Source organism: Corynebacterium sp. HMSC11E11 (assembly GCF_001807025.1).
GTDB classification, from domain to species: Bacteria; Actinomycetota; Actinomycetes; order Mycobacteriales; family Mycobacteriaceae; genus Corynebacterium; species Corynebacterium freneyi.
The window spans coordinates 1-40,895 of record NZ_KV787126.1; the positions used below are offsets into that span (position 1 = coordinate 1).

The 40,895-nt window shown below is 68.6% G+C and carries 36 protein-coding genes; 6 read left to right on the forward strand and 30 right to left on the reverse strand.

Translation table 11 applies throughout. The annotated features are described in order from the left end of the window. The coding region (locus HMPREF3121_RS03315) for a DUF349 domain-containing protein (RefSeq protein ID WP_246816052.1) at window positions 1–1,312 on the forward strand (1,312 nt) is incomplete at its 5' end. Between the two features lie 36 nt (window positions 1,313–1,348). On the opposite strand, the gene HMPREF3121_RS03320 is transcribed toward HMPREF3121_RS03315, so the two are convergent. The 5 genes from HMPREF3121_RS03320 to HMPREF3121_RS03340 all read right to left on the reverse strand — a co-directional run bounded on the left by HMPREF3121_RS03320 (window position 1,349) and on the right by HMPREF3121_RS03340 (window position 6,079). After that, window positions 1,349–2,104 carry an Rv2732c family membrane protein gene (locus HMPREF3121_RS03320; RefSeq protein WP_070519854.1) on the reverse strand — a complete coding sequence of 252 codons (756 nt, stop codon included), beginning with the start codon at window positions 2,102–2,104 and terminating at the stop codon, window positions 1,349–1,351. Next, entirely contained in the window at window positions 2,097–3,710 is a 1,614-nt protein-coding gene (gene miaB, locus HMPREF3121_RS03325; RefSeq protein ID WP_070519856.1) for a tRNA (N6-isopentenyl adenosine(37)-C2)-methylthiotransferase MiaB, read from the reverse strand. The genes HMPREF3121_RS03320 and miaB overlap by 8 nt, the downstream gene beginning before the upstream one ends. 95 nt (window positions 3,711–3,805) lie before the next feature. Next, entirely contained in the window at window positions 3,806–4,360 is a 555-nt protein-coding gene (locus tag HMPREF3121_RS03330; RefSeq protein ID WP_070519896.1) for a regulatory protein RecX, read from the reverse strand. 103 nt (window positions 4,361–4,463) lie between these two features. Then, window positions 4,464–5,561, reverse strand: coding sequence for a recombinase RecA (gene recA, locus HMPREF3121_RS03335; protein ID WP_070519898.1), 1,098 nt, complete (start codon window positions 5,559–5,561; stop codon window positions 4,464–4,466). Window positions 5,562–5,872: 311 nt separating this feature from the next. Then, on the reverse strand, window positions 5,873–6,079 hold the full coding sequence (locus tag HMPREF3121_RS03340) for a DUF3046 domain-containing protein (protein WP_070519858.1): 207 nt from the start codon (window positions 6,077–6,079) through the stop codon (window positions 5,873–5,875). Window positions 6,080–6,159: 80 nt separating this feature from the next. Here HMPREF3121_RS03340 and HMPREF3121_RS03345 point away from each other — a divergent pair, with 80 nt between their 5' ends. From HMPREF3121_RS03345 to HMPREF3121_RS03355, 3 genes are read left to right on the forward strand one after another with little or no spacing between them, the layout of a single operon-like run. Next, window positions 6,160–6,744 (forward strand): biotin transporter BioY, encoded by a 585-nt coding sequence (locus HMPREF3121_RS03345; protein WP_035121961.1) that lies wholly within the window; start codon window positions 6,160–6,162, stop codon window positions 6,742–6,744. Continuing rightward, entirely contained in the window at window positions 6,741–7,424 is a 684-nt protein-coding gene (locus HMPREF3121_RS03350) for an energy-coupling factor ABC transporter ATP-binding protein (protein ID WP_070519860.1), read from the forward strand. Before HMPREF3121_RS03345 ends, HMPREF3121_RS03350 begins: the two co-directional genes overlap by 4 nt. Further along, on the forward strand, window positions 7,424–8,050 hold the full coding sequence (locus tag HMPREF3121_RS03355; protein ID WP_070519862.1) for an energy-coupling factor transporter transmembrane component T family protein: 627 nt from the start codon (window positions 7,424–7,426) through the stop codon (window positions 8,048–8,050). The genes HMPREF3121_RS03350 and HMPREF3121_RS03355 overlap by 1 nt, the downstream gene beginning before the upstream one ends. A gap of 214 nt (window positions 8,051–8,264) precedes the next feature. Here HMPREF3121_RS03355 and HMPREF3121_RS03360 read toward each other — a convergent pair whose 3' ends face one another. The 11 genes from HMPREF3121_RS03360 to dapB form a co-directional block, all read right to left on the reverse strand. Next, window positions 8,265–9,101, reverse strand: a complete 837-nt coding sequence (locus HMPREF3121_RS03360) for a PspA/IM30 family protein (protein ID WP_070519864.1) — start codon at window positions 9,099–9,101, stop codon at window positions 8,265–8,267. A 118-nt stretch (window positions 9,102–9,219) separates the two neighbouring features. Further along, window positions 9,220–9,549 carry a helix-turn-helix domain-containing protein gene (locus HMPREF3121_RS03365; protein WP_070519866.1) on the reverse strand — a complete coding sequence of 110 codons (330 nt, stop codon included), beginning with the start codon at window positions 9,547–9,549 and terminating at the stop codon, window positions 9,220–9,222. Window positions 9,550–9,633: 84 nt separating this feature from the next. Beyond that, window positions 9,634–10,137, reverse strand: coding sequence for a CinA family protein (locus HMPREF3121_RS03370; RefSeq protein ID WP_070519868.1), 504 nt, complete (start codon window positions 10,135–10,137; stop codon window positions 9,634–9,636). After that, window positions 10,138–10,713, reverse strand: coding sequence for a CDP-diacylglycerol--glycerol-3-phosphate 3-phosphatidyltransferase (gene pgsA, locus HMPREF3121_RS03375; RefSeq protein WP_070519870.1), 576 nt, complete (start codon window positions 10,711–10,713; stop codon window positions 10,138–10,140). A 32-nt stretch (window positions 10,714–10,745) separates the two neighbouring features. Continuing rightward, window positions 10,746–11,873, reverse strand: coding sequence for a TerC family protein (locus HMPREF3121_RS03380; RefSeq protein ID WP_083291231.1), 1,128 nt, complete (start codon window positions 11,871–11,873; stop codon window positions 10,746–10,748). A gap of 266 nt (window positions 11,874–12,139) precedes the next feature. Then, window positions 12,140–15,394, reverse strand: a complete 3,255-nt coding sequence (locus HMPREF3121_RS03385; RefSeq protein ID WP_070519899.1) for a DNA translocase FtsK — start codon at window positions 15,392–15,394, stop codon at window positions 12,140–12,142. A 108-nt stretch (window positions 15,395–15,502) separates the two neighbouring features. Beyond that, window positions 15,503–16,120 carry a TIGR03085 family metal-binding protein gene (locus tag HMPREF3121_RS03390; RefSeq protein WP_070519872.1) on the reverse strand — a complete coding sequence of 206 codons (618 nt, stop codon included), beginning with the start codon at window positions 16,118–16,120 and terminating at the stop codon, window positions 15,503–15,505. Window positions 16,121–16,241: 121 nt separating this feature from the next. Further along, window positions 16,242–18,353 carry a ribonuclease J gene (locus tag HMPREF3121_RS03395; RefSeq protein WP_070519874.1) on the reverse strand — a complete coding sequence of 704 codons (2,112 nt, stop codon included), beginning with the start codon at window positions 18,351–18,353 and terminating at the stop codon, window positions 16,242–16,244. Continuing rightward, the gene (dapA, locus tag HMPREF3121_RS03400; protein ID WP_070519875.1) at window positions 18,354–19,259 is read right to left on the reverse strand and encodes a 4-hydroxy-tetrahydrodipicolinate synthase; all 906 of its coding nucleotides are present in this window, start codon (window positions 19,257–19,259) and stop codon (window positions 18,354–18,356) included. 49 nt (window positions 19,260–19,308) lie between these two features. Beyond that, the gene (gene thyX, locus HMPREF3121_RS03405) at window positions 19,309–20,061 is read right to left on the reverse strand and encodes an FAD-dependent thymidylate synthase (protein WP_070519877.1); all 753 of its coding nucleotides are present in this window, start codon (window positions 20,059–20,061) and stop codon (window positions 19,309–19,311) included. Window positions 20,062–20,083: 22 nt separating this feature from the next. Continuing rightward, window positions 20,084–20,842, reverse strand: a complete 759-nt coding sequence (gene dapB, locus HMPREF3121_RS03410; RefSeq protein ID WP_070519879.1) for a 4-hydroxy-tetrahydrodipicolinate reductase — start codon at window positions 20,840–20,842, stop codon at window positions 20,084–20,086. 404 nt (window positions 20,843–21,246) lie between these two features. On the opposite strand from dapB, the gene HMPREF3121_RS03415 reads away from it, so the two are divergent. Beyond that, complete coding sequence (locus HMPREF3121_RS03415) at window positions 21,247–22,713, forward strand: MDR family MFS transporter (RefSeq protein ID WP_083291232.1); 1,467 nt, start codon at window positions 21,247–21,249, stop codon at window positions 22,711–22,713. A gap of 16 nt (window positions 22,714–22,729) precedes the next feature. Here the strand turns inward: HMPREF3121_RS03415 and HMPREF3121_RS03420 are convergent, their stop codons facing one another. From HMPREF3121_RS03420 to HMPREF3121_RS03455, 8 genes are all read right to left on the reverse strand, one after another. Then, entirely contained in the window at window positions 22,730–23,476 is a 747-nt protein-coding gene (locus HMPREF3121_RS03420) for a DUF2786 domain-containing protein (protein WP_168161359.1), read from the reverse strand. A 216-nt stretch (window positions 23,477–23,692) separates the two neighbouring features. After that, window positions 23,693–26,083, reverse strand: a complete 2,391-nt coding sequence (galK, locus tag HMPREF3121_RS13035) for a galactokinase (RefSeq protein WP_083291234.1) — start codon at window positions 26,081–26,083, stop codon at window positions 23,693–23,695. Continuing rightward, window positions 26,080–26,388, reverse strand: a complete 309-nt coding sequence (locus HMPREF3121_RS03430) for a cell wall anchor protein (RefSeq protein ID WP_070519903.1) — start codon at window positions 26,386–26,388, stop codon at window positions 26,080–26,082. The genes galK and HMPREF3121_RS03430 overlap by 4 nt, the downstream gene beginning before the upstream one ends. A gap of 11 nt (window positions 26,389–26,399) precedes the next feature. Next, window positions 26,400–28,061, reverse strand: coding sequence for a sodium:solute symporter family protein (locus HMPREF3121_RS03435; RefSeq protein WP_070519883.1), 1,662 nt, complete (start codon window positions 28,059–28,061; stop codon window positions 26,400–26,402). Window positions 28,062–28,139: 78 nt separating this feature from the next. Continuing rightward, window positions 28,140–29,102 (reverse strand): aldose 1-epimerase family protein, encoded by a 963-nt coding sequence (locus HMPREF3121_RS03440; RefSeq protein WP_070519905.1) that lies wholly within the window; start codon window positions 29,100–29,102, stop codon window positions 28,140–28,142. Between the two features lie 246 nt (window positions 29,103–29,348). Then, window positions 29,349–31,616: a polyribonucleotide nucleotidyltransferase gene (locus HMPREF3121_RS03445; protein ID WP_070519885.1), complete on the reverse strand. Its 2,268-nt coding sequence runs from the start codon at window positions 31,614–31,616 to the stop codon at window positions 29,349–29,351. A 184-nt stretch (window positions 31,617–31,800) separates the two neighbouring features. Beyond that, window positions 31,801–32,070, reverse strand: a complete 270-nt coding sequence (rpsO, locus tag HMPREF3121_RS03450; RefSeq protein WP_035120889.1) for a 30S ribosomal protein S15 — start codon at window positions 32,068–32,070, stop codon at window positions 31,801–31,803. Between the two features lie 131 nt (window positions 32,071–32,201). Then, complete coding sequence (locus HMPREF3121_RS03455; protein WP_070519887.1) at window positions 32,202–33,188, reverse strand: bifunctional riboflavin kinase/FAD synthetase; 987 nt, start codon at window positions 33,186–33,188, stop codon at window positions 32,202–32,204. Window positions 33,189–33,239: 51 nt separating this feature from the next. On the opposite strand from HMPREF3121_RS03455, the gene truB reads away from it, so the two are divergent. Next, entirely contained in the window at window positions 33,240–34,175 is a 936-nt protein-coding gene (gene truB, locus HMPREF3121_RS03460; protein WP_070519888.1) for a tRNA pseudouridine(55) synthase TruB, read from the forward strand. Window positions 34,176–34,195: 20 nt separating this feature from the next. On the opposite strand, the gene HMPREF3121_RS03465 is transcribed toward truB, so the two are convergent. From HMPREF3121_RS03465 to infB, 6 genes are all read right to left on the reverse strand, one after another. Continuing rightward, window positions 34,196–34,846, reverse strand: a complete 651-nt coding sequence (locus tag HMPREF3121_RS03465) for a 4'-phosphopantetheinyl transferase family protein (RefSeq protein ID WP_141742955.1) — start codon at window positions 34,844–34,846, stop codon at window positions 34,196–34,198. Further along, the gene (locus tag HMPREF3121_RS03470; RefSeq protein WP_070519890.1) at window positions 34,843–35,658 is read right to left on the reverse strand and encodes a metallophosphoesterase family protein; all 816 of its coding nucleotides are present in this window, start codon (window positions 35,656–35,658) and stop codon (window positions 34,843–34,845) included. Before HMPREF3121_RS03470 ends, HMPREF3121_RS03465 begins: the two co-directional genes overlap by 4 nt. Window positions 35,659–35,876: 218 nt before the next feature. Beyond that, window positions 35,877–37,196: an MATE family efflux transporter gene (locus HMPREF3121_RS03475; protein ID WP_246580189.1), complete on the reverse strand. Its 1,320-nt coding sequence runs from the start codon at window positions 37,194–37,196 to the stop codon at window positions 35,877–35,879. 1 nt (window position 37,197) lies between these two features. Next, on the reverse strand, window positions 37,198–38,256 hold the full coding sequence (locus HMPREF3121_RS03480; RefSeq protein WP_246816053.1) for a DHH family phosphoesterase: 1,059 nt from the start codon (window positions 38,254–38,256) through the stop codon (window positions 37,198–37,200). Window position 38,257: 1 nt separating this feature from the next. Beyond that, window positions 38,258–38,701 (reverse strand): 30S ribosome-binding factor RbfA, encoded by a 444-nt coding sequence (gene rbfA / locus HMPREF3121_RS03485; protein ID WP_035120971.1) that lies wholly within the window; start codon window positions 38,699–38,701, stop codon window positions 38,258–38,260. Window positions 38,702–38,953: 252 nt separating this feature from the next. Further along, window positions 38,954–40,895: translation initiation factor IF-2 (gene infB, locus HMPREF3121_RS03490; RefSeq protein ID WP_070519894.1), on the reverse strand; the 1,942-nt coding region annotated here is incomplete at its 5' end.

Consider the following 40,895-nt stretch of genomic DNA (forward strand, 5'->3'; position numbering starts at 1 on the left):
CGGCCCCCGCCCCGGCCCCCGACCGGGAGGACGGCCCCGCCGCCCCGCGGCACCGGCCGGCACGCCCGCGGTGACCCCCGTCGTCCCCCGCAAAACCGACCCCGCCAAGTGGGGACGCGTCGACGACGACGGCACGGTGTGGGTCCGCACCGGCGACGGCGAGCGGCAGGTCGGATCGTGGCAGGCCGGCGCCCCCGAGGAGGGCCTGGCCCACTACGGCGCCCGGTACGACGACCTGGCCACCGAAATCGAACTGCTCGAGGCCCGCATCCAGTCCCACCCGGAGGAAGCCGCCACCGTCCGCGCCTCCGCCGAGGAGCTCAAGGGCCAGCTGCCCGACGCCGCCGTCGTCGGCGACCTCGACGCCCTGGATCGCCGCCTTGACATCGTGCTCGTCCACGCCGACGAAGCCGGCGAAAAGGCCAAGGCCGAGAAAGCCGAACGTCGCGCCGCCGCCATCGCCCGCAAGGAAAAGCTGGCCGCCGAGGCCGAGGACATCGCCGAAAACTCCCAGGATTGGAAGGCCGCCGGCGACCGCATCCGCGCGATCCTCGACGAGTGGAAGCAGATCCGCGGCATCGACCGCAAGACCGACGACCAGCTGTGGAAGCGCTACTCCCGCGCCCGCGACGCCTTCAACCGCCGCCGCGGCAGCCACTTCGCCGAACTCGACCGCAACCGCGCGTCGGCCCGCAAGGCCAAGGAAGCCCTCGTCGAGGAAGCCGAGGCCCTGCAGCACTCCACCGACTGGGGTCCCACCGCCGCCGCCTACCGCGACCTGATGGCCCGTTGGAAGGAAGCCGGCCGCGCACCCCGCGACATCGACGACAAGCTGTGGAAGCGCTTCAAGGAAGCCCAGGACACCTTCTTCGGCGCCCGCAACGCCGCCCACGCCGAGCGCGACAAGGAGTTCGAGGCCAACGCCGAGGCGAAGGACGCCCTGCTGGCCGAGTTCGACGAGCGGATCCGCCCCGACAAGGACCTCGACCACGCGCGTTCGGAGCTGCGCAAGCTGCAGGAGCGGTGGGACGAAATCGGATTCGTGCCGCGCGGCCGCGTCCGCGAGTTCGAGGACAAGATCGGCGCGCTCGAGCGCCGCGTCGCCGACGCCGCGGATTCCCAGTGGCGCCGCACAGACCCGGAGGCCCAGGCCCGCGTGCAGCAGTTCGCCGACCGCGCCGCCGACTTCGAGGCCAAGGCCGCCGAGTTCGAGGCCGCCGGCAAGGCGAAGAAGGCCGAGGAAGCCCGTGCCCAGGCCGCCCAGTGGCGCGAATGGGCCGACGCCGCCGAGCGCGCCCTCGAGGAGATGTAGCTCGGAGACGCGGGCGCCGACGCCTGCGGGCGTGGCCTACTGCTCGTCGGCGTCCGGCGTCTGTTCCGTCTTTTCAGCCTGGTCGGTCTTTTCAGCCTGCTCGGCCTGCTCCGCACGCTTGGCACGGCGGCGCTTGGACCGGTCGCGTCGATCGTCGACCATGGCGTCGACGTCGGTGCCGGTGTTGTCGATGAGGCCGGCGCGCAGATACTGCTGCTGGGCGCGCAGCACGGGATCCTCGTCGACCTCCTCGCGGCGGGCGGCGGCCAGCGCGGCCTGGAACGTGGACTTGCGGAACACCACGAAACTCAAGGTGATGGCCATCAGGATCGACAGCGCGATGCCCATGGCCAAGCCCCAGCCGATGCCCTCGGACGCCTCCGACGGCGGACGCGACTGGCGCATCCACCCCGCGAAGATCGAGTACACCGCCTGGATGCACACCGCCGCCCACGCCACGAACGCGACGACCGCCGACCGCGACAGGATCGTCGCGATGACCAGCAAAATGCCGACGAGCAGGATGATCGAGTAGATCCGCTCCGGCAGCATGGTGAAGTACTGGCGGGCGACGTCGGTGTCCAACAGCACGTCGAAACCGAGGACGACGCCGGAGTGCGGGGCGAAGAAGGTGAAGATCAACCCGACGAGCAGCACGCCCACCGGCACCACCGCCATGCCCAGTTGGATTTCACCGCCGGCCTTGCGCTCGGCCTCCCGCAGGTCACCGCGGAACTCGGCGAGCTTGTCGCGCTCCGCACTGCCCTCCGGCGTCACGTTTTGGTCAGTCACAACCGCAACCCCTGTCCTGGTTCATCGTCTGGTTCACGGCCGGCGTCGACGGCCGTCCCACACCGGGCAAGCCTAGCCCCACGCCAATCGGGGCGGTGGTCGGGGTGTTGCCCGCCTCCCACATGTCGCCGGCCCGGGTACGGCGGTGCGCCGTGACACCGGAATCGGCGATGAGGAAGTGCGGAGCCGACTCCGTCACCGTGACGGTGACGAAATCGCCGGGACGGATCTCGCCGTCGATGTGGGGTCGGCCGGCGTCGTCAAGCGAATCGGCGCCCTCGGCCTCGTCCACTGCGACCGGCGCGAAGTGAACGAGCCGCCCATCGACCGCGCGCCCCGACATGCGGCGGGTTTCGGCGTTCTTCTTGCCATCGTCGGCGGTGACCAGCAGCTCGAGGGTGCGGCCGACCTGCTTTGCGTTCTCCTCCTCGCTGATGCGCTCCTGCAGCTCGATGAGGCGGCCGTAGCGCTCCTTGACCACGTGCGGCGGCACCTGGTCGGGCATGTCGGCCGCCGGGGTGCCCGGGCGCGGCGAGTACTGGAACGTGAACGCCGAGGTGAAGCGAGCGCGCTCGACGACGTCGAGGGTCGCCTGGAAGTCCTCCTCGGTCTCGCCGGGAAAGCCGACGATGATGTCGGTGGTGATCGCCGCATGCGGCATCCGCTCGCGAACCTTGTCCAGGATGCCGAGGAACTTCTTCGAACGGTAGGACCGGCGCATCTCCTTGAGCACCTTGTCCGAACCCGACTGCAGCGGCATGTGCAGCTGCGGGGCGACGTTGGGGGTGTCGGCCATCGCGTCGATGACGTCGTCGGTGAACTCCGCCGGGTGCGGCGACGTGAACCGCACGCGCTCCAGGCCTTCGATCTCGCCGCAGGCGCGCAGCAGCTTGGAAAACGCGCTGCGGTCGCGTTCGAGTTCCGGGTCGTCGAAATGCACGCCGTAGGCGTTGACGTTCTGCCCCAACAGCGTGACCTCGGTGACGCCCTGGTCGACCAGCGCCTGCACCTCGGCGAGGATGTCGCCCGGGCGGCGGTCGCGTTCCTTGCCGCGCAGCGACGGCACGATGCAGAAGGTGCAGGTGTTGTTGCAGCCCACCGACACCGACACCCACCCGGCGTACGGCGATTCGCGCTTGGCGGGCAGCACCGACGGGAAGTCCTCGAGCGCGTCCTTGATTTCGACCTGCGCCTCGTGGTTGTGGGCGGCGCGTTCCAGCAGCGTCGGCAGCGAGCCGAGGTTGTGGGTGCCGAAGACCACGTCGACCCACGGCGCCTTCTTCACGACGGCGGCCTTGTCCTTCTGCGCCAGGCACCCGCCGACGGCGATCTGCATGTCGGGGTGCTCGTCCTTGACCGGCTTGAGCCTGCCGAGCGTGCCGTAGAGGCGGTTGTCGGCGTTTTCGCGCACGGCGCAGGTGTTGAACACGACCAGGTCGGGTCGTTCGCCCTCGGCGACGGCGATGTAGCCGTTGTCCTCCAGCAGGCCGGACAGGCGCTCGGAGTCGTGGACGTTCATCTGGCAGCCGAAGGTCCGCACTTCGTAGGTGCGGGGGCCGGCGGCTGCGGGGGCGGTGTTTTCGGTGGTGGGGCTGGCGTGCGTCACGCGGGAAAGGGTATCGCGAGCGGGCGTGCCTTCCCCAATCGCCGTGGGAACCGCCGTGCGCGTTTTGCTTGACGACGCCGCCCTCCCGGCACCTTTCACCGCGCGCCCAATTCGTCGTAGCGGGCATCGAGGGCTTCCCGGGCGATGACCATGGACATGCCCTGGGCGAATCCGCGGCGGGCGAGCACCCCGACGACGCGCCGCAGGTCTCTATCCCGGGCGGCACGGTCGGTCGGCGGTGACGAGATGGTGCCGGCCTTCTTCGCGGCCAACGCCCGTGCAATGTGCGACTCGTCGGCGTCGGTGATCTGCTCGAGCGCTTCCGCGCGCAGGTGCGGGGCAATGCCCTTGTCCGCCAACTCGCGGTCGAGCACCATCCGCGACTTCCCCCGGGCCGCGTGGCGTTGCCGCACCCATTCATGGGCGAAGTGGGCGTCGTCGAGCAGCCCGGACGCCGTCAGGTCGTCGAGCACTTCGCCGATGGCGGCCGGCGGCCACTCCTCGTTTTCCGCCAGCCGGCCGCGCAATTCCTCGCGGGAGCGGGCCCGCTGGTCCAGAAGCCGCAGGGCCCGGGAGCGGATCGGCGCCTTCACCGCTTCGGCATCGGCATCGATGATCGGCTCACCACCCTCGGCGGCGACCTTCTCCATCGCGGCCCGGAGCTTCTCGAGCTTCTCGGCCTGCTCCGCCTGCTCGGCCGTCACAGATCGGTCCGCCACTCGCCGCGCTCCCCTCTCCTACTCGTCTGCGCTGCTACTCGTCGTCGAAATCGATGTCCGGCACCACGTCGACCGGCGCATCGGCATCCGGCTCTTCCGCGGCGTTCGCGTACTCGCCGACGCCGAGCTTCCGCTTGATCTTGTCCTCGAGCTCCGCGGCCAACTCCGGGTTCGAGCGCAGGTGCTCGCGGGCCTTCTCCTTGCCCTGCCCCAGCTGATCGCCCTCGTAGGTGAACCACGAACCCGACTTCTTGATGATGCCGTTGTCCACGCCCATGTCCAGGATCGACCCCTCGCGGGAAATGCCCTGGCCGTAGATGATGTCGAACTCGGCGATCTTGAACGGCGGCGACACCTTGTTCTTGACGACCTTCAGCTTGGTCCGGTTGCCCACCGCGTCCTGGCCATCCTTCAGGGTCTGGATGCGCCGCACGTCGCACCGCACCGACGCATAGAACTTCAGCGCCTTGCCGCCGGTGGTGGTCTCCGGCGAACCGAACATCACGCCGATCTTCTCGCGCAGCTGGTTGATGAACACCGCCGTGGTACCCGAATTCGACACCGCTCCGGTCATCTTGCGCAGCGCCTGGCTCATCAACCGCGCCTGCAGACCCACGTGGGAGTCACCCATCTCGCCATCGATCTCCGCCTTCGGCGTCAACGCCGCCACCGAGTCGACCACGATGATGTCGATGGCACCGGAACGCACCAGCATGTCGGCGATCTCCAGCGCCTGCTCACCGGTGTCCGGCTGCGACACCAGCAGATTGTCGGTGTCCACGCCCAACTTCCGCGCGTAATCCGGATCGAGCGCATGCTCCGCGTCGATGAACGCCGCGATGCCGCCGGCCCGCTGCGCCTCCGCGATCGCATGCAGCGCCACCGTCGTCTTACCCGACGACTCCGGGCCGTAGATCTCGACGATGCGACCACGCGGGAAACCGCCGATGCCCAACGCCACGTCGATGGCGATGTTGCCGGAGGAAATCGCGCGAATCGGCGGACGATCATCATCGCCCAGACGCATCACCGCGCCCTTGCCGAAATCCTTCTCGATGTTCGCCAACGCGACGTCGAGCGCCTTGAGCCGATCGCCGCCACCCGACGACGCGGTCGCCTTCTTCCTGGCCATGTCCTTCTCCCGTCCACGCGGCGCTTCCGCCACGTCCAGATCCGTTTCGTCCCTCACCTGATGCGCACCCGGCGCCGATGTATCCGTCACGCCCTGTTGGACGCGCCCCGGAGCGAATCGGTTCCATTTTGCTTTTCCGCGGCACCCTCGCCGCCCACACCCGTGGTTGTACCGGGCCGAGCGGATCCGCGGACCGCACGCGTTCGACTATAGACGAAAGCCCGTTCGAATGCGCGCCGCAACACGCCGACGACGCCGTTTCGCCGACCAGGCGGGCGTCGTCAAGCAAAACCCCGAGCCACCGGCGACGATCAGTCGTCCGGCCCCAACCACCGCTCCTCCGGAACATCATGGTCGCGGCACAACGCCCACCACACGTCCCGCGGCTCGACGCCACGTTCGATCAACTCCGCCGGCGTGGCGCCGTACTCCGCCAACACATGCGACTCCAACAACCACGGCCCCTGGGCATCGCCGAACTCGGCCTCGACGAAGCGATGAAAATCGGCCAAACGCATGCGACCACGGTAACACCGCCGCCCCCGACCCCAAACCCCTCCCTGAACACCGCTCAAACCGTCGCCTAGAATCACTTCCCGTGCAGAAAACAGCGATCCAATCCCTCGTCTACATCGCGGCCTTCGCGGCCCTCATCATCGTGCTCGGCGCGGTCTCCATCCCCGTCGGCGCCGTCGGCGTGCCCATCGTCCTGCAGAACATGGGCATCGCACTGGCCGGCATGCTCCTCGGCTGGCGCCGCGGCACCCTGTCCGTCGTGCTGTTCCTCGCCGTCGGACTCATCGGCGTGCCCAACCTCGCCGGATTCCGCACCACCCTGTCCGCCCTGCCCGGCACCACCGTCGGCTACCTCGTCGGCTACATCGTCGCCGCCCTCGTCATCGGTCTGCTCACCGAACGCCGCCCCCGCGGCAACGGCGCCATGATCGGCCTGTTCACCGCCGCCGGCCTCGTCGGCGTGCTCGTGCAGTACCTCTTCGGCACCTTCGGCCTCATGGTCCGCGCCGAAATGGGCTTCGTCGAGGCCCTGCTGGTCAACGTCCCCTTCATCCCCGGCGACATCGTCAAGGTCGTCGTCGCCGCGCTCATCGCCGCCCCCGTCCTGCGCGCCTTCCCCGACCTGCGCGCCAACACCGCCGCCACCGCCGCCACCGCAGCACGATGACCGTCATCCGCTTCGACTCCGTCACCTGCGACTTCGACGGCCGCCGCGCCCTGGGGCCCGTGACGGTGGAACTGTCCGAGCGGCGCATCGGCATCATCGGCCCCAACGGCGGCGGCAAATCCACGTTCGTGCGCCTGATCAACGGCCTCACCGACGCGTCGTCCGGCCGCGTCGACGTCGGCGGCCTCGACCCCGCCCGCAAGGGCCGCGAGGTCCGGCGCAACGTCGGCTTCGTCTTCTCCGACGCCGACAACCAGATCGTCATGCCCACCGTCGCCGAAGACGTCGCCTTCTCCCTGCGCCAGCGCGGCATCGCACCGAAGGACCGCGACGGTCTGGCCCTTTCCGCTTTACGACGATTCGACCTCCACGACCACGCCGACCACTCCCCCCACCTCCTGTCCGGCGGGCAAAAACAACTCCTGGCCCTGACGTCGGTGCTCGTCCTCGAGCCCGAACTGATCATCGCCGACGAACCGACCACGTTGCTGGATCTGCGCAATCGCCGTTCGCTCGCCGCGACGTTCGCGAGTCTTGACCAACAGCTGATCGTCGTCACGCACGACCTCGACTTCGTCGCCGACTTCAACCGCGTCCTGTGCATCGAAGACGGACTCATCGTCGACGACGGCGACCCCCGAACCGTCATCGACGGCTACGTCTCCCGGATGGGCGCCTGATGGCCGGCCGCGGCGCGCTGGTCGTGCCCCTGTCGGTGTACGTCAAACGCGACTCCCCCGTCCACCGGATGCCCGCGGGGCCGAAGCTCGGACTCGTCGTCGCGTTCATCGTCGTCGCCACGATCTTCGCCCGCACCATCCCCACCGCCGCGGTCGCGCTGGCCGTTGCGCTGTGCGGCTATGCCGTCGCCCGCATCCCCCTCAAAGTCGCGGTGGCGCAGTTGCTGGGCGCGGTGCCGCTGCTGGCGTTCATCGCCGTCATCCAGGGGCTCACCGGCGACTGGGAACTCGGCGCGATGCTGTTTCTGCAGATCCTCGCCTGCGTCATCGCCGCGACGCTGCTGACGCTGACCACCCGCGTCTCCGACCTGATGAACGCCTTCGACCGATTGTTGGCGCCGCTGGGGAAGTTCGGGCTGCCGGTGGCCACCATCTCGTTGGCGATGTCCCTCACGCTGCGCCTGATTCCCCTCCAGGTGCAGGCCGTGCGCGAGGTTCTGGACGCCCGCCGCGCCCGTGGAGCCTCCGCGTCGGCGACCGCGTTCGGGGTGCCGGTGATCATCCGCACCATTCGCCGTTCCCGCGCCATGTCCGACGCCCTACTAGCCCGCGGCGTCGGGGACTAGGGCGGCCCGGGACTGGCCGGCCGGTCACAAACACACCGCCCCGTCAGAAACTCGACATTTTTCGCGGCCACCAACACCCCACCTTGGCTTTTGCAAAGCGGTGGCATGACTTTCTGACGCACCCCGCCCCGCGACTCCACACGAAAAACCGGCGGCCCACCATCATGGTGAACCGCCGGTCATCGCGCGCGGGGCCGCCGCCTCCTGCCGCCCTCTACTGACCGCCGCGCAGTTCGCGCAGCTTCGCCTCGACCGCCGGGTCGACGGAGCCGGACTGGCCGCCCTGCCCCTGCTCGATGGCACCCTGCGCACCGCCGGACGGCAGCTGGTTGCCGCCGCGCATCTCGGACCGGATCTGCTCCAGGCGCGAGTGGCCGGCCAGCTGGATGCCCGCCTGCTCGACCTCCGCCATGCGGCCCTGGACGGAATTCTGGGCCAGCTCGGCCTGGCCGAGGGCGTTGGCGTAACGACGCTCGATCTTGTCGCGCACCTGATCCAGGTTCGGGGTCGAGCCGGAGGACAGCTCGTTCATGGACTGCAGGGACTCGGAGACCTTCTCCTGCATCTTCGCCTGCTCCAGCTGCGACAGCAGCTTGGTGCGCTCGGCGACCTTCTGCTGCAGGGCCATGGAGTTGCGCTCGACGGCTTTCTTCGCCTGGGCGGCCTGCTGCAAGGACTGGTCGTGCAGGCCCTTCAGATCCTCGACGGACTGTTCGGCGGTGACGAGCTGGGCAGCGAACGCCTCGGCGGCGTTTTCGTATTCGACGGCCTTGGCTTCGTCGCCTTCGCCGCGGGCCTTGTCGGCCAGCTGCAGGGCCTGGCGGGTGTTGCCCTGGAGCTTCTCGATCTCGGCGAGCTGCCGGTTGAGGCGCATCTCGAGCTGGCGCTGGTTGCCGATGACGGCCGCCGCCTGCTGGGAAAGTTCCTGGTGCTGACGCTGGGCGTCTTCGATGGCCTGCTGGATCTGGACCTTTGGGTCCGCGTTCTCCTCGATCTTGGAGTCGAACAGGGCCATCATGTAGTTCCACAGCTTGGCGAAGGGGTTTGCCATTGTTGCTCGGTACCTTCCTCAGAGAGTCGGCGGGAGTGGGCGGGAGCCCCGGGCGTCCGGCGTCCCAGAATACCCGGCGGTGGTTCGTGCCGCAGCAACGCCGCGGAACGCGGTCGGGTTACATCGCGGCCATTTCGGGCTGCGCGGCGTGCAGTGCCATGGCGCCGGCGGCGTCGATGATGACGTCGGAGACGGAAACGGACAGTCCGTGGCACACGGAGGCCAGCAGTTCCGACGACACTTCTTTGCGGCCGCGTTCGAGTTCCGACAGGTAGCCGGGGCTGATGGCGGCGAGGTCGGACAGTTCCCGGAGGGTCATGCCGTTGCGGGTGCGGATGTCGCGCAGCGCCTCGCCGAGCGCTTCGCGCAGCAGCGGTTCACGCGCGGGCGCCGCGACCGGCAGCGGCGATTGCGCGGGGGCGGGAATGGTCATGGTGTCGTTGATCATCACCCCAATTAACGCACGAATGGGCGCGTTTGTTCCCGGTTCGACGATTCAGGGGCGGTTTTCCGGCCGGGCGCGGGTACGGCGTCAGCGATCGAGCTCGGTCGTGAGCAGGTCCAACGCCCGCGCGACGGCTGCGGTGCGGATGCCCCAGCGTCCCGCGTCGGCGTCGATGTCGAGTTGCTTGACGACGACGCCGTGGTCGGGTCGGGCGATGGCGCACCAGACTTCGCCGACCGGGTGGCCGTTTTGGGGTGCGGGGCCGGCGACGCCGGTGAGCGCCACTGCCCAATCGGCGCCGCAGCGCTTCTTCGTGCCGATGGCCATTGCCCGGGCGGTGTCCGGTGCGACGGGGCCGACGGCGTCGAGCGTGTCGGCGGGGACGTCGGCCAGCGTCGCCTTGAGGTCGGTGGCATAGGTGATCAGGCCGCCGCGCAAGACGGCCGACGCTCCGGGAACTCCGGCGACCGTCGCGCAAAACAGGCCGGCCGTCAGCGATTCCGCCGCCGCGAGCGTCTGCCCCCGGGCGGTGAGCACGCCGATGACGTCGACTGCGGCGGTGCCGTCGGCAAGCGGATCGACGGCACCCATCTAGGCGGCGGCCTTGCGGGAGTCGACGATGTACTGGACGCCGGTGACGACGGTGATGACCACCGCGAGGATCATGACCACCCACGCCGGCCAGTGCAGCCAGGCCACGGGCATGAGGAACAACGCCACCGCCAGCGACTGGGTCACCGTCTTCAGCTTGCCGCCCTTCGAGGCGGGCACGACGTGGCCGGCGCGCAGCTGGAACATGCGCCAGAACGTGATGCCGAGTTCGCGCACCACGATGATCGCCGTGATCCACCACGGCAGCAGGCCGATGATGTTGAGGCCGACCAGGGCGCCGATCATCAGCGCCTTGTCGGCGATGGGGTCGGCGATCTTGCCGAAGTCGGTCACCAGGTTGCGGGCGCGCGCGAGATCACCGTCGATCTTGTCGGTGATCATCAGCAGCGCGAACACTCCGAAGGACCACCATCGCCACCCGGCGTCGTCGCCGCCTTCCCGCAGCAGCAGCCACAGGAAGACGGGGACGCCGAGAATGCGCAAAACGGTCAGCGCGTTCGGCAGGTTCCAGTTGGAGGGCGCGGCATCCGCGACGGGGCGGGATTGATCGGTCACGCCGTCAACCCTACCGCCGAATCCGAGACGTTCTAATCGGAGGTCCCTCGGCCGCTGGATTCGGACGACGGGCCGTCGTCACGCGAAGCCCCGCGGAACTTCTTCGCTTTGACGGAACCGTCGACCACGAGCTCCTCGTGCTCCACGTCGTGGCCCGTCCACCGGGCCGGGGCGATGCCGCCCATGTTCCGGTCGCGGACGTTCTTCAGCCACGAGGCCAACACGGTGACCACCAACACGACGACGATGAACGCCAGCGACACCCACGTGCCGATCTCCGGCACCGCCACGTCCTCCCCGCCGTTGATGAACGGCAGATTGTTCTCGTGCAGCGCATGCAGGAACAGCTTGATGGCGATGAAGCCCAGGATCGCGCCGAGGCCATAGGCCAGGTACACCAGCCGGTCGAGCAGACCGTCGAGCAGGAAGTACATCTGACGCAGACCCATCAACGCCAGGGCGTTGGCCGTGAAGACGATGTACGGCTCGTCGGTCAGGCCGAAGATCGCCGGAATCGAGTCGAACGCGAACATGATGTCCACGAAGCCGATGGCCACCAGCGCCACCGCCAGCGGGGTGAAGTACCGCTTGCCGTCGACCCGTGCGGTCAACTTGTCCTTGTTGTAGCCGCTGGAAATCGGGACGATCTTGCGCAGCCAGATGATGATCTTCATGTCGTTCGGATCGGTCTCCGGCTTGTCCGCCGCCTCGTCCCACACCGTCTTGATGGCGGTGTACAGCAGGAACAGCGCGAACAGGTAGAACACGTCCGACCACTTGTTGATCACCGCGGCACCCAACAGGATGAACACCGTGCGGAAGACCAGCGCCATCGCGATACCGAACAGCAGCACCTTCTGCTGGTACTTGCGCGGGATCTTGAACGCCCCGATGATCAGCGCGAACACGAACAGGTTGTCCACGCTCAACGCCTTTTCGGTGACGTAACCCGACAGGAACTCGACGCCGCGTTCGTGGTCCCAGAACAACCAGATGAACCCGCCGAACAACAGCGCCAGGACGACGTAGAACGCGGTCCAGCCGCCGGCTTCCTTCAGCGTCGGCTCATGGGGGGTCTTGACGTGGGCGTAGAAATCGAAGGCGATGAAGCCGATGACGACCACGACGGTGATCGCCCAAACGAAAAAAGGTACGTGCACGGGTGGTTCTCCTCCGGTCGGTCGACGAATAACCGGAGGTCTCTCCCACCGCACGACTCACGTCGGCCGATGGCGCCGGGGAACTCGCGGCACCCGCCTCGACGGCCGGCGCCCGACTCCCGTGTTGACGACGGCCATCACGGTGAAAACCGGGGATACTCCCCTCCACGGCCCACCACTGTACACGTCGACGAACCCCGTACGAGTTGCCTCGCACGGGGTTCGTCGGGTGGATCGTCGGAAAGCACGGCGCTTCACGCCCCCCCCTAGGCCATGCCCTCCGTCGGCTCGGCGTCGACGACATTCGCGTCATCGGTCGGGGCTTCGGCGGGGTCGGCGCCGCGGATCATCCAGATGATGGTCTCCAGCTCCTCCGGCTTGACCAGCACCTCGCGGGCCTTCGAGCCCTCCGAGGGGCCGACGACGCCTCGGGTCTCCATGAGGTCCATGAGGCGGCCGGCCTTGGCGAAACCGATGCGCAGTTTGCGCTGCAGCATCGACGTCGAACCGAACTGGGAGGTGACCACCAGCTCGACGGCCTGCACGAGATCCTCGAGATCGTCGCCGATGTCCGGGTCGATGTTCTTGACGGCCTCGGCGGCCTTGTCCTCGGTGACGCCTTCGGTGTAGTCGGGCTCGGCCTGCACCTTGCACGCGTCGACGACGGCCTGGATCTCCTCGTCGGTGACGAACGCGCCCTGCAGTCGGCGCGGCTTGCCGGCGCCCTGCGGAATGAACAGCGCGTCGCCCATGCCGATGAGCTTTTCGGCGCCGCCCTGGTCGAGGATGACGCGGGAGTCGGTCAGCGACGAGGTGGCGAACGCCAGTCGCGACGGAACGTTGGTCTTGATCAACCCGGTGACCACGTCGACCGACGGGCGCTGGGTGGCCAGCACCAGGTGGATGCCGGCGGCGCGGGCCTTCTGGGTGATGCGGACGATGGCGTCTTCGATGTCGCGCGGCGCGGTCATCATCAGGTCGGCGAGCTCGTCGACGACGCAGACGATGTACGGGTACGGGCGGTACTCGCGCTCGGAGCCCAGCGGCGCGGTGATCTCGCCGGACTTGACCTTGCGGTTGAAGTCCTTGATGTGGCGCACGCGGGCGGACTTCATGTCCATGTACCGCTGCTCCATCTCCTCGACGAGCCACTGCAGTGCGGCGGCGGCCTTCTTCGGCTGGGTGATGATCGGCGTGATCAGGTGCGGGATGCCCTCGTAGGGGGTGAGTTCGACCATCTTCGGATCGACGAGGATCAGGCGCACCTCCTCCGGCGTCGCGCGGGTGAGCAGCGACACCAGCATCGAGTTGACGAACGCCGACTTGCCGGAGCCGGTGGAGCCGGCGACGAGCAGGTGCGGCATCTTCTGGATCGAGTGGCTGATGAACTCGCCTTCGATGTCCTTGCCCAGGCCGATGAGCATGGCGTCGTCGTTGGCCAGCGTCTTCGGTGCTTCGAGGACGTCGGCCAGGCGGACCATTTCGCGGTCGTTGTTGGGCACCTCGATGCCGACGGCGGACTTGCCCGGGATGGGCGTGAGCAGTCGCACGTTGTCGGTGGCGACGGCGTAGGCGATGTTGGACTGCAGGTTGGTGATCTTGGAGACCTTCACGCCGGGGCCGAGCTCGATTTCGTAGCGCGTGACCGTCGGGCCTCGGGAGAACCCGGTGACCTGCGCGTCGACGTTGAATTCGGAGAAGACCTCGGTGATGGCCTCGATCATCCGGTCGTTGGTGGCCGTGCGCGTCTTGGGCGGCTCGCCGGCGATGAGCAGGTCGGTGGACGGCAGGCGGTATCCGTCGGCGACGGCGGGCCGCGCGGGGGCGACGTCGGTCTTCGGTTCGGTTTCGGACTTCGGGGTCGTCGCGGGGATCGCGGAGGCGTCGATGCCCGATCGCGCCGCGATGGCGTCCATCTGGCGGCGGGTCGCCTCGGAGACGGCGTCCTTCCCCGGCGTGCGGTCGGGGGTCGCCGGCTTTTCCCGCTTTACGACGGCGACGTCCTCGGTGTCCGCCGCGGGCATGACGGTGGTGTGGTTGGCGTCGGCGTCGTCCGAGTCTGCGGTGAGGTCCGAATCGACGGTGGTGTCCGAGGTGTCCTCGGCTGCACGGCGCGGAGCATCGTCGACGACCGGCTGCGGCGCGGTGGGCGCCTCCACCACATCGTCGAGGCTCAGCTGACGGGTGCGGGAATCGTCGGCGTACTCGTCAACCGGGTAGGCGTCGGCGGGCGACGGACGACGCGTGGGCCGCGACGGCCGAGTCGGGGCGTCGTCGTCGAGCAGGTCGTAGAGGTTGTCCTCCACCGGGGCCTGATTGCGCCGGGTCGCGCGGGTCCGCTTCGGCGTCTGCGCACGACGGCGGGAGCGGCTCGACGACGCATCCCGATCGGCCGGTTCCGGGTGGGCGTCGTCACGCGAACCCGCATCGGGGCCGTCGTAGGCCTCGGCGCGCTCGTCGAGCATGCCGTCGACGCCGGCGTAGAGGTCATCGGGGTCCAGGTGATCAGCGTCGCCGACATGACGACGGCCCGTCCGGCCGGACCAGGCGCCCAGATTCAGGTACTCGCCGACGACGTCGACGAGCTGACGAACCGTCGTGCCGCTGAGCAGCAGCGCACCGTAGAAGATGACGCCGAACAACAGGATCACGGCCACCCACGGAGTGAAGCCCGCGGCCAACGGCGTGCCGATGTACCCGCCGATCGCGCCACCGGCGGCACGGCGGCCGTCCCAATCTTCCGGGCGGCCCGAGCCGATGTGCACGATCGACAACATGCCGCCGGCGATGAGCGCGACGCCGACGCTTGCCGCCGAAGAACGCTCGCGTGGCGGGATGGTGCCGAGCATCATCATGATCGCGACGATGCCCAGCACCACCGGAAGCACGTACGCGCCGACGCCGATGATCGTGCGGAACAGGGTCTCGATGACGTCGCCGACCGGGCCGGCCAGCGAGAACCACGTTGCCCCGGCGAGAACGATGGCCAGGGCGAGGACGAGGAGGGCGGCGCCATCGCGCGATCCCCGCGCGGCCGAATCCTCCGGCGGCAGATCCGCGTAATCGTGCGCGTAGGCCTGGTCCCGGTCATGGTCCCGAGAGTCGGCCGGGGTGGTCACGTCGTCGTAGCCGTCGGCCTTCTTCCGACGCTTCGGACGGGAATCAACCTTTTCGGCTTGACCGACCCCATCGACGCCTCCGCCGGAGGCGCCCCGCCGACGACCCTTCACTGGTGCATCATCCGACGTGCGGACCTCCACCGCATCTCGCTTCGAGCTCCCGCTGCGGCCGCCGATCTTGCGGGCCAGCCCAGCCACGCCGCGGGCGGTCTGCTCCCACGCGCCGGACAAACCGCTGCCGACGGCGCGGTAGGCGCTGCCGGTGCGTTCGAATCCATCGTCGTACCCGTCGCCCATGCGGCGGGTGGCGTCACGGGCGGTCCGGGAATCCGCGGGCCTGCGAGCCGGACCGCGCGAGGTGGGGCGCGTCCGGGGGCTGCGGGTGCGACTGGTGGTTGACATGGGCACCACCTTAGTCGCTTTTCGTCCCTATTTTCACATTAGTCACACGCGTGTCAGTCGGGACGCCCGCCGACCACTCCCCTGCCCCACGTCACGCGGCCGCTCGCGTCAGATCGACAGACGCACGACACCCGACTCATCGCCGTCGACGCTCACCCGGGCCTCATCGCGGCCGAACAGCCACAGCACCAACTCACCCGGGTCCCCCTTCACCGTCACCGTCGGAGCACCGGTGGCCGCACGATCCACCGGCGTCGTCGCCGCCCCGTCATCCCGCACGAGCACCACCGTCGACGTCGAATCCCGCAGCATCCGCCGCGACATCGTCGACGCGATGCGCCACAGATCCCTGCGCCCCGACGGCGACAACTCCCGCGGCCGCCACCGCTCGCGCACACGCCGCACGTCCTCGTGATGCACGAAATTCTCCGCCGCATTGACCAGCTGATCCGCCCACCGCATCGGGTTCCACACCGGCGCCCCCTCCGCCCACGTGTCCACCAACTCATCGAACGGCTTGGCCTCGTATTCGGCCGTCACCTTCTCCAGCCGCTCCCGCAACGCCGGCACGAACATCCCGCCCGCCGCATCGGGCCGATTCTCGCGGACCACCAGGTGCACCGCCAGATCCCGCGTAGTCCACCCCTCGCACAACGTCGGAGCATCCGGGCCCACCTCCCGGAGCAAATCCGCCAACTGCCGTCGTTCGTCCTGCGCGAAAGTCATGGCCGCCAGTGTACGGGCCCGACCGGATCACCCGCCGGACACGACTACGCCCCTTTCGGCCACAAGGCCGAAAGGGGCGTCGTCAAGCACGAACCGACCGGGACGCGCGGCTGCCGGAAAGCTACAGACTCTCGCGGCTGCCGTCGACGTCCTCGTCGGAGACCGCGTCGACGGACTCGGAGGACATCGGCACGATGGTCGGGACGATCATCGGGCTGCGGCGGTACTTCTGGTTGATCATCTTCTCCGCCCGGCGGCGCACCTCCTGCGCCATGCGGTACGGGTTGTTCTCGCCCGAACCGGCCAGGTCGTACATGGTCTCGTCGACCAGCGACTCGACCTCCGCCAGGACCTCCTTGACGTCGTCGGAGAAACCGCGGGCCTGCGCGCGCGGCTTCTCCAGCGGACGACCCGTGCGGTTGTCGATGACCGACGTCACCGTGATCAGGCCGCCCTCGCGCATCTCGGCGCGATCGGCCAGCACGTCGGCGTCGACGTCGCCCATGGACGTGCCGTCGACGTAGAGCTGACCGACCGGCACCTGACCCACCACGCGCGCACGGCCGTCGACCAGATCCACGACGACGCCGTTCTGCGCCAGGACCACGTTCTCGGCGGGCACGCCCGTCGAAATGGCCAGCTCCTTGTTGGCGCGCAGGTGACGCCACTCGCCGTGCACCGGCATCGCGTTGGACGGACGCACCGCGTTGTACAGGAACAGCAACTCGCCGGCGTAACCGTGGCCGGAGGTGTGGATGTTCGCGTCGCGGCCGGTGACGACCTTCGCGCCGATCTGGGCCAGCATGTTCAGGACGCCGAAGACGGCCTCCTCGTTGCCCGGCACCAGCGACGACGACATGATGATCAGGTCGCCGTCGCGGACGGTGATCTGACGATGCTCGCGGCGGGCCATGCGGCTCAGCGCCGCCATCGGCTCACCCTGCGTACCCGTGGTGACCAGCACGACCTTGTGCGGCGCCATGCGGGACGCCTCGTTCATGTCGACGATCGTGCCGCGCGGGGCGGTGAGCAGGCCGAGCTCCTCGGCGATGCGCATGTTGCGGATCATCGACCGGCCGTTGAACGCCACCTTGCGGTTGGCGGCGACGGCGGCGTCGATGACGGCCTGCACGCGGTACACGTTCGACGCGAAGGTGGCGAAGATGACGCGCTGCTTGGCCTCCATCACCAGGCGACGCAGCGTCGGGATGATGTCCGACTCGGAGCCGGACACCCCCGGCGTGGTCGCGTTGGTGGAGTCGCACAGGAACAGGTCGACGCCCTCGTCGCCCAGGCGGCTCAGGGCCGGCAGGTCGGTCGGACGCTTGTCCGGCGGGGTCTGGTCGAGCTTGATGTCGCCGGTGTGGACCACCAGGCCGGCGCCGGTCTTGATGGCCACGCCGAGGCACTCCGGGATGGAGTGGTTGACGGCGAAGAACCGCAGGTCGAACGGGCCGCGCTGCTGACGGTCGTGCTCGTTGACCTCGATGGTCTTCGGGCGGATGCGGTGCTCCTGCAGCTTCGCCTGGATCAGCGCCAGGGTGAAGCGCGAGGCGATGATCGGGATGTCGCCGCGCTGCTTGAGCATCCACGGGATTGCGCCGATGTGGTCTTCGTGGCCGTGCGTGACGACGAGCGCCTCGACGCGATCCCACTTGCCCTCCATGTAGGAGAAGTCCGGGAGGATCAGGTCGACGCCCGGCTCGTCGGAGCTCGGGAAGAGAACGCCGCAGTCGACGATGAGCAGACGGCCCTTGTATTCGAAGACCGTCATGTTGCGGCCGATCTCCGAGATGCCGCCGAGGGCGACGATGCGAAGGCCGTCCTTCGGGGCCTTCGGCGGCTCCGGCAGGCGCTGGGTCAGGTCCGCGCCCTGCATGGACTGCACGACGTTGCGGCGGTTGCGCTGGCCACGGCCACCGCCCTTGCCGCCGTTGTTGTTCTGGCCCTGGTTCTGACCGCCGCGACCACCGCGGCCGCCACGGCCACCACGGCCGCCGCGACCACCGCGGTTGCCACGGTTGGAGCCGCCGGAGCGACCCTGGTTCTGGCCCTGATTCTGGTTCTGGCCGGAATCACGGTCCTGCGGGGACTCGTTCTTCTGCGCGGACTCGTTCTTTTGCTCGGCGCCGTCGTTCTTCGGCGTCTGGGCCTCGGCGCGGGCGATTTCCTTCTCCTGCGGGGGTCCGGCCTTGCGGACGACCTTGCGGGGGCGGCTGCGATTCTCGCTCACTTAGAGGACACCGGCCTCTCGCAGGTCGGCGGCGAGCAGATCGAGCTGCTCCGGGGTCGGGGGAATCTGAGGCATACGGGGGTCTCCTGTCTGAATGCCCTGCAGCTGCAGCGCTGCCTTGGCGAAGCTCACCCCGCCCAGGCGGCCCTGGGCGCGGAAAAGCGGGGTCATGGAAGCATGGGTCTCGCGGGCGGCATCGAGCTGACCGGCGTCGAACTGGTCGCGCAGGTCGGCGAGCTTGCGGGGCGCGGCGTGGCCGACGACGGAGATGAAGCCGGTGGCGCCGATCGACAGCCACGGCAGATTCACCACGTCGTCGCCGGAGTACCAGGCCAGGCCCGTGTTGGCGATGATGTGCGCGGCGGAGCCGAGGTCGCCCTTGGCGTCCTTGACCGCGGTGATGCGGGGGTGCTCCGCGAGACGGAAAATAGTGTCCGTTTCAATCGGAATGACCGAGCGCGGCGGGATGTCGTACAGGCAGACCTCCAGGTCCGTCGCGTCGGCGACGGCCGTGAAGTGCCGGTAGATGCCCTCCTGGCTCGGCTTCGAGTAATACGGCGTAACCACCAGCAGGGAGTCCGCGCCCGCCTCGGCGGAGGCCTTGGCGAGTTCGATGGACTCCGTCGTGTCGTTGGTCCCGGCGCCGGCGACCAGCTTCACCGAGTCGCCGAGCTCGGCGCGCACGGCGCGCAGCAGCTCGATCTTCTCGGCGGTGGTCGTCGTCGGGGACTCGCCGGTCGTGCCGGCGAGGATGAGCGAATCGCAACCGTTGTCGGTCAGGTGACCGGCCAGTCGCACGCCTGCATCGACGTCCAGGGCGCCATCAGCGTCAAACGGTGTCACCATGGCGACGGCGACGGTGCCGAAGGCATCGACGCCTCGGTTCGAAGCGAATCCAGTGGTCATTGTTGAGAGGCTACCTGTTCTATGTCGCTGTGCCGGGCATTGCCCCGGCTTATCCTTCAAATGCGTACGGGCTCGACGCGACGACGGAGCCGTCGCGGAGGCGGCTGACCTCGAAATCGCCGAACGCCGTCGGCGCGACCGCCTGCAGTTCGCGCAGGCACGCCACCGCCAGTGCCCGGATTTCCGAATCCGCGTGTTCCGTGGCCCGCATTCCGATGAAATGCCGCCACGAACGGTAGTTACCGGTGACCACGATACGTGTTTCGGTGGCGTTGGGCAGGACGGCCCGCGCCGCCTGGCGCGCCTGTTTGCGGCGCAGCAGCGCGTTGGGTTCCTCGGCCCACTTCTCCTCGAGCGCGTCGAGCAGTTCCTGGTAGGCGAAGCGCGACTGGTCGACGACCGCCTCGAACAGCCGGAGCAGTTCGGGGTCTTCGGCGATGGCGGCCGGGGCGATGACGCGGTTGGCGGTGTCGGGGACGAACCGCTGCGACAGCTGCGAAAAGGAGAAGTGGCGGTGGCGGATGAGTTCCTGCGAGCAGGACCGGGACAGGCCGCGGACGTAGATCGACGCCGACGCGTGTTCGAAGAGGCTGGTGTGCCCGACTTCGAGGACGTGCCGGAGGTATCCCTCGTTGGTCGCGGTGCGCGGGTTGGGTTTGTCCCAGGTTTCGTAGCAGGCTCGGCCGGCGAATTCGATGAGGGCTTCACCGCCGTCGGCGTCGGTGTCCCAGTCGATGTCGGCGGGCGTGGTGAACTGCGTCGAGGCGATGAGCTGTGCGCTCAGTCCCACGATCTCGGACATGGTTTTTCCTCTTGCCGGCCGATTACAGGCCCAGGTAGGACTCGAGGCCGACGGTCAGGCCCTCGTGGTCGGCGATCTTGCGCACGCCGACGAGCACGCCCGGCACGAAGGACGTCCGCGAGTAGGAGTCCTGCTTGATGGTCAGGGACTGGCCTTCGGTTCCGAAGATGACGGTTTCGTGGGCCACCGCGCCGGTCATGCGCACCGCGTGGACGGGCACGCCTTCGACGTCGGCGCCGCGGGATCCTTCGAGGGACTGCTCGGTGGCGTCGGGCTGGGCCGACATTCCCGCCTCACGACGAGCCCGCGCGATGCCTTCGGCGGTGTGGATGGCGGTGCCCGACGGGGAGTCCTTCTTGTGCGGGTGATGCATCTCGATGACTTCGGCCGACTCGAAGTACGGGGCGGCGATCTCGGAGAAGCGCATGGTGAGCACGGCGGAGATGGCGAAGTTCGGGGCGATGAGCACGTTGGACTTGCGGCCTTCGGCGCCGGCGTCGATCCAGGCGCGGACCTGGTCAAGGCGTTCCGGGGTGAAGCCGGTCGTGCCGACGACGGCGTGGATGCCGTTGGCCAGGCAGTACTCGAGGTTGCCCATCACGGCGTCGGGCTGAGTGAAGTCGACGATGACCTCGGCGCCGGCTTCGCTCAGCGTCGCCAGGTCGTCGCCGAAGTCCAGCGCGGCGACCAGGTCGAGGTCGTCGGCCGCTTCCACGGCCTCGCAGATGGTGGATCCGACCTTGCCCTTGGCGCCGAGCACGCCGACCTTGATGTTGCCCATGTTCTCCTGGCTCTCCCCTCGCGGCGGGCCCGTCCGGGCGCGCCTTTTCTGCTGTTTTGGTCTGCTGTTTCGGATTGCTGTCGCGGATTCGATTGTCGTGGATTGAATTATCGCGAAAACGGGTGCGGCGACGTCGCCGCCGCCGCGTTCCGTGTCCCCACCTTAGGCGGAGGGCAGTCGACTTCGTGCCGACCCGCCGTTTCACGGCGTCGAACGAGGACGACTGGCACGGCTGATGAGATAAGCGTATATTCATCGGATTTGGTGCGGGTGCACTTAGTTGCGTGCTCCCGCCACAGTCGTGCACCGGTCTTCGATCGCGAACACCATTCGGGTCGAGTCCCCTTCACGCCGAATCCATCCCACCGTCCAGCGTCCCGGCATACCGGGGAAAGGAGTGGCGCATGTCCAGCGCCGAGTCCGCCCACGACGGCGGTTCGAAGCCGAACGACGAACGGATGGAGACCCCGTCGGGCCGGAGCCCGTACCTGGCCATCTACGTCCTCCTGGCCGCCGCGTTCATCGCGATCCTCAACGAGACCGTCATGAGCGTCGCCATCCCCGTCATCAAGGCCGACCTCGACATCACCGCGACCCTGGCCCAGTGGGTCACCACGGCGTTTCTGCTGACGATGGCCGTGGTCATCCCCGTCACCGGTTTCCTCATCTCGAAGTTGACGTTGCGGCAGCTGTTCGTCGTGTCCGAGGGGCTGTTCGTGGCGGGCACGGTGATCGGTGCGTTGGCCCCGAACTTCACCGTCGTCATCGTCGGCCGCGTCATCCAGGCCGCGGGCACCGCGGTGCTGCTGCCGTTGCTGATGACCACGGTGCTGCGCCTGGTTCCCGAGCAGAACCGCGGCACGATGATGGGCAATCTGTCGATCGTCATCGCCGTCGCCCCGGCCATCGGCCCGACGGTGTCCGGTTTCATCCTGAAGTTGGCCGGCAACAACTGGCACATGCTGTTCTGGACGATGCTGCCCATCGGCGCCGCGGCGCTGATCGTCGGCACGGTTCTGCTCCCCTCCTTCGGCGAACGCTCCGACAAGCGCATCGACGTGATCTCGGTGCTGTTGTCGGCGGTCGGTTTCGGCGTGACCGTCTACGGCCTGTCCCTGGTGGGCACCGACGCCGGCGCGGCGCTGTGGATCTCCCTGGCCGTGGGCCTGACGTCGCTGGTCCTGTTCGGCCTGCGCCAGTTCCGTCTGGCCCGGACGGACTCGGCGCTGCTGGATCTGCGGGTGTTCCGCACGAAGAGCTTCTCCATTTCCACGGCCATCCTGTCGCTCGGCATGGTGGCCATGTTCGGCGTGATCATCATCCTCCCGCTGTACCTGGCCCTGCGCGGCGTCGAGGTGCTGACCATCGGCCTGATGCTCATGCCGGGACCGCTGGTGATGGGCCTGATGGGCCCGTTCGTCGGCCGCCTGTACGACAAGTACGGACCGCGTCCGCTGGTGCCCCCGGGAGCCGTGATGGTGACGCTGGGCATCCTGGGCCTGGCGCTCATCGGTTTGCACACGCCGCTGTGGTGGATCATCGCCGCCCACATCGTGTTGGAAATCGGCCTGGGCCTGCTGTTCACCCCGCTGTTCACCTGGGGCCTGAGCGATCTTCCGCAGAATCTCTATCCGGATGGTTCCGCGGTGGTCAACACCCTGCAGCAGGTTTTCGGCGCGGTCGGCACCGCCGCGTTCGTGGCCATCGCCGCCGCGGCCACCGCGACGATGACGTCGTCGACCACTCCGACCATCGCCGAGACCATCGGCGGCTACCGCATCGCCCTGTGGGTGGGCGTCGGCATCGGCGTGATCACCATCGCCCTGTCGACCCAGGTCAGGCGCACCCGCAAGCGCATCGAACTGGAATAGGCGCGCGCCCACCGGTTCACGCGCCCAGGGCCCGCACGCCGGCCACCCTGGTCTGCCCGAGGTCGGCGTCGTGTCCGGCGGCGCACCCGTGCCTGAACGCGTCGCCGTCGATCCGGGCCCTCGAGGTCGTGCGCCGCAGGTGCGGATACCTGCGGCGCATTTCGTCGTTGGCCCGCTGCGCATCATCCCTGAGCACCAGCATGGCGTTCGTCCCACCGCCCCCATCTGCCTCGCCGTCCCCGGGAGCCTCACTCGCCCGGGTCGCCGCGCGGTGTTCCATGACCGCGAGTCGATCTCCGACAACCGTGGTGAATCCGATCATGTACGACCGCCGCCACTGCGCCGTCGCCGCCGCACTACCCGCCCGCAACCGCGCGGCACCGGCCAACATGTGCGGGCACAGCACCGAGAACAGCAGTTGGACGCGCTCGACGTGCCTGACCGCGCCGATGAGCGTCCCCCGATCGGCGCTGCGACCGATCCCGCGGCCGCCGGCCCACAGCACGACCTCGCAGTGCAGCGCCTTGGCCAGGGCATGGAGCAGTCCGACCTGCTGGCGCTGATACGCCCCGGACATGTCCAGCTCCACGACCTTCATCTCCGCTCCAGCATCCGCCGGGTCACCCAGCTTCTCCGGATCCAACCCGTACCGCACGATCAGTTCGAACGCCTTGTCGCGGAACACGTCGCCTTCCGGCGTGCCCTCCCGGTCCGCCGCCTGATTGAGCAGCTTGCGGACCTTGTCGCGGATGTCTCCCCGCATCGACCCCATCTGAACCTTCCCCCTTCGGCGCGGACCTCGGCCCGCCCCATCACGTGCGCCCCGACCACCGGGCATCGCACTCGTTTTCGATTCATCCGCGATGCTACGGCATCGAACACGTCTTCGCACGGCGAAAAGCCCGGCCGCCCCGAATCGAGGTGGCCGGGCCATTTTTCACCCGCACTCGGCGGCCCCGCCGGTCAGCGTTTCACGCGATCATGCGATCTTTTCCGCGCCGTCGGACGGCACCGCCACGAGGAACTCCGGGGGCCGGAAACCCGCATCGGAGAATGCCCCGGCGATGGCGTCGGCCACCGGCCGCACCTGCGCGGCGTCGACCAGGGCGATGGCGCTGCCGCCGAATCCGCCGCCGGTCATGCGCGCTCCGACCGCCCCGTGCTCCATCGCGGTGTCCACGGCCAGGTCCAGCTCGGGGCAGGTTACCTCGTAGTCGTCGCGCAGCGAGGCGTGGCTGGCGCACATCGACTCGCCGAACGAGGCCATGTCACCCGCCTTGAGCTGCTCGATCGCGGTCGCGGTGCGCTCGATTTCGGATACGACGTGTCGCACGCGCTTGACGACGACGCGTTCCCATTCCCGTGCATCCGCACCATTGGGCACGTTCTTCCGCGCCCACTCGGCGGCTGCGGTCTCCGCGTCGTCGACGTCGCGAAGCGATGCCGCTCCCAGCCCCTCGGTCACCGCGTCGATGACGCCGCGACGCGAGGCATACTGGCCGTCGGCCAGAAAGTGCGGCGCCTTGGTGTCGATGACGAGAATGGCCAGGTCATGCGCGGGCAAATCGCAGGGCACCTGCACCGCGGAATCGTCGGCGTAGTCGATGGCCAGGGCGTTGCCGGCCTGCCCGAACAGCGAAATCCGCTGATCCAGGCCACCGGTGGACGCGCCGACGACGTCGTTTTCGGCGCTGATGCACGCGGCCACCAACGCGGCGCGCACCTCGGAGCCCTTCTCTTCGCCCGGGGCGCCGATGGGTCCGACGGTCAGCTCGTACGCCGCCAACGCCGCCGAGCATTCCAGCGCGGCCGAGCTGGACAGCCCGCCGCCGATCGGCACATCCGAGGTCACGGCGATGTCGAAGCCGCCGAGATCCTTCGGCAACAGTCCGGCCTGCTGCTGCGCCCAGATCGCGCCGACCACGTACCCGGTCCAGTTCTTCGGCTTTCCGGGGCCGACCTCGTCGACGCCGACCTCCACGATCTGCGGGTCGTCCCCGCCCATCGAGGACACGAGGCGGTACCGGCCATCGTCGCGCGGCGCCACGGCCACCCACGTGCGCTGCGACAGCGCGAAGGGCAGGCAGATGCCGCCGGCGTAATCGACGTGCTCGCCGATGAGGTTCACCCGGCCGGGCGCGGCCCACACTCCCGCGGGAGCAGTGCCGAAAGCCCTGGTAAACAGGGCGGTCGCATCGGCGGCGCCGGTGGCATCGTCACGCGTCGGCGACCACCGCGCCCCGCCGATCTCGCGGAACCGGTCCGCGATGCGCTCCGGCGTCGTGTCGGAAATCCAGGCGCCCTGGCCCGACTCCGATCCGGCCAGGAACTTCATGCGCCCCGGAGATCGCATCATCGAGTACAGCTGCAGATGCAGACGACCGTGCTCCCGGTCCTCCCCCACCGGCGCCTGATTCCACGACGCGATGTACGGCGTGCGTTCGACGCCCTCGAAGAACCGGTCCATGCGACCGAGCAGGTCAAGATACATGCGGGTCAGCTCGTCCTTCTCGACGTCGGTGAGCGCCGCGAAATCCGGCACGTCCCGATTGGCCATGAGCATGACCTCCACCGGCCACTTCGCCGCGGCCGGCACGAAGGCGGTGAAATGCTCGCCTTCCGCCACGATCCTCCTGCCCGACCGCTTCTCGGCCGCCAGGACGTCGTCGAAAAGCGAACGACCCGTCTGCTCGCGATGCTTCTTGCTCTGGTCCGCGATCGCCGCGGCCCGCGCCGGCAGGTACGGGTAGGAGTAGATCTGCCCGTGCGGGTGTTGCAGGGTGACGCCGATCTCCTTGCCGCGATTCTCGAACGGGAACACCAGACGCACGCCATCGATCTCCGACAGTTCACGCGTGCGGTGCGCCCACGCCTCCACCACGGTGCGCGCACGGTGATACGGAAGATCGCGGAACGACGAGGTCACGTCCGGGGTGAAGCACACGACCTCGCACCGGGCCAGCGCCGGACGACGCGGGAACAGGCCCTCGCCGTCGACCTCGACCGCGAAATCCTCCGGCACCTCCATGTGCATCGACAACGACGGGAACCGATTCTCGAACACCACGACGTCGTAGTCGTCGGCCGGGATCTCCGTCGGCAACTCCCCCGGCTTCGTCGGCGCAAGCGGATTTTCGTTCGCCGGCGGCATGAACGTCCGGTTCATGCGGTGCGCGGCGTAGACGTTCCACTCGCCGGTGAGCGGATCGCGGCGCAGCTCGGACTCCGTCACCGCCTCCGGCAACCGACGCTCGTCGACGGTCTTGCGCGTGCGACGGCCCTCGACGTAATCGGGTTCGTCGTCGAAGTAAATGAGCTCGCGGCCGTCGGCAAGCGTCATCCGCGTGGTGGAAAAAGCATGGGCGGTCATGGCGCGCTACGCCTCCTTCGCGACATCGGCGGGGTCTCGGGGTCGGCCGGCACGATGATCGGCCGCAGCTTCGCCCAGGTGAGGAACACTGCGGCGGCCAAGACGAGGGCCAACCCGGTCCAGGTGTTGTAGGAGGCGTCCTTCGGCAGGCCCGTGTCCGGGTTGATGCCCGGATCCAGCAGCAACGCCGACAGCAGCAGCACGATGCCGTAAATGCCCAGCAGCATGCCGATGATGTTTCGGACGTCGAAGGCACCGGCGGCCTTCTTCTCGGACGATGCGTTCTTCTCGGGTGTTGCGTTCATGTCGGTCACTCCTAGGCGAACACGATGTTGAGGACGATGACCATGGCCAGGCACAGGATGCCCAGCGGCACGGTGCGCTGGTACCACGGCAGCGCGGCTTCGTTGGCGTCGGTGAGGTTCTCCTTCGGGGTCACCGACTTCACGAATCCGACCAGCTCATGGTCCGGCTTCGGGGTGGTGACCAGGGAGACGACGATGGACAGCACGATGTCGACCACGAAGGCGACGGACGCGGCGACGAACGCGGTGCCCTGGCCCGGCAGGTTGAACACGGCGGCCTCCACGCCGGTGAAGGTGGAGATGTACCAGTAGACGATCGCCGACAGGGTACCCATGACCAGGCCCACCCAACCGGCGGTGGGCGTCATGCGCTTCCAGAACATGCCGAGGATGAAGGTGGCGAACAGCGGCGCGTTGAAGAAGCCGAACAGCGTCTGGAGGTAGTCCATGACGTTGCCGAAGTTGTTGGCGATCAGGGCGGTGAACACCGCGATGACGGCGGCGGCGACGGTGGCCCAGCGACCGAACTTCAGGTAGAAGTCGTCGTCGCGGTCCTTGATGAGGTACGCCTGGCAAATGTCGTAGCTGATCACCGTGTTGAACGCGGAGATGTTGGCGGCCATGCCGGCCATGAAGGCGGCGAGCAGGCCGGCGATGGCGACGCCGAGCAGGCCGTTGGGCAGCAGGTCGCGCATCAGGTACAGGATGGCGTCGTTCGGCGCGGCGGTCTGGTTCATGATCGGCGTGACCGTCGCGGCGGCGATCATGCCGGGCACGACGACGATGAAGGGGACGAACATCTTCGGGAAGGCGCCGATGATGGGGGTCTTGCGGGCCGCGGACAGCGAGTCGGCGGCCATGGAGCGCTGGACTTCGACGAAGTTGGTGGTCCAGTAACCGAAGGACAGCACGAAGCCGAGGCCGAAGGTCAGGCCGATGACGGAGACGACGGGGTTGTCGAAGCCGGAGATGTCGGTGCCGGGCCAGGTGTGGAAGTGCGATTCGGCGGCGATGGAGGCTTTGAGTCCGCTCCAGCCGCCGACGTTGTGCAGGCCGATGAGGGTCAGCGGCAGCAGGGCGGCGATGATGACGAAGAACTGCAGGACTTCGTTGTAGATCGCCGCGGACAGGCCGCCGAGGGTGATGTAGGACAGGACGATGACGGCGGCGACGATGAGGGTCACCCACAGGGGCCAGCCGAGCAGGGAGTTGACGACTTTCGCCAGCAGCAGCAGGTTGATGCCGGCGATGAGCAGCTGGGCGACGGCGAAGGAGATTGCGTTGACCAGGTGTGCGCCGGGGCCGAAGCGCCGCAGCATGAATTCGGGGACGGAGCGGACCTTCGAGCCGTAGTAGAAGGGCATCATGACGATGCCGAGGAAGACCATGGCGGGGATCGCGCCGATCCAGAAGTAGTGCATGGTCTGGAATCCGTATTGGACGCCGTTGGCGGACATGCCGACGATTTCGACGGCGCCGAGGTTGGCGGAGATGAACGCCAGGCCCGTCACCCACGCCGGCAGCGAGCGGCCGGAGAGGAAGAAGTCGATGGACGAGGACACTTTGGACCGGGCGGCCCAGCCGATGCCCAGAACGAATGCGAAGTAGAGGGCGACGAGCAGGTAATCGACCCAGCTCGCGTCCAGCCGGAGTGCGGCTTCAGCCTGAATCACGGCATTCTCCTGACTGTGTGGTGGTCGTGTGGTCGGGGGAAACGTTTGTTGGCGGCGTGTCGTGCGTCGTCCGTCGCTTTACGACGTCGATGTGGTCACGGCACGCAAGCCCATGGCCAGTTCGATCTTTTCGCCGGCGTCGATGCGGATGAGGTCGCGACCGGATCTCAGCGCGTCGGGTGGACAGGTCATGGGTTCGACCGCCACCGCGCGGCCGACGCGGGGGAATCCTTCGCGGCGGGCGGGGTCGGCGGTGAAGATCTGGAACCACCGGAAGTGGTCGTCGGCCCACAGTTCGACGCCGTGTCCGTCGGGGCCGATGAGGCGTGCGCTGGCGTCGGCGGCCGGTGAGTTGAAGCAGTGGTCGAGCCACAGGCCGGAGGTGGCGATGCCGTCGGACAGGCCGGGGACGACGGCGTCGGCGGGGATCATGGGACCGGCGGGCAGGTTGCGGGCGGGCTCGAGCGGGAGGTTGGCCTCGACGTCGACGGACAGGATGCAGTCGGCGACGTCCGCACCGGCGGCGCTGAGGTAGGGGTGGAAGCCGAAGCCGAAGGGGCAGGCGGTCTCGCCGCGGTTTTCGGCGGTGACGGCGGCGCGCAGGCCGTCGTCGGCGTCGACGCTCCAGCGCACCGTGAAGCGCATCGGCCATTGCCAGCCGGGCTGCGGGGCGACGTCAATGGCCAGGGTGACGTGGTCGTCGCCTGCTTCGACGAAGTTCCAGACGCGGTCGTCGACGAAACCGTGGATGGCGTTGGAGCGGCCGGGCTCCGTGATTTCCAGACGGTGGACGACGCCGTCGTGGATGAAAACGCCGTCGGCGACCCGGTTGGGCCACGGCGCCAGCATCGTCCCGGCGTTCAGGGGCGGGAATTCGCCGCGCGGGTAGTCGACCAGCAGAGGGCGGCCGTCGTATTCGAGCAAGCGGGGGCCTCCGCCGAAGGCGGAGATGTCAGCGCGGTACCGTCCCGCCGAAATCTCGATGAACGGATGCCCGTGACGCGGGCGCTTCGGCGTCCCTGCGCTTGCGGTGGTGGCCATCATGACGCTCCTGCGGCGAAATGCTTCGGGTGTGACCCCATTGACATCGACCATAGCACTGTAACGTCAGAACTGGTCATAACCGGAATGTCTATTCGGACACATCCGGGAGCGCTTGCTCGGTTCAGGCGACGTGTAATCCCACTTCCCCCACGCATCCGGATACCGAGCCTGCCCGTGAACGCACGGAGGCCCCGCACCGTGAGGAACACGATGCGGGGCCCGTCGGCCGGTTGCCGGAGGAGATTACTCCTGGACCGGAACCAGGGAGATCTTGCCGCGGTTGTCGATGTCCGCGATCTCGACCTGCAGCTTGTCGCCGACGTTGACGACGTCCTCGACCTTGTCGATGCGCTTGCCGTCGCCGAGCTTGGAAATGTGCACCAGGCCGTCGCGGCCCGGGACCAGGGAGACGAACGCGCCGAAGGCGGTGGTCTTGACCACGGTGCCCAGGTAGCGCTCGCCGACCTTCGGCAGCTGCGGGTTGGCGATGGCGTTGATCTTCTCGATCGCCGCGTCGGCGGCCTCGCCGGAGGTGGCGGACACGAAGATCGTGCCGTCGTCCTCGATGGAGATGTTCGCGCCGGTCTCCTCCGTGATGCCGTTGATGACCTTGCCCTTGGGGCCGATGACCTCGCCGATCTTCGACTGCGGCACGGTGATCGTGGTGATCTTCGGGGCGTACGGGCTCATCTCGTCCGGCTCGTCGATGGCCTCGGCCATGACCTCCAGGATGGTCAGGCGCGCGTCACGGGCCTGCTCCAGCGCGTCTGCCAGCACCTTCGACGGGATGCCGTCGAGCTTGGTGTCCAGCTGCAGCGCGGTGATGAAGCCGGAGGTGCCGGCGACCTTGAAGTCCATGTCGCCGAAGGCGTCCTCGGCGCCGAGGATGTCGGTCAGCGCGACGTAGCGGGTCTCGCCGTCGACCTCGCCGGAGACCAGGCCCATGGCGATGCCGGCCACCGGGGCGCGCAGCGGCACGCCCGCGTTGTACAGCGACAGCGTCGAGGCGCACACCGAGCCCATCGACGTCGAGCCGTTGGAGCCCAGCGCCTCGGAGACCTGGCGGATGGTGTACGGGAACTCCTCGCGCGACGGCAGCACCGGCACGATGGCCCGCTCGGCGAGCGCACCGTGGCCGATTTCGCGGCGCTTCGGGGAACCGACGCGGCCGGTCTCGCCGGTGGAGTACGGCGGGAAGTTATAGTGGTGGAAGTAGCGCTTCGCGGACACCGGGCCCAGCGAATCGATCTGCTGCTCCATCTTCAGCATGTCCAGCGTGGTCACGCCCAGGATCTGGGTCTCGCCGCGCTCGAACAGGGCGGAGCCGTGGGCGCGCGGAATCAGCTCGACCTCGACGCCCAGGTCGCGGATCGCGTCGGTGGCGCGGCCGTCGATGCGGAAACCGTCGGTGAGGATCATGTCGCGCACGATCGACTTCATCAGACCGTTGTACGCGGCGGCGATTTCCTTGCCGCGCTCCGGGAACTGCGGCTCGAGGGTCTCGATGACCTCGTCCATGAAGGCGTTGGTGGCCTCGTCGCGGTCCTGCTTCGACGGGTTCTTCAACAGCTTCGGCAGCTTGGCGGCGGCCTCGGCCTCGACGGCGGCGTAGACGTCGTCGTTGTAGGCCGGGAACAGCGGGAATTCGCGGACGTCCTGGGCGGCCTCGTCGGCCAGCGCCTGCTGCGCGCGGCACAGCTCGGCGATGAACGGCTTGGCGGCCTCCAGGCCCTGGGCGACGACGGACTCCGTCGGCGCCGGACGGCCCTGGGCGATGAGGTCGGCGACGTGCTCGGTGGCGCCGGCCTCGACCATCATGATGGCCACGTTGTCGGCGGAGGCCTTGGCCTTGCGGGACTTGCCGCGGCCCTTGGCGGCGTTGTCGTCGGCCAGGCGACCGGCGACGACGATCTCGAACAGGGCCTGCTCGTGCTGTTCGATGGTCGGGAACGCGACCCAGGTGCCCTTCGGGTGCGCGTCGTCGGCGACGAGCGCCATGCGAACGGCGCCGACCGGGCCGGACACCGGCAGGCCGGACAGCTGGGTGGCGGCGGAGGCGGCGTTGATGGCCACCACGTCGTACATGTCCTTCGGGTCGAGGGACAGCACGGTGATGATGATCTGGACCTCGTTGCGCAGGCCCTTGACGAAGGTCGGGCGCAGCGGGCGGTCGATCAGGCGGCACGCGAGGATCGCGTCCTGGCCCGGGCGTCCCTCGCGGCGGAAGAAGGAACCGGGGATGCGGCCCGCGGCGTACATGCGCTCCTCGACGTCCACCGTCAGCGGGAAGAAGTCGAAGCCCTCGCGGGGGTTGTTCGACGCGCACGTCGTGGCGAGCATCATCGTGTCGTCGTCGAGGTACGCGGTGACGGCGCCGTCGGCCTGGCGGGCCAGCTGGCCGGTCTCGAAGCGAATCTCGCGGGTGCCGAAGTCACCGTTGTCGATGACCGCGACGGTCTCCACGATGTCGTCGTAGCCGTTGTCGTCGTAGTCGTACTGATTGTCGGTCATACGGGGAAAACCACGTCTTTCGTTTGGTGAGCCCCCGGGGCGATCGTCGGTGCCGCCCTATCCTGTTCATCTCGGGGCATCGGGGCGACTCTACCACGGTGAACGCGAGAAAGCCCGCCGCAACCAGGGTGATCCTGGTCGCGGCGGGCTCGTCCGGCCGCCGGATTCCGGCGACGAAAAGTTCTTAGCGGCGGAGGCCGAGGCGCTCGATGAGGTTACGGTAGCGCTGGACGTCGTTGTCGGCCAGGTACTTGAGCAGGCCCTTGCGACGACCCACGAGCAGCAGCAGGCCGCGGCGCGAGTGGTGGTCGTGCTTGTGGAACTTCAGGTGCTCGGTGAGCTGGCGGATGCGGGCGGTCAGCAGCGCGACCTGGGCCTCCGGCGAACCGGTGTCGGTCTCGTGCAGGCCGAACTCCTTGAGGACGTCGGCCTTCTCCTGGGTCGAAAGCGCCATGGGGCGTCTCCTTCTCGTCGATGGTTGTTTCAGTCCACTTCGCGGCCCCGGCGACACCGGCGTCATGGCGACTGTTCGTGGACCACAGTCACGGCCAACGGGCGAGAGTACCAGCAGTCCGGCTCGGAAACCTAATCGCCGTCCGCGCCGAGGATCCGTCGCGTTTCGACGACGTCGAGGTTCATCCGTTCGATGAGCGGATCGACGCCGTCGAACTTCTCCATGCCGCGGATGCGGCCGACGAAGTCGATGGAGCCGGTGAGTCCGTACAGGTCGGCGGAACGGTCGAGGATGAACGCCTCGACGGTGCGGGCGGTGTCGCCGAAGGTGACGTTCGTGCCCACGGACACCGCCGCCGGGTAGGCGCGGCCGAGTTCGATGTCGCCGTCGGGGTCGACGTCGGTGCGTTCCGGCCCCTCGGATGCGGTGAACCAGGCGGCGTAGACGCCGTCGGCGGGCACGGCCAGGCCCGGGGCGACGTCGATGTTGGCGGTCGGGAAGCCCAGCTGGGCTCCTCCCCTGCCCTGGCCGTGGATGACTTCGCCGGTGACGCGGTGCGGGTGGCCGAGGCAGTCGGCCGCGGCGGCGACGTCACCGTCGGCGAGGTGTCCGCGCACGCGGGTCGACGACACCCGGTCGCCCCCGTCGGCGAGCAACTCGACGATCTCGACGTCGATGCCGTGCGCGGCGCCGTGGTCGGGCAGCGTGTCGGTGGTGCCGGCGGCCTTGTGGCCGTAGGTGAAGTTCTCGCCGACGACGACGGCCTTGGCGTGCAGCTTGCCGGCGAGGATGTCGGCGACGAAGTCCTCGGGCTCGACGGCGGCGAGCGCCCGGTCGAAGCGCAGCACGAGCATCGCGTCGACGCCTATCTCCGCTGCGAGTTCGGCGCGCCGCGGCCAGGTCGCCAGCGTCGCCGGCGCCTTGTCGGGGGCGAAGACGGCGATGGGGTGCGGGTCGAAGGTGACGAGCACGGCGGGCACGCCGAGGTCGCGGGCCCTGTCCACCGCCCGGCCGATCAGCCGTCGGTGGCCGCGATGGATGCCGTCGAAGGCGCCGATGGTCACGACGGTGTCGCCCAGGTCGGCGGGTACGTTGTCAATCCCGTGCCAGATGTCCACGCGCCAACCCTACGACACCGGCGGGGGCTTCCGCCGAATAGGATGCCCCTCATGAACGCATCCGGGAACACGCGTGATCCGAAGGTCGATCCGCTCGCCGATTCGGGGCTCGTCGTGGTGGACAAGCCGGCCGGAATGACCAGCCACGACGTCGTCGCAAAGCTGCGGCGGATGTTCGGCACGCGCCGGGTGGGGCATTCGGGGACGTTGGATCCGATGGCGACGGGCGTGCTGGTGCTGGGCGTCAATCGCGGCACGCGGTTCCTGCCGCACGTCCACGCCGACGCGAAGTCCTATGACGCGACGATCCGCCTGGGTGCCTCGACCGTCACCGACGACGCCGAGGGCGAGGTGCTGGCCACCGCGACGCCCGAACAGCTCGCGGCGGTGACCGATGAGGCGATCATGGCCGGCGTCGCGGCTCTCACCGGCCACATCATGCAGCGTCCGGCGTCGGTGTCGGCGGTGAAGATCGACGGGGTCCGCGCCCACGAACGCATGCGTCGCGGCGAGGACGTCGTGCTGCCCGAGCGTCCGGTGACCGTGTCGCTTTTCGACGTCCACGGGATTCGTCGTCACGCGGAATGGATCGATCTCGACGTCAGCGTGGACTGCTCGGCCGGCACCTTCATCCGGTCCCTGGCGCGGGATTTGGGGGCCGGCCTGGGCGTCGGCGGGCATCTCACGGCGTTGCGGCGCACGGCGGCGGGGCCGTTCCGGATCGAGGGCGCGAAAACCCTGGAGCAGCTGGAGGCGGATCCGACGCCGACGATGAGCCTCGACGAGGCGTGCCTGGCGTGCTTCCCCGCCCGCGACGTCACCGCCGACGAAGGCGTGGCGCTGTCGCAGGGCAAGTGGCTCGAACCGATCGGGATGGACGGCGTGCAGGCGGCGCGCACCCCCGACGGGCGCGTCGTCGCCCTCATCACCGAGTCCGGAAAGCGCGCGAAGACCGTGTTCGTGGTGCGGCCCTCGACGCTGCAGTAGCCCGTCAGCAGCCCGTCGCCCTACCGGACGATGGCCGTGGCGATGACGTAGCCGTTGTCCACGGTCCAGTGACCCTCGATGAAGTGGACGGGCGTGGGCCGGACCAAGATGTAGGAGACGAAGGTGCCGTCGGGGCGCAGGTCGATGTCGGCGTCCTCGAAGCCGAGCCAGCGGCCCGTCAACGGGTACCACGCCTTGTACGTGGCCTCCTTGGCGCAGAAGAGCAGACGATCCGCGCAGGCCAGGCCGGAGGAACCGATGGTGGCCAGCTCGCGGGCGCTGGCGATGGAGGCCAGCACCCCGTCGGGCAGCGGCTCGGCGACCTCGGCGTCGACGCCGATGGAACGCACCAGCAGGCGCGGGGCGACGACGGCGGCGCGGAACCCGCGGGTGTGCGTCATGGAGCCGGTGATCTGGTTCGGCCACAGCGGCATGCCCCGTTCGCCGCGCAGGATCGGCTTGGCCGACGGCTTGCCGGTCAGCTCCTCGATGGCCCGGTGGGCGCACCAGCGGGCGTCGCCGAACTCGGCCTTGCGCGCGTCGACGGCGCCTGCGACGAGATTGCGTTCCGCCGGGTCGAGCGCATGGTAGTTCTCCAGGCTGTCGCCGGTCGTCCACATCTGATGGAACGAGGCGTGCGCCGGGAGCATGGCCTTCGTGAGCACAGTCATCGAACCTCCATTACCGGGTAGGGCCACGTCCGGTCGCCTTCCCGCGGCTGCCATTCCCTCGGGTAACCGAGGGAGACTTCCGTGTGCGGCACGCCGTCGACGACGGTGGTGCCGGGGATGTGCAGGTGCCCGTAGATGACGTGGCGGGCCTGGTACCGCGTGCCCCAGTCCTGCGTGTGCCGGGTGCCGGCCCACATGGACAGTTCCGGGTAGAACACCGCGGACAGCGGTTCCCGGGCGAGCGGCCAGTGGTTGACCAGGATCGTCGGCCCGTCGACGCGGGCGAGCCTGCGCACGGTGTAGGCCAGGCGGCGCCGGCACCACAGGACCGGGTCGACGAAGGGTTTGATGGCGAACTCGTCGGTCATGATGACCTGGCTGGCGCCCGCCATCTCGAGCGCCTCGGCGATGGTCGTGCCGGCCGGGCGCCAGGAGTAGTCGTACAGCGTGAACAGCGGGCAGATGGTGACGCCGCCGAACTCGGGGTACGGGTCCTCGGGCGTGAGCACGCCGAGGCGGCGGCAACCGTCGACGAGCTGCGCGTAGCGGTCCTCGCCCACGTGGGCGTCGGCGCCGCGGCAGAACAGTTCGTGGTTGCCGGGGACCCAGATCACCTGCGCCCAGCGGCGGGACAGTTCGCCGAGGGTCTTGAGCACCAGTTCGGGCCGTTCGGCGACGTCGCCGGCGACGATGAGCCAGTCCGCGGGGTTCCGCGGGCGCAGCGCCTCGACGACGGCCTTGTTCGCCTTGACGGCGACGTGCAGGTCGGAGACCGCCCACAGCGTGGTCGACGGATGGTCGTCGTCCGCCATGGGCGCCTCCTCTGCTTCGTGTGCCGTGAACCCTACTTCTCGTATCGCCGTGTGTCACGAATTCGTAACGCCACGGCAGCAGTCAAGGCCATCTTCTTGACGACGGTGACCCGCCTGGTTCACGAATGACCCGTAGGCAACTTTAGTCACAACCTCCACAACGTCAACAATGTTGGTGCAACAAATCACCGGCGTCTCCCCCGGAGGCGAACTCGCGGCTACTCCCCCGCTGCGACCGTCCACCCCGTGCCGCGGTAGCGCACGGCGACGAACACGAGACGCAGCAGCATGAAGGTGAGCAGGCCCCACCACACGCCGGTGAGCCCCCAGCCCATGGACAGGGTCAGCCACACCGGCGGCAGGAAGCCCAACACCACCGCGGTGATGGTGGCGTTGCGCAAAAACGCCGCGTCACCGGCGCCGAGCAACACCCCGTCGATGGCGAAGACGACGCCGCCGACCGGGATCATGGCCACGAGAATCCACCAGGGCCCTTCGGCGATCGCCGCGATGACCCCGTCGGAGCTGGTGAACAGCCCCGGCAGCACCCCGTGCAGCACCGCGAACGCCACGGCCAGCACGCCGGCGAACACGGTCGACCACGCGATGACCCGCCGGGCGGTGAACCGCGCCGCCGCCACCGACCCCACGCCCAGCGCCGCCCCGACGAGGGTCTGCGCGGCAATGGCCAGCGAGTCGAGCACCAGCGACAGCAGGTTCCACAGTTGCAGCAGGATCTGGTGGCCGCCGAGTGAGAACGCGCCCAACCGCCCGGCGACGCCGGCGGCCGACAGGAACGCCACCTGGAAAGCCAGGGACCGCAGGATCAGGTCCCGGCCGAGCACCAGCTGGCGCTTGATCAGGGTCCATCTGGGCCGCTTGTCGACATCCTGCGCCGACGCGGAAACGGCGAGTTTTCGCAGGAACAGCGAGGCGGTGATCGTCTCGCCCATGATCATCGCCCATGCCGAGCCGTCGAGTCCGAGCCAGCCGACGAGCGGCACGATGCACAGTGCTGCGGGACCCAAGCCGCCGACGACGTAGAGGAACGGCCGTCGCGTGTCCTGCACTCCGCGCATCCACCCGTTGCCGGCCTGGGCGATGAGCGTGAGGGGAATGCCGAATGCCGCGATGCGCAGCCACCCGGCCGCGGCCGTCGCAACGTCCGCGTCCGGGGTGAGCAGCCGTGTGATGCCGCCGGCGAAGACCTCCACCAGCGCAAGGAGAATCGCGCCGACGAACACCGCCACCCACGTCGCCTGCACTCCCTCGGCGACCGCGCCGCGCACGTCGCCGCGGCCGAACGCTCGGGAGGCCCGGGCCGTGGTGCCGTAGGCCAGGAACGTCAGCTGCGCGGTGAGCATGGAAAACACCGTCGCGCCGGCGGCCAGCGCCGCCAATTCGATGGCGCCGAGACGACCGACGACGGCGGTGTCCAGAAGCAGGTACAGCGGCGGCGCCGCCAACACTCCGAGGGCGGGCAGCGCCAGGCCGAGGATCCGGCCCGCGGTGACGGGCCGGTCGAGTTCCGTGGTCACGTCAGCTGCCGTCGGCGTCGGTCGCCTGCTCGATCGTGGCGGCCGCGACGTCGGTCGCGCCGAGCAGCGCTCCGAGCACGGCATCGCGGTCGCCGTTGAAGTTGTACCCGGCCGCCCGAAGGTGCCCGCCGCCGCCGAGGAAGGCGGCCACTGCGGCGACGTCGACGAGTTCGCGCGAACGCAGCGACATCGACCAGAAACCCGGCGAGTACTCCTTGAACACGGCCGCGACGTCGCCGCCCTTGGTGGTGCGGACCACGTCGACGACGGCCTCGACCTCATCGTGGCCGACGTCGGCCATGTCCTCGTGGGAAATGGTGACGTGCACCAGGCCGGCGCCGTCGGCCCATTCGGGCACGCGGACGGCGGTGGCCATGACTCGGCCGAGGAACGGCAGGTACTCGAAGGGGTGGCCCTCCAGCAGCTGCGCGCCGATGGTTCGCGGGTCCAGGCCCTTGTTCAGCAGCCGCGCCGCCGCGGTGTGCATGCGGGAGCGGCCGAACTGGAAGGACACGGTGTCGGTGAGCAGACCGGCGTACAACGCATGCGCCATGTCGCGGGTGAGCTTGATGCCCCAGACCTCGAAGAAGTCCAGCAACACCATCGTCGACGATTCCGATTCGTCGTCGACCATGTTCACCGTTCCGTACAGCGAGTTGGTGTCGTGGTGGTCGACGACGATGAGGCGATCCGACTCCATCATCCGCTCACGCAGCACGCCCAGGCGTTCCGGGCTGGCGCAGTCGACCGACACCCACGTGTCCACCGTCTCCGGGATGTCGCCGGGGGCGACGAAGAACTCCCAGCCCGGAATGGTCAACAGCGACTTCGCCGGCGCCTCGTCGTTGCCGTAGGACGCCACCGCGCGGATGCCGCGCTGCCGCAGCGCCATCACCATCGCCGAAGCCGCGCCGATCGCGTCGGCGTCGGGGTGGATGTGGCACACCACGGCCACGAACTCCGCGTCGGCGAGCATGTCCATCGAGTCCTGGATCGGACCGGACATGCGCCTGCTGATCGACTGCGACAGCTGATGCGCCGCCTGCTCCCCCGGCCCCACGTCAGGCCTCCGCCTCGTCGGCGTGGCGGTACGGGTCGGACTCGCCGGCGGGGGCGGCGCCCTCGCGCAGCTTCGCCAACTCGGCGTCGCGCTGACGGGTCTTGGCCAGCAGCTCCTCCATGTGGGCGCTGACCTCGGGGACGGTGTCGACCTCGAACGCCAACGTCGGCGTGTAGCGCACGCCCAGTGCCCGACCGACGATCGAGCGCAGCTGCCCGCGGGCGCGGTTGAGCGAGTCGGCGGCGGCGTCCCAATCGGGGTCCTCGTCGATGGTGCGGCCGCGGACGGTGTAGAACACCGTCGCGTCGTGCAGGTCGCCGGTGACGCGGCAGTCGGTGATGGTCACCAGCTCGAGGCGGCGGTCCTTGACCTCCCGTTCGATCGCGGCGGCGACGACCTCCTGAATTCGCTTGGCCATGCGGCGTGCGCGTGCGGGATCGGCCATCTCGATCATCTCCTCTGGTCGGGGACTGTTTTCTCGACGACCCGCCAACGAAAGGCGGATCCGTCGTTCACGCCGGGCCGCGAGGTGATCGCGCCCGGAACTCCGGCCTCCCAGAATAGCCGCTCCCCCGGATCATCGGCGCCCGCCCCCGCCCTTCCATGCTTCACGACGAAGCCGGCCCCCACGCCATTCGGGCGTGGGGGCCGGCCGTCGTAAAGCGGTGCCCGCCGAAAACCGGCGATGCGAGGCGAACTAGTCGCGCGGCACCTCGACCATCTCGTAGGCCTCGATGATGTCGTCGACCTGGATGTCCGGGTACGACAGCACCATGCCGCACTCGTAGCCGGCGGACACCTCGGTGACGTCGTCCTTCTCGCGGCGCAGCGAATCGATGGTCGCCTTCTCCGCCACGACGTTGCCGTCGCGGATGAGACGCACGTTGGCGTTGCGGCGCATCTTGCCGGACTCCACCATGCAACCCGCGATGAGGCCGACGGCGGACGCCTTGAAGATCGCGCGGATCTCGGCGCGACCCAGCTGGCGCTCCTCGTAGATCGGCTTGAGCATGCCCTTGAGCGCCTGCTCGACTTCCTCGATCGCCTTGTAGATGACCGTGTAGTAGCGCACGTCCACGCCGGCGGCGTTGGCGGCCTCGGTGGCCTTGCCCTCGGAACGGACGTTGAAGCCGATGATCACCGCATCCGACGCCTCGGCCAGCGTGACGTTGGTCTGCGTCACCGCACCGACGCCGCGGTCGATGATGTTGAGCTGGACCTCCTCGTCGACCTCGATCTTGAGCAGCGCCTCTTCCAGTGCCTCGACGGTACCGGCGTTGTCGCCCTTCAGGATCAGGTTGAGGGTGTTGGTCTCCTTCATGAACTCGTCGAGGTTCTCCAGGGAGACGCGACGACGGTTGCGGGCCTGCAGCGCGTTACGACGACGGGCGTCGCGACGATCCGCGATCTGACGGGCCGTGCGGTCCTCGTCGACCACCAGCAGGTTGTCGCCGGCGCCACACACCGAGGTCAGGCCGAGCACCTGCACCGGACGGGACGGACCCGCCTCCTCGACATCGTTGCCGTACTCGTCGACCATGCGACGGACGCGACCGTAGGCGTCGCCGACGACGATGGAATCGCCGATGCGCAGCGTGCCTCGCTGAACGATGACGGTGGCCACCGGGCCACGGCCGCGGTCCAGGTGCGCCTCGATGGCGATGCCCTGCGCGTCCATGTTCGGGTTGGCGACCAGATCCAGCGCGGCGTCGGCCGTCAGCAGGACCGCCTCCAGCAGCTTGTCGATGTTCAGGCCCTGCTTCGCGGAGATGTCGACGAACATCGTGTCGCCGCCCCACTCCTCGTCGGTCAGGCCGTACTCGGTCAGCTGGCCGCGGATCTTCTGCGGATCAGCGGTCTCCTTGTCGATCTTGTTGACCGCCACGACGATTGGCACGTCGGCCGCCTTCGCGTGGTTGATGGCCTCCACCGTCTGCGGCATGACGCCGTCGTCGGCGGCGACCACGAGGATCGCGACGTCGGTGGCCTGCGCACCACGGGCACGCATGGCGGTGAACGCCTCGTGACCCGGGGTATCCAGGAAGGTCACCTTGCGCTCGGTGTCCTCGAAGTCGACGTTGACCTGGTAGGCGCCGATGTGCTGCGTGATGCCGCCGGCCTCGTCGCCGCCCACGTTCGCCTTGCGGATGGTGTCCAGCAGACGGGTCTTGCCGTGGTCGACGTGACCCATGACGGTGACCACCGGCGGGCGGACCACGAGGTCCTCCTCGTCGCCCTCGTCCTCGCCGAACTGCAGGTCGAAGGACTCGAGGAGCTCACGGTCCTCGTCCTCCGGCGAGACGACCTGGACCTTGTAGTCCATCTCCTCGCCCAGCAGCTGCAGGGTCTCGTCGCTCACCGAGGCGGTCGCGGTGACCATCTCGCCGAGGTTGAACAGGGCCTGCACCAGGGCGGCCGCGTCGGCGCCGATCTTCTCGGCGAAGTCCGACAGGGACGCGCCGCGGGCGAGCCGGATGGTCTGGCCCTTGCCGTTGGGCAGCTTGACGCCGCCGACGACCGAAGGCGCCTGCATCGACTCGTATTCGTGCCTCTTCTGCCGCTTCGACTTGCGTCCACGGCGCGGGGCGCCGCCCGGACGTCCGAAGGCGCCGGCGGTGCCGCCGCGACGACCGCCGCGA

Coding starts and splice junctions, on each gene's coding strand:
- HMPREF3121_RS03350 (WP_070519860.1), top strand. CDS start 6,741: ATGACCGTCATCCGCTTCGACTCCGTCACCTGCGACTTCGACGGCCGC.
- HMPREF3121_RS03445 (WP_070519885.1), bottom strand. CDS start 31,616: ATGACCGACAATCAGTACGACTACGACGACAACGGCTACGACGACATC.
- HMPREF3121_RS03340 (WP_070519858.1), bottom strand. CDS start 6,079: ATGCGTTTGGCCGATTTTCATCGCTTCGTCGAGGCCGAGTTCGGCGAT.
- dapA (WP_070519875.1), bottom strand. CDS start 19,259: ATGACCACTGGATTCGCTTCGAACCGAGGCGTCGATGCCTTCGGCACC.
- rpsO (WP_035120889.1), bottom strand. CDS start 32,070: ATGGCGCTTTCGACCCAGGAGAAGGCCGACGTCCTCAAGGAGTTCGGC.
- rbfA (WP_035120971.1), bottom strand. CDS start 38,701: ATGGCCGATCCCGCACGCGCACGCCGCATGGCCAAGCGAATTCAGGAG.
- HMPREF3121_RS03440 (WP_070519905.1), bottom strand. CDS start 29,102: ATGGCCACCACCGCAAGCGCAGGGACGCCGAAGCGCCCGCGTCACGGG.
- dapB (WP_070519879.1), bottom strand. CDS start 20,842: ATGGGCAACATCAAGGTCGGCGTGCTCGGCGCCAAGGGCAAGGTCGGA.
- HMPREF3121_RS03330 (WP_070519896.1), bottom strand. CDS start 4,360: ATGGAGAAGGTCGCCGCCGAGGGTGGTGAGCCGATCATCGATGCCGAT.
- HMPREF3121_RS03420 (WP_168161359.1), bottom strand. CDS start 23,476: ATGCGGGGAGACATCCGCGACAAGGTCCGCAAGCTGCTCAATCAGGCG.
- truB (WP_070519888.1), top strand. CDS start 33,240: ATGAACGCATCCGGGAACACGCGTGATCCGAAGGTCGATCCGCTCGCC.
- HMPREF3121_RS03465 (WP_141742955.1), bottom strand. CDS start 34,846: ATGACTGTGCTCACGAAGGCCATGCTCCCGGCGCACGCCTCGTTCCAT.
- HMPREF3121_RS03415 (WP_083291232.1), top strand. CDS start 21,247: ATGTCCAGCGCCGAGTCCGCCCACGACGGCGGTTCGAAGCCGAACGAC.
- HMPREF3121_RS03430 (WP_070519903.1), bottom strand. CDS start 26,388: ATGAACGCAACACCCGAGAAGAACGCATCGTCCGAGAAGAAGGCCGCC.
- HMPREF3121_RS03355 (WP_070519862.1), top strand. CDS start 7,424: ATGGCCGGCCGCGGCGCGCTGGTCGTGCCCCTGTCGGTGTACGTCAAA.
- galK (WP_083291234.1), bottom strand. CDS start 26,083: ATGACCGCCCATGCTTTTTCCACCACGCGGATGACGCTTGCCGACGGC.
- HMPREF3121_RS03390 (WP_070519872.1), bottom strand. CDS start 16,120: ATGACTTTCGCGCAGGACGAACGACGGCAGTTGGCGGATTTGCTCCGG.
- HMPREF3121_RS03365 (WP_070519866.1), bottom strand. CDS start 9,549: ATGATCAACGACACCATGACCATTCCCGCCCCCGCGCAATCGCCGCTG.
- HMPREF3121_RS03360 (WP_070519864.1), bottom strand. CDS start 9,101: ATGGCAAACCCCTTCGCCAAGCTGTGGAACTACATGATGGCCCTGTTC.
- HMPREF3121_RS03370 (WP_070519868.1), bottom strand. CDS start 10,137: ATGGGTGCCGTCGATCCGCTTGCCGACGGCACCGCCGCAGTCGACGTC.
- recA (WP_070519898.1), bottom strand. CDS start 5,561: ATGGCCAGGAAGAAGGCGACCGCGTCGTCGGGTGGCGGCGATCGGCTC.
- thyX (WP_070519877.1), bottom strand. CDS start 20,061: ATGTCCGAGATCGTGGGACTGAGCGCACAGCTCATCGCCTCGACGCAG.
- HMPREF3121_RS03385 (WP_070519899.1), bottom strand. CDS start 15,394: ATGTCAACCACCAGTCGCACCCGCAGCCCCCGGACGCGCCCCACCTCG.
- HMPREF3121_RS03470 (WP_070519890.1), bottom strand. CDS start 35,658: ATGGCGGACGACGACCATCCGTCGACCACGCTGTGGGCGGTCTCCGAC.